At 53.4% G+C, this 57,671-nt stretch carries 38 protein-coding genes (2 of these 38 only partly in view); 26 read left to right on the plus strand and 12 right to left on the minus strand.

The annotated features are described in order from the left end of the window. From cmk to ACYVIY_RS01965, 9 genes are all read left to right on the plus strand, one after another. Nucleotides 1-619 carry the 3' portion of a (d)CMP kinase gene (gene cmk, locus ACYVIY_RS01925; RefSeq protein ID WP_460974561.1) on the plus strand. It extends 98 nt beyond the left edge of the window, so the window shows 619 of its 717 coding nt (coding positions 99-717); its start codon lies off the left edge, out of view; its stop codon occupies nt 617-619. A 63-nt stretch (nt 620-682) separates the two neighbouring features. Then, nucleotides 683-1,738, plus strand: coding sequence for an NAD(P)/FAD-dependent oxidoreductase (locus tag ACYVIY_RS01930; RefSeq protein WP_460974562.1), 1,056 nt, complete (start codon nt 683-685; stop codon nt 1,736-1,738). 107 nt (nt 1,739-1,845) lie between these two features. Continuing rightward, nucleotides 1,846-5,118 carry a hypothetical protein gene (locus ACYVIY_RS01935; protein WP_460974563.1) on the plus strand — a complete coding sequence of 1,091 codons (3,273 nt, stop codon included), beginning with the start codon at nt 1,846-1,848 and terminating at the stop codon, nt 5,116-5,118. Nucleotides 5,119-5,816: 698 nt separating this feature from the next. Further along, nucleotides 5,817-16,739, plus strand: a complete 10,923-nt coding sequence (locus ACYVIY_RS01940; protein ID WP_460974564.1) for an SdrD B-like domain-containing protein — start codon at nt 5,817-5,819, stop codon at nt 16,737-16,739. Nucleotides 16,740-16,744: 5 nt separating this feature from the next. Beyond that, a complete protein-coding gene (locus tag ACYVIY_RS01945; protein ID WP_460974565.1) occupies nt 16,745-17,725 on the plus strand; it encodes a PorP/SprF family type IX secretion system membrane protein in 981 nt (326 codons plus the stop codon). A 101-nt stretch (nt 17,726-17,826) separates the two neighbouring features. Next, nucleotides 17,827-20,196: an OmpA family protein gene (locus ACYVIY_RS01950; protein WP_460974566.1), complete on the plus strand. Its 2,370-nt coding sequence runs from the start codon at nt 17,827-17,829 to the stop codon at nt 20,194-20,196. Between the two features lie 114 nt (nt 20,197-20,310). Continuing rightward, nucleotides 20,311-21,222 (plus strand): PorP/SprF family type IX secretion system membrane protein, encoded by a 912-nt coding sequence (locus ACYVIY_RS01955; RefSeq protein ID WP_460974567.1) that lies wholly within the window; start codon nt 20,311-20,313, stop codon nt 21,220-21,222. 127 nt (nt 21,223-21,349) lie between these two features. Next, nucleotides 21,350-22,462 (plus strand): AAA family ATPase, encoded by a 1,113-nt coding sequence (locus tag ACYVIY_RS01960; protein WP_460974568.1) that lies wholly within the window; start codon nt 21,350-21,352, stop codon nt 22,460-22,462. A 166-nt stretch (nt 22,463-22,628) separates the two neighbouring features. Then, nucleotides 22,629-23,051, plus strand: a complete 423-nt coding sequence (locus tag ACYVIY_RS01965; protein WP_460974569.1) for an rRNA adenine methyltransferase — start codon at nt 22,629-22,631, stop codon at nt 23,049-23,051. 244 nt (nt 23,052-23,295) lie between these two features. On the opposite strand, the gene ACYVIY_RS01970 is transcribed toward ACYVIY_RS01965, so the two are convergent. Both ACYVIY_RS01970 and ACYVIY_RS01975 read right to left on the minus strand, forming a co-directional pair. Further along, nucleotides 23,296-23,802, minus strand: coding sequence for a thioredoxin family protein (locus tag ACYVIY_RS01970; protein WP_460974570.1), 507 nt, complete (start codon nt 23,800-23,802; stop codon nt 23,296-23,298). Nucleotides 23,803-23,844: 42 nt separating this feature from the next. Then, entirely contained in the window at nt 23,845-24,354 is a 510-nt protein-coding gene (locus ACYVIY_RS01975; protein WP_460974571.1) for a low affinity iron permease family protein, read from the minus strand. A gap of 175 nt (nt 24,355-24,529) precedes the next feature. Between ACYVIY_RS01975 and ACYVIY_RS01980 the strand changes: the two genes are divergently transcribed. Beyond that, on the plus strand, nt 24,530-26,380 hold the full coding sequence (locus ACYVIY_RS01980; protein WP_460974572.1) for an ABC transporter ATP-binding protein: 1,851 nt from the start codon (nt 24,530-24,532) through the stop codon (nt 26,378-26,380). Between the two features lie 5 nt (nt 26,381-26,385). Here the strand turns inward: ACYVIY_RS01980 and ACYVIY_RS01985 are convergent, their stop codons facing one another. Continuing rightward, nucleotides 26,386-26,874: a DUF3368 domain-containing protein gene (locus ACYVIY_RS01985; RefSeq protein ID WP_460974573.1), complete on the minus strand. Its 489-nt coding sequence runs from the start codon at nt 26,872-26,874 to the stop codon at nt 26,386-26,388. After that, the gene (locus tag ACYVIY_RS01990; protein WP_460974574.1) at nt 26,871-27,116 is read right to left on the minus strand and encodes a UPF0175 family protein; all 246 of its coding nucleotides are present in this window, start codon (nt 27,114-27,116) and stop codon (nt 26,871-26,873) included. Before ACYVIY_RS01990 ends, ACYVIY_RS01985 begins: the two co-directional genes overlap by 4 nt. A 144-nt stretch (nt 27,117-27,260) precedes the next feature. Here ACYVIY_RS01990 and ACYVIY_RS01995 point away from each other — a divergent pair, with 144 nt between their 5' ends. Both ACYVIY_RS01995 and ACYVIY_RS02000 read left to right on the plus strand, forming a co-directional pair. Next, nucleotides 27,261-27,860 carry a hypothetical protein gene (locus ACYVIY_RS01995; RefSeq protein WP_460974575.1) on the plus strand — a complete coding sequence of 200 codons (600 nt, stop codon included), beginning with the start codon at nt 27,261-27,263 and terminating at the stop codon, nt 27,858-27,860. 30 nt (nt 27,861-27,890) lie between these two features. Beyond that, on the plus strand, nt 27,891-29,150 hold the full coding sequence (locus ACYVIY_RS02000) for an OmpA family protein (protein ID WP_460974576.1): 1,260 nt from the start codon (nt 27,891-27,893) through the stop codon (nt 29,148-29,150). Nucleotides 29,151-29,226: 76 nt separating this feature from the next. Here the strand turns inward: ACYVIY_RS02000 and ACYVIY_RS02005 are convergent, their stop codons facing one another. Then, nucleotides 29,227-30,618 carry a Gfo/Idh/MocA family protein gene (locus ACYVIY_RS02005; protein WP_460974577.1) on the minus strand — a complete coding sequence of 464 codons (1,392 nt, stop codon included), beginning with the start codon at nt 30,616-30,618 and terminating at the stop codon, nt 29,227-29,229. A 68-nt stretch (nt 30,619-30,686) separates the two neighbouring features. Here ACYVIY_RS02005 and ACYVIY_RS02010 point away from each other — a divergent pair, with 68 nt between their 5' ends. The 12 genes from ACYVIY_RS02010 to ACYVIY_RS02065 all read left to right on the plus strand — a co-directional run bounded on the left by ACYVIY_RS02010 (nt 30,687) and on the right by ACYVIY_RS02065 (nt 47,445). Further along, on the plus strand, nt 30,687-31,352 hold the full coding sequence (locus tag ACYVIY_RS02010) for a DUF3267 domain-containing protein (protein ID WP_460974578.1): 666 nt from the start codon (nt 30,687-30,689) through the stop codon (nt 31,350-31,352). Nucleotides 31,353-31,492: 140 nt separating this feature from the next. Further along, nucleotides 31,493-31,777 carry a putative quinol monooxygenase gene (locus tag ACYVIY_RS02015; RefSeq protein WP_460974579.1) on the plus strand — a complete coding sequence of 95 codons (285 nt, stop codon included), beginning with the start codon at nt 31,493-31,495 and terminating at the stop codon, nt 31,775-31,777. Between the two features lie 169 nt (nt 31,778-31,946). After that, nucleotides 31,947-33,467: a sulfatase family protein gene (locus ACYVIY_RS02020; protein ID WP_460974580.1), complete on the plus strand. Its 1,521-nt coding sequence runs from the start codon at nt 31,947-31,949 to the stop codon at nt 33,465-33,467. A gap of 33 nt (nt 33,468-33,500) precedes the next feature. Further along, nucleotides 33,501-34,493: a formylglycine-generating enzyme family protein gene (locus ACYVIY_RS02025; protein WP_460974581.1), complete on the plus strand. Its 993-nt coding sequence runs from the start codon at nt 33,501-33,503 to the stop codon at nt 34,491-34,493. A 24-nt stretch (nt 34,494-34,517) separates the two neighbouring features. Next, nucleotides 34,518-35,270: a hypothetical protein gene (locus tag ACYVIY_RS02030; protein WP_460974582.1), complete on the plus strand. Its 753-nt coding sequence runs from the start codon at nt 34,518-34,520 to the stop codon at nt 35,268-35,270. A gap of 183 nt (nt 35,271-35,453) precedes the next feature. Continuing rightward, entirely contained in the window at nt 35,454-38,228 is a 2,775-nt protein-coding gene (locus tag ACYVIY_RS02035) for a TonB-dependent receptor (RefSeq protein WP_460974583.1), read from the plus strand. 59 nt (nt 38,229-38,287) lie between these two features. Beyond that, nucleotides 38,288-39,451, plus strand: a complete 1,164-nt coding sequence (locus tag ACYVIY_RS02040; RefSeq protein ID WP_460974584.1) for a DUF4249 domain-containing protein — start codon at nt 38,288-38,290, stop codon at nt 39,449-39,451. 19 nt (nt 39,452-39,470) lie between these two features. Then, nucleotides 39,471-41,888 (plus strand): hypothetical protein, encoded by a 2,418-nt coding sequence (locus ACYVIY_RS02045; RefSeq protein ID WP_460974585.1) that lies wholly within the window; start codon nt 39,471-39,473, stop codon nt 41,886-41,888. A 158-nt stretch (nt 41,889-42,046) separates the two neighbouring features. Beyond that, nucleotides 42,047-42,430 carry a hypothetical protein gene (locus ACYVIY_RS02050; RefSeq protein WP_460974586.1) on the plus strand — a complete coding sequence of 128 codons (384 nt, stop codon included), beginning with the start codon at nt 42,047-42,049 and terminating at the stop codon, nt 42,428-42,430. A 186-nt stretch (nt 42,431-42,616) separates the two neighbouring features. Then, entirely contained in the window at nt 42,617-44,911 is a 2,295-nt protein-coding gene (locus ACYVIY_RS02055) for an efflux RND transporter permease subunit (RefSeq protein WP_460974587.1), read from the plus strand. Nucleotides 44,912-44,935: 24 nt separating this feature from the next. Further along, on the plus strand, nt 44,936-45,826 hold the full coding sequence (locus ACYVIY_RS02060; protein WP_460974589.1) for a YitT family protein: 891 nt from the start codon (nt 44,936-44,938) through the stop codon (nt 45,824-45,826). Nucleotides 45,827-46,209: 383 nt separating this feature from the next. Further along, nucleotides 46,210-47,445 (plus strand): cation:proton antiporter, encoded by a 1,236-nt coding sequence (locus ACYVIY_RS02065; RefSeq protein WP_460974590.1) that lies wholly within the window; start codon nt 46,210-46,212, stop codon nt 47,443-47,445. A 329-nt stretch (nt 47,446-47,774) separates the two neighbouring features. Here ACYVIY_RS02065 and ACYVIY_RS02070 read toward each other — a convergent pair whose 3' ends face one another. The 3 genes from ACYVIY_RS02070 to ACYVIY_RS02080 all read right to left on the minus strand — a co-directional run bounded on the left by ACYVIY_RS02070 (nt 47,775) and on the right by ACYVIY_RS02080 (nt 51,572). Then, nucleotides 47,775-49,091: a hypothetical protein gene (locus ACYVIY_RS02070; protein WP_460974591.1), complete on the minus strand. Its 1,317-nt coding sequence runs from the start codon at nt 49,089-49,091 to the stop codon at nt 47,775-47,777. 456 nt (nt 49,092-49,547) lie between these two features. Continuing rightward, the gene (locus ACYVIY_RS02075; protein WP_460974592.1) at nt 49,548-49,931 is read right to left on the minus strand and encodes a DUF779 domain-containing protein; all 384 of its coding nucleotides are present in this window, start codon (nt 49,929-49,931) and stop codon (nt 49,548-49,550) included. Between the two features lie 114 nt (nt 49,932-50,045). Next, on the minus strand, nt 50,046-51,572 hold the full coding sequence (locus tag ACYVIY_RS02080; RefSeq protein ID WP_460974593.1) for an aldehyde dehydrogenase family protein: 1,527 nt from the start codon (nt 51,570-51,572) through the stop codon (nt 50,046-50,048). Nucleotides 51,573-51,839: 267 nt separating this feature from the next. Here ACYVIY_RS02080 and ACYVIY_RS02085 point away from each other — a divergent pair, with 267 nt between their 5' ends. Next, a complete protein-coding gene (locus tag ACYVIY_RS02085) occupies nt 51,840-52,772 on the plus strand; it encodes an AraC family transcriptional regulator (protein WP_460974594.1) in 933 nt (310 codons plus the stop codon). 23 nt (nt 52,773-52,795) lie between these two features. On the opposite strand, the gene ACYVIY_RS02090 is transcribed toward ACYVIY_RS02085, so the two are convergent. Further along, nucleotides 52,796-53,074 carry a hypothetical protein gene (locus ACYVIY_RS02090; RefSeq protein ID WP_460974595.1) on the minus strand — a complete coding sequence of 93 codons (279 nt, stop codon included), beginning with the start codon at nt 53,072-53,074 and terminating at the stop codon, nt 52,796-52,798. Between the two features lie 330 nt (nt 53,075-53,404). On the opposite strand from ACYVIY_RS02090, the gene ACYVIY_RS02095 reads away from it, so the two are divergent. After that, nucleotides 53,405-55,915, plus strand: a complete 2,511-nt coding sequence (locus tag ACYVIY_RS02095; RefSeq protein ID WP_460974596.1) for a PAS domain-containing protein — start codon at nt 53,405-53,407, stop codon at nt 55,913-55,915. 9 nt (nt 55,916-55,924) lie between these two features. Here the strand turns inward: ACYVIY_RS02095 and ACYVIY_RS02100 are convergent, their stop codons facing one another. The 3 genes from ACYVIY_RS02100 to ACYVIY_RS02110 all read right to left on the minus strand — a co-directional run. Continuing rightward, nucleotides 55,925-56,203: a hypothetical protein gene (locus ACYVIY_RS02100; protein ID WP_460974597.1), complete on the minus strand. Its 279-nt coding sequence runs from the start codon at nt 56,201-56,203 to the stop codon at nt 55,925-55,927. Nucleotides 56,204-56,434: 231 nt separating this feature from the next. After that, nucleotides 56,435-57,010 carry a hypothetical protein gene (locus ACYVIY_RS02105; RefSeq protein ID WP_460974598.1) on the minus strand — a complete coding sequence of 192 codons (576 nt, stop codon included), beginning with the start codon at nt 57,008-57,010 and terminating at the stop codon, nt 56,435-56,437. A 47-nt stretch (nt 57,011-57,057) separates the two neighbouring features. Continuing rightward, nucleotides 57,058-57,671 carry the 3' portion of a LytR/AlgR family response regulator transcription factor gene (locus ACYVIY_RS02110; protein WP_460974599.1) on the minus strand. 178 nt of this gene lie beyond the right edge of the window, so 614 of the gene's 792 nt are visible here — the last part of the coding sequence; its start codon lies off the right edge, out of view; the stop codon is at nt 57,058-57,060.

Consider the following 57,671-nt stretch of genomic DNA (forward strand, 5'->3'; position numbering starts at 1 on the left):
TACGGGGGCCATGTATCGGGCTGTCAGCTTATTCTTTATTCAGGAGCGGGTGACGCTGTCGAACCACAAAGAAGTGACCACCGCGCTCGAACGTATCCACATTACCTTTAACCACAACGCCCGGACCGGCAAAAACGAAACCTGTCTCAATGGGCTGAACGTGGAAGAGGAGATTCGGAAGATGTATATCTCGAACATCGTCAGCGAGGTCAGCGCCATTCCGGAAGTTCGTTGGGCTATGGTTGCCCAGCAGCAGAAAATGGGTCGCAAACGGGGCGTAGTTATGGATGGGCGGGACATTGGTACCAAGGTGTTTCCCGATGCCGAAGTAAAAGTGTTTATGACCGCCGATACGTTTATTCGGGCGCAGCGTCGGCAGCAGGAACTCCTGGCCAAAGGCGAGCTGGTAAACCTCGACGACATTGTAAAGAATCTCGAAAAGCGCGATCTAATTGATACAACCCGTTCCGAAAGCCCATTGGTACAAGCCCCCGATGCTACGTTGCTGGATACTTCGCACATGACCATCGAAGAGCAGGTCGACTGGGTAATCGAACAGGCTGATCGGCGGCTATCGGAACTGCATCGCGAAGCCCTCGCCCGCCGGAAACAAGCCTGAGCATCACTCGGAAAACTAAACAACGGCCCGCTGGCCGAACTCATCATCGTTGATTAATTAGCAATGAAAGCCGATTTCCTGATTGTAGGGCAGGGGGTAGCCGGTTCGGTGCTGGCCTGGACCCTGGATCAACGCGGCTGTACCGTACTGCTGGCCGATGATCCCGCGTTGCCTTCGGCTTCGTCGGTGGCCGCCGGAATCGTGAATCCGCTGACGGGCCGAAAACTCGTTCGAACCTGGAAAGCCGATGAGCTGTTTCCGTTCCTGCATCAATTTTATACCTCAATCGAACGCCAGCTAGGCGTCCGTTTTTTTCATCCGACCCGCATTTACCGGCCTTTTCGTTCTGCTGCCGAACAGGCCGATTACCTCGCTCTGGCAGCTCAACCCGACCTCCAGCCTTACGTGTCTACGCAGGTTGATAATCAGCAGTACAGCGGTTTTATTAAGAACTCCTTCGGCGGACTGGAAGTCACACAGGCTGGGTGGATTGACCTGACCGAATTTGTGCGGATTATCAAAGGCTATTTCGTGCGGAAAAATCAATATTACGAAGGACGAGTAGATGCCAGCAAATTGATCATTAAGGAGAATGCGGTCGAGTGGAAAGAAATTGAAATTGGAAACGTGATCTTTTGCGATGGTACGCAGGGCAGGGAGAATGAGCTGTTTAACTGGTTGCCCTATAATCCCGTAAAAGGCCAGGTCCTGACAGTTACCGTCGATTCGTACCCGATCAAGAATATCGTCAATCAGGGGGTGTTTATCCTGCCGGTGCGGGATGGGTTACTAAAAATAGGCGCTACCTACACCTGGCATGATCTGGATTGGCAAACAACCGACGATGGTCGCGCGTTCTTAGAATCGAAGGTCAGCAGCGTCCTGAACGTACCGTATCAGATTGTAGCCCAGCAGGCTGGCATCCGCCCGTCCACCAAAGACCGGCGGCCCTTTGTAGGGCTGCACCCCCGGCAGTCGGCGGTGGGTATTTTTGGCGGCATGGGTACGAAAGGCGTGTCGCTGTCGCCGTATTTGGCGGAGCAGTTTGCGCGTCATCTGCTCGATGGCGAAGATTTGGAGTCAGAAGCGAATATTAATCGGTATATATCGTTATTGTAAGGAATTAGAAAGTTAGGGGCGAGGAGTAAGAATTTATACGTGTCGGGTATAGGACGCGTCAGCCATTCTCACTCTTCGCTCCTGACTTCTGAGAAGATTGACCTGTTATGCGAAATCAATACATTCTGCTGTTGGGCCTGTGGTTGGGCGGCTTAAGCATGGCCGCGGCTCAAAACTATCCATCGCTTGAGCGGTTCGGTAAAAACCGCATTCAATACCGAGGTTTCGACTGGAAAATCATCCGGACGTCGAACTTCGAGATTTATTATTACCAGGACGGAACCCAGATCGCGAACCTGACCGCTCAGTACGCGGAGTCGGAGTTTGACCGGATCACGGAACTGCTCGGGTATACGCCATATAATCGCATCAAGATCTTCCTGTTCAATTCACCGGAAGAGCTAGCGCAGAGCAACATCGGACTCAACGCCCAGAGTGGCCTAAGCAGCCGGGAGCAGGATCTGTCTAAGTCGCGGGTCGAGCTGGCTTTCACTGGTGATCAGGTCAGTTTTCGTCGGCAGATCATCCGTGACATTTCGATGCTGTTCGTCTATGATATGCTGTACGGCGGCAGCCTGAAAGATGCTTTACAGAGTTCGCTGTTGCTGACCTTGCCCGATTGGTTTATGCCGGGTATTGCTTCATACATCGCCGAAGGCAACAGCCTTGAACTGGATGATTACATGCGCGACGTATCGTTGAATCACCCCGTCCGCAAACCATCTCTGTTATCGGGCGCGGAGGCCGAGCGCATTGGTCACTCGATCTGGAACTATATCGTTCAGAAGTACGGCCGCGACAACGTATCGAACATCCTGAACCTAACCCGAATCATCCGGAACGAGCAAAGCAGCATTTCCAGTACGCTGGGTATACCGTACAGCCGCTTCCTGCGCGAATGGCGCGAGTATTACGCCGGTATGGCTAACAGCGTATCGCAGTCATACCGCAGTACAGCCGACGATTTTCAGTTGAAAGTTGGGTCAGCCGACGCGAAGAATGTCTTAATCAGCCTGAAACTTAGCCCCGATAAACAATACATTGCGTATTCGGTGCTGCGCGACGGTAAGTTCAGCGTTGAGGTGGTAAACACCACGAACCGGAAAAAAACGACGGTGCTGGCAGGCGGCTACCGGCTCGATGGGCAGTCAACCCGCACCAGTACTCCGCTGGTCGCCTGGCAAAAGGGTAACAACCTGCTGGTAATCACCGACGAGTTAGGACGTACCAATCTGTATCAGTTCGGTAATTTCGAAAAACGGCCTAAGCAGCTCTTCAAACGGCAGGTCAATGGCCTTTCGCAGGTAGTCTGGATGGATGCTTCCGAGGATGGGGGCAGCCTGATTTTAAGCGCCGAACGGAAGGGGCAGAACGACCTGTTCCTGTACAGCATCAACCGGGGTTCGTATCAGCAGCTTACCAATGACTTGTACGACGATCTGTACCCGGCCTTCGTCGGACGGACGGCCCGGCAGGTGGTGTTCAGCTCGAACCGCAAAGACGATACGCTCGGGGTCGATAAAGGCTCGTATAAAACCGTTCGGGATCAACTGAGTCTGTTTTCGCACGAAGGCAGCGCCCGTGATCTGTCCCTGGTTCGCTTAACGGATTCACTGACCTACGCGACCCAGCCTCTGCCGGCCAGCGAAACGAGCGTCTTCTTCCTGAGTGATGCGACGGGTATCCGTAACCTGTATAAGCTTGATACGGAAATCAAATCCGTCGCTCAACTAACGGCTTTCCCACAAAGCATTCGGTTGTACGATTTGAATCCAGCCAATGGGGGTTTTGTGTATAGCACACTGAAGAACGGGGAAGAATACGTAGCGTTTCGGTCGCAGTTGAATCTCACTCAATCGGTCCAATCGCCCCCGACCCAGCGGGCCAGCAGTTTGCGACCCGCAGCCACAAGCTCGAGAAGCGGGCAGGTGAAAACGGATACGGCAGCGCAACAAAACCGGACCGCGGCCCTCGACACCAGTAAAACCAGAACCGCCGGATCAGGTGGTCTGCAGCCAGACCCGGACAAACGTTTGGCTTTGGAACCTGGTGAAGTCGATACCGATAATTACCAGTTTGATCCCGAAGTGCTCAAAGCGGCTGAATACCGCCAGCGTCGTTCGGTCGCCGGTGTTACGCCCAGCATCACCACTGCGCCCCCGCGCAATCGTCGCCGGGAGAACATTACGATCCGCGGGCCATTTGACTACAAAGGGCTGTTCGGTATCAATGAGGCTACGTCGAACTGGCGGATCGACCCAATTCGGGGATTTGGTTACGCTCAGGACGTTACGTTGACTGACTTGCTGGAAAACCATGTCTTGCGGGCGGGCGGCTTTATCACCACCACGTTACGTAACAGTGACCTGTTCGCCGAATATTCCAACCTGACGCACCGGGTCGATTTTGGGGCTCGGGTCGACCGGCAGACGTTGTTTTTGCCACCGGATGCCGGGTTTACCCAGAAGTACCGCTACAACCGATTCGCGGTGTCGGCATCCTATCCTATATCGGTGAATAGCCGTTTCACCGTATCGCCGTTCTATGCCATCACGCGGCTGATCGATCTGTCGTCGTTTGCCGAACCCGACCGCGTATCTGATTACGCCGGTGTGCGGGGTGAGTTTGTATTCGACAACACCAAGGTCAATGGCATGAACATGACCATGGGAACGCGACTGAAACTACGCTTTGAAGAGTACGCCGGTCTGCGTTCGGCATCGGAAGGCTTCCGGCGCTTGTCACTTGACTTACGGCATTACCAGCGAATCCACCGTGACCTGATTCTGGCGGCTCGCTTTGCCTTTAGTCAATCGGGTGGACCCTCGCCCAAACAGAGCACGCTGGGCGGTATGGAAAACTGGATTGGGGCTAACCAGAAAGAACTGGTAACGTCTAATCCGCTGCTCGTACCGAATACCTTACTGAACGAAGTGCCAACGGACTACCGGGATGTGTTCTTCCTTGATTTTGCTGCGCCGTTGCGGGGTTTCCGGCAAGGGAAATTAACGGGCAATAGCTACATGCTGTTCAATGCCGAGTTGCGATTGCCGCTGATACGTTACCTCTACCGGGGCAACATTACGTCGAACTTCCTCCGGAACCTACAGCTGGTGGCTTTCACCGACATTGGCACCGCCTGGACGGGGAGTGGCCCATTCAGTCAGCAAAACAGTCTGAATACCGAAGTTGTGGGTGGGGGGAATATACCGTTCCGGGCAACCGTAACAAACTTCAAGAATCCCTTCCTCATCGGCTATGGTGCCGGTGTGCGGACCATGATCTTTGGCTACTTCGTCAAGTTTGATTATGGCTGGGGTCTCGAAGACAAAGTGCTGAGCAAACCGATTGCTTACCTCACCTTAGGCTATGATTTCTAGTCAAGGAAATTCGTCAGTGATCGTATATAGCCTGTAATAATCAGGTACACAAACGTAAAAGGCCACTCCAGATCTGGAGTGGCCTTTTACGTTTGTGTACTTAAGCCAAGACGGATACTGCCTATTGTTGGTGTCGGCAGCTCTGTGTATCTCACTAGCGTCAACAGTCTGTATATGAAATTCAGAGTGGCCTGTGTCTATTATTGTAATTAGGTATATGTATATGCGTAAATCGTATTTATAATTAACTGGATGTACGCACATTTTTTATAGCATATTAGTAGTAAGGTAATTATAGATTTATGTTTATCTAAAATGTCTCTCTTGGGCCAGTTGTTCGATTAATTAATTAGGGTCAGTAGGTTACATGTCGGTTGGCATAGTTTTCGCTAACCCATGGCGACCCCGCCCTTTTCGTAAATGCACACGAGGGCTACCAACTCCCCTTCAAAGATCATCTGATTGTCGGAGCGACATTCGATAGTAAGACCTTAAAATATAGGTTTTTAGCTAACTGTCAAGGATCAGGCGATCCGCTCACCCGCTAATTGGCATAGTTTTAGTTGACTTCCAGTAAAGCAAAAGTGCCCATTTCGCTAAATTCTGTAAACCGTGATTCGTCATGGGTTTACGAATTTGAATAATTGTATAATCAGCGAAGAGGAGTGCTAGTACGATCGTTCCAAATCAAGTTGCAGATGGAAGTAACTTCTACGCTACGAAAAACTCATGTTGAGCCTGTAGTTCGCCCGCCTTTCCGCCCGGAAAGCGACCGGCAAGCTGCCCGCCTGACGTCGATAACCCGCCTGATCAGCCGGATCGTTTATTTCCTGATGCGCCTGAGTCGCAGGAACGCTTTACCCGTGCCGGTAGCGAATTCATCCATAACCAGCCGCTTTGCTTCAAGGTGGCCAACAGGCTTTGTCCGTAGCGAAAACCAGATGGCCAGGAGTCCCGTCGAATTGGCGGGCGAACCGCCTGACATTCCCGACCCTGGGCCACCTACCGTATCGATTCATGATAGCCAAAAGACAGTAATTCCTTTCGTGCACAATACAATGAATGAGCAACTTATACTACGCAAATCACTCGACGATGCTCCTCCCCGGAAGCTGTTAGATACGGGTGGAGGACTAACGTCCGTAACCGGAGAGCCCTACTCGGTGAGCAGCTTAGGTAGGCTGCTGTCCTCATTTGCAGGCCTGGCTCACAACCTGACAGCGCCTGTTCTGAACGGCGTCTATGTTTTAGTCGCTGTACTGGCGTTTGGGCTGATTTCGTCAACTGCTCGAGGGCAGGTGCCAGCGACCATTAACCTCAGCGTTAATAAATCAATTAGTAATCAAAGTCCAGCTATTGGTGATATTATTACGTATACCGTTGTTGTAACCAACGCGCCAGGGTCGGCCACCGCCACGAACGTAGTCGTGCGGGACGAGCTACCCGCTGGTGGAGTGAATTATATTCAGGGGTCGGCTACGTTCGTACGTGGTAACGGTACATTTACCCCGGTTATTTCGGCTTCGGCAATCACGGCAACCCTGACAATCAGCTCGATCGCACCCGGAGACTCCGCGGTTCTGGTGTTGGGGGCCACCGTGTTGGAGCGAGGGGTCTGGTTTAATACGGCTGAAGTTATAGCCGCCGATCAAACCGATTCGAACTCGACGCCGAACAACGGCAGTCTGTCGGAAGATGATTACGATGCGGTCTGTTTTTCAGTACCGATTTTCTGGTATGCGGGGGAGGAGTTCACGGTAACCATCCCATCGGGCTATGATCAGGTGGTCTGGTACCGAAACGACGTGCCCATTAGCACATCAGCGGTGTCGACGAGTCTGGCCGAAGTCGGTACAGACTTATCGCTGGTTATAAAAAGTCCGGGTGTCTACCGATTCGATACGTATCGGAATGGATGCCTGTCGGGCAATTGCTGCAACATTGTAATCCTTCAGGGACCATTCGGCAGCCTGGGTGATTACGTGTTTGTGGATACCAACCGAAATGGTCTGCAGGATGACGGGCCGACTGGCCTGGACGGTGTTACGGTATACTTATATGACGGAACCGGTACCACTCGGCTCGATTCTACCATTACCTCGGGTGGCGGACGGTATTTGTTCGACAGCCTGGCCGACGGCAATTACGTAGTTCGCTTTGTGACACCGGCTGGTTACCAGTCCACCTCGGCCAATGTTGGCGGAGCAGGCGATGACCTTGACAGTGATGCGGGTCCCAACGGATTTACCGGCGTTTACACCATAGATACAAGTCAGCCCGAATCCAGCACCGCTCGGAATAATACGACCGTGGATGCTGGCTTCTACGTGCCGGGTGCTACGTTGGGCGATCGTGTTTTTGTGGATGCCAATCGCGATGGTCAGCAGGGACCACCGGCTACTGAACCGGGTATTCCGGACGTAGTCGTAACTCTGATCAGTAATGGCAACGTAGTCGCTTCGACCGTTACCGATGCGTCAGGTCTGTATTCGTTCACGGGGCTGACCCCTGGCGTACCATATTCGGTGAGCTTCGCTACACCTGCGGGTTATAGCGCTACGCAGGCGAACATCGGCAACGACGCGTCGGACTCTGATCCGATTGGCGGCATAACCGCTCCGGTGTCGTTGACCGACGGCGAAAACAACACGACCATTGACGCAGGCTTCTATCTACCGACTGCTACACTCGGTGACCGTGTTTTTGTCGACGCCGACCGCGACGGTCAGCAAGGGCCAATCGAGACGGAACCGGGCATTCCGAACGTAGTGGTGACCCTGATCAGCAACGGCAACGTAGTGGCTTCGACCGTTACGAACGCATCGGGTCTGTACTCATTCACAGGACTGACGCCGGGCGTACCGTATTCGGTCAGCTTCACGACACCCGTGGGTTACACGGCTACGCAGGGCAACCTGGGCGATGATGCGTCGGACTCTGACCCGGTAAACGGAATTACGGCACCGGTAACCCTAACGGCTGGAGAGAATAATCTAACCATCGATGCCGGCTTCTACGGGCCTCCTACAACGCCTGGAATTCAGATCTCCATTGTTGATCCGGCAGTTTGCGATCCGGCAACGAATATATACACCAACTCAGGGGTTGTGTCGTTGACCAACACACCCGGTGGTATCCTGACGCTTACCGATAATGGAGTGCTGATCGCTTCGTTTACCATAACGGCCGGGCAAACGTCGGTTCCATTCAGCGCCACCGGTCTAAGCGGAACGGCTCCGACCTCGCGTACCATCGTCGCGACAATCAACACGCTAAGCGCCAGTACAACGTATGCAGTACCTGCGTCGTGTACGGTTTGCTCGCCGATTGCGGTTACGCCCGCTACACTTGCACCTGGCAATGTAGGGCAAGCCTACAGCCAGACCTTAACGGCCAGTGGCGGTAGTGGACCGTATGCGTATGCCGTACTGGGTGGTACGTTACCCGCCGGCCTGAGTCTGAACAACGTAACGGGCGTATTAAGTGGTACGCCAACGACCGCTGCGGTATCTGCCTTTACGGTGGTTGTTACCGACAGCCGCTCGTGTTCGGGCGTAGCGCCGGTTAGCCTGACAGTTGGCGTATCCTGCCCGACTGACTACAGCATAACCGTACCGAGTGACTTTACCATCTGCAATGGTGAAACGGGTACACTAGTGGCAAGCAGTCCGGTCCCCAATGTGAAAATCTGCTGGTACCTGACGCCTTATGGGGGTACGGCCTTCGCTATTGTCAACAATGGGCAGGCCGTTCCGGTCAACCCAACCAGTACAACTGTGTATTACGTTGAAGTGACCACGGTGGATAGCTGTGCTAGTGCCCGTATACCGGTAGTCGTGGCGGTAACGACCGTACCGACGCCGATAAGCCTGGGTAACATTCGAAATACCTGTCCGGCTACAACCGTTGACCTGACTCAGGTGCCGATCGAAAATCAGACGACGGGTCTGATCTATGAATGGTACACCAGCCTGACTCGTACACCGCAAACGCGCGTCACGAACCTGACCAATGTCGGTGCGGGTACGTACTACCTGTTTGCGAGAAATGGTAACTGCTACAGCAACCCAACGGTACTGACGGTTGAGATTATAAACTGCAACTGCCAGAACGTAGCGCAGGTAAATGTCGGTCCAGGTAGAGCTATCTGCGCGGGTGAGGTGATTCCGCTGGTCGCAACTGTATCCGGCACAAGTCTGGTAACGGGCGTTACGTGGACCTCAAACGGTTCGGGTACATTCAGCAACCCAACTAGTCTGACGACTACCTATACGCCGTCGCCGTCAGACATTGCCAGTGGTTCCGTACTGCTGACGGCAACGACCAACGATCCCGATGGTCCGGGTGGCGTGTGCAGCGCAGCGACAAGCTCGTTAATTGCGAATATCAATCCACGTCCTGATGCACCGGTTGGTGTTGCCTGCGACGATACCCTCGTTTGCCAGGGCAGTAATACCAAACTGATTGGGTTTGCACCAGGCAACCGAATCAACTGGTATGATCAGGACAATAACCTGGTAGGTACGACCCCAAGCGGTGGTAAGCTGGTCATTACGCTGGCAAAAGCCGGGGCGGTTGTGTATACTGCCGAAGCCATTAGCGACGAAGGCTGCGTGAGTACCACCCGTTCGTCGCTGACTATAACGGTTGGTACGTGCCTGGCCGATCTGGCAATTGTCAAAAACGTCGTTACGCCTGGTCCCTATAGTATAGGCCAGAAAGTAACGTATTCGCTGACTGTGTCCAACAAAGGCAAGATAGCTGCAAGCAATGTCACGGTAAATGACCTGCTGCCGGCTTCACTGGCCTATGTCAGCTCAACTCCCGGCGGTGAATACAATGCCGGGGCGGGTATCTGGACCGTCGGTTCGCTGGGCGTTGGCTCCAACCGCAGCCTGCTCATCGAAACAACCATCGCAGCGGCTGGTCCGATCCGGAACACGGCTATCGTGAACAGCCCGGATAAAGATCCGAACTTTGCGCTGGACGATACGTCGTCGGTGGTGATCCAGACCAATACTTGTGCACTACTGCCGCCACAGATCACCTGCGCCGTTACGGAAATCTGTCAGGGTGGATCAACCACACTACAGGCCGTTGGCTGTGAAGGTGGCATTGTCAGATGGTCGGATGGCCAGACAGGACTGACGGTAACGGTGAGTCCGACTGTAACCACGACTTACTCAGCCAGCTGTGTAGTGGCCAACTGCACGAGCGCAGCCTCCAACCCGATTACGGTAAACGTGCTCAATCCGCAGACGCCGGTTATTACGGCCAGCGCCAGCGCCGTTTGCCCAGGTTCTTCAGTAACTCTGACGGCCTCGGGCTGCGTAGGTGGCACGATCGAATGGTCGGATAAAGCACAGACCGGCGCATCGATTGTCGTGACTCCGTATACGAAGACAACCTACACGGCGCAGTGCCGCATCGCGGGTTGCCTGAGCAAGCCAGCTACGAAAACGATCGACATCTCGCCAGAGCTGCCAACGCCAACGATTGTATGCAGCGCCACGGGAGTCTGCCCAGGCGAGACGGTAACCCTGACGGTCGAAAACTGCCTCGGTACGCCGGTCTGGAACAGCACAACCGCCACCACGGGCAGCATCGTTGTTACGCCGACTGTAGGCAACAACAGCTACTCCGTATACTGCACGAACGGCAGCTGCGTCAGCAAATCGTCGCCAACCTACACGATCGCGGTCACACCGGTGGTAGCACCAACGATTGTAGCCAGTGCCGATTCGGTATGTGCGAAAGGACTCGTCTCGCTGACAGCCACGGGCTGTACGGGTACGGTGGTCTGGAACGCGGTTGATACGTATGGTAACAACCTGACGGGATCGGTTATCAAGGTGAACCCGGATGCAAGCATCAGCTACTACGCACAATGTAAGTACCGGACCTGCCTGAGCGAACCGTCGAACGCCGTCGACATCACGGTAGTAACGCCACAGACGCCGATCATCCGGATCGAGCCGAACAAGGCGGTGATATGCAGTGGTGAGAAAGTAAGGCTGATTGCCGAAGGCTGTTCGGGAACAGTGCAGTGGTATGGTATTAACCGGGTCGGAGCGGACATCGAAATCCTGCCAACTGAAACGACCGAGTACTACGCAACCTGTAAGCAGGGCAGCTGCGAAAGCGAACCATCGCTGAAAGTTCGTATCACCGTCAATAAGTCGTCGGCACCATCGCCAACGGTTACGGCGTCAACCACGACACTTTGCAATGGTGGAGTAGTATCGTTAACCGCCAGCGGCTGCACCGGTACGATCCTGTGGTCGGATGGTCAGACAGGCCAGGTGGTTTCGGTAACGGCAACGCCAACCAACAACGAGTTCTACGCAGTCTGCAAAGTCGGTGATGCCTGCGCTACCGGTAAGTCGAACGTGATCAAAGTGAACGTAACGTCCGTACCAGCGCCGACGGTAACCTGCAGCACCGGCAACATCTGTCCGGGCGAAACGGTGACACTGACCGTCAACAATTGTCAGGGCACTCCGTACTGGAGCACGAACGAAACCACGACGACCATTGTGGTGTCGCCAACGGTAACGACTTCGTACACCGTCTACTGTCAGAACGGCGTATGTAAGAGCGAAACCTCGCCGACCTATACCATTACGGTAACGCCGGTACCAGCGCCAACGATTGTGGCTTCGGCCACCGCCGTAGAGCCGGGTGGTACCATTACCTTAACGGCAACGGGTTGCATCGGTGATGTAGTCTGGTCGGCGAACGACATCAACGGTAACAACCAGGGCACGTCGCTCGTGGTGCGGCCGGTGGGTACACAGACGTACTACGCACAGTGTAAATACCGCATCTGTCTGAGTGATCCGTCGAATACCATCACGGTGAACCCAGGCGACTGCACAGTGAAACCAGGCACGCTGACACCGGTTACGCCGACGGTATGTGCCACGTCGAACACGCCAGCGGTACTGGCCGCAACGCCAGCCGGTGGTCTGGTACAGCCTGATGGCTACTCGGTACTGTATGTATTGACGAAAGGAGCAGAGCTGGTCGTTCAGCAAACGAGTGCTACGCCAAGCTTCACGGTAGCGTCTGGCAGTGGAAACTACACGATCCATACGCTGGTCTACAACGCGAACCCAGCCGACAAAAATTACCTTGATCTGTCGGCGGTTAAACCGGGTATAACGACTGGCAGCGATGTGATCAAGCTGATCACAGATCGGAACGTCTGTGCGGCTCTCGATCTGACCGGTGCTAAAATAAACCTACGTTCTGTACAGCCGCCGGTGCTGCACACCGCGTCGCTGACCGTATGCTACGGCGCTACAGTAACGCTGGAAGCTACGGGCTGCGAAGGGGGCATCGTGAACTGGTCGGATGGCTCAGTTGGGCAGTCGATCCAGAAAACGGCCCTGAGCGACATCTGGCTGATGGCGACCTGCACCATCGACGGTTGCACCAGCGACATGTCGAACACCATCGACGTCATCCTGGGTACACCGGGCATCCCGACGATCGTGACCAGCAAACCTGTTGTTTGCACGGGTGAAACTGCTACGCTGGTGGCTACCGGCTGCACGGGTGGTACGTACATCTGGTCGGATGGCGTAACGGTAGGCAATACGCTGACCGTGAGCCCAACGGCCGATGTGAGCTACCGTGTACGCTGCAAGGTGGGTTCCTGCGAAGGTGAATGGTCGCCAAACAGCACCATCAAGGTAGGTTCGCCGGGGGCTCCGACCATTTCGATTGCCGGACCTGCGGACGTAACCAGCACCACGGCCTGCTTCGGTGCGCCGGTCACGCTGGTGGCCAAAGGCTGCCCTGCGAATGCCTACGTAACCTGGTCGAATGATCTGGTTGGCAGCACGATCACGGTCTCGCTGGCTAACAGCGTAACCTATACCGCCCGCTGCTGCGTGTCGAATAGCTGTAAGAGCGAGCCGTCGAACCCAGTGACCATCACGGTACTGCCGAAGGTTTCGTCTCCGACCACCGTCGACCGCACCAACACGTGTCCGTTCAATACAGTAGACCTGGCAACGGGTGTAACCAGCGCGGTTAGCACAGTGGGTGGCGTGTTTGAATACTACACGAGTGCATCGCTGAGCCCAGAATCGCGGGTTGCTAGTCCGGCTGCGGTTGGTTCGGGTACGTATTACGTAGTCGAAAGAACGGTGAACGGATGCTATGGATTACCGGCTGTAATTCACGTGTTCATCAGCACCTGCGACGAGCAGGCACCTTGCAACCCGGTTAATCCGGCCAAAGCAAGTGCCGGGGCCGATGCCAGCATCTGCACCACGAAAACGTATCAGCTGAATGGGGTCATGGGTGGCGCGGGTAAAACCGCCCACTGGACCACCAGCGGTAGCGGTACGTTCGATAATCCATACGCACTCAACGCTATTTATACCGCGAGTGCCGAAGATGTCCTGTCGGGTAAGGTCACGCTGACGCTTTCGGTGAGTACGAACAACGCAAGCTGCCCGGTTGCCAAAGACGACATGCTGCTGACGATTGAAGGCAGCAAGTCGGTACCAACCGTGAAGGTGATCGGTGCGGTCAGCTTCTGCTACGGCGATTCGGTCCGACTGGAAGCCCCCGCCGGTGCTACGTACCTGTGGAGCAACCAGGCAACTACGCAGAGCATCGTGGTGAAAAACAGCGGAGCCTACAGCGTTCAGTTGTTCGATCCGAAAGGATGCAGCTCGGTTAAATCGGAAGACGTAGTCGTTACGGTCGGTGATCCGGGTGCTACGCCACTCGTGTCGAACCTGCGGAATGACTGCCCGGCTCAGATCGTTAACCTGACTTCGGCCTTATCGGCAACAACGGCAGGCAGTACGTATGAATACCGGATCGGTAGCTCGGCGTCTTCGCAGGTGGTGATGCGCCCCGATTCGGTAGGCGCGGGTACGTACTACGTATTTGCCCGGAACGGTGCAGGCTGTCTGAGCGCCCCCTCTAAAGTGGTGGTGAACATCTTCAACTGCTCGGCCGACTCGCTAACCACGGATGTCAGCATTGCCAAGACTGCCAGCGCCAACGTTGTGAAACACGGCGAACCGGTTGTGTATACCATCCAGGTGGCTAACCAGGGTGCCCATACGGCCCGGAATATCGATGTGCGTGATGTTCTGCCGCAGGGTCTCGAACTGGTGGCGGACAGCACCCTCGATTACGTAGTGAGCAACGGAGCCATCCATAAACGCATCGATAGTCTGCAGGCGGGTCAGTCGGTATCCTTCTCGTTCGCGGCCCGCGTGGTTGCCAAGGGTGAGGTTGTCAACAAAGCCGAGATTACCTATCTCGATCAGCGCGACACGAACCTGGCCAACAACACGTCGAGCGTAACCGTCAGAGATACCTCGGCCTATACGCCGAGCCGGATCGGTATCGCCAAATCGGTGGTGGGTATTCCAACGGCCGAAGGAGATTCAATCATCAAAGTCGCTTACAACTTTATCGTAACGAACTTTGGGGATGACACCTTGCGCAACGTAGGTGTCGTGGATGATCTGGCTTACTTCTTTGTGCCGAATACGGTGTTTGAAACCAAAGTAACGCTGGGACCAAACACAACCTTCAAGCTGAATCCGAACTTCACCGGAACCGGCGTGAATACGAACATGCTTGATTCCACCACCAGCTATCTGGCACCCGGCCGCTCCCAGGCGATTCGGCTGGACGTCAGGGTACGACGAGTGGCGGGAGATACGGCAACGTCGTTCCGAAACCTGGCTTCGGCCTCGGCCGTCAACAGCGTAACGTCGGTGTATGACCTATCGGTCGATGGGGGTGACTCCGATCCCGACAATGACGGTGATCCGACGAACAACTTCAGTTTCTCGACGTTCACGCTCGGCGTTGGCGAACCGGGTGGTCCGAGCATCGGTCTGGCCCTGGCCGTGACGAAGATTGCACCGCAGCCCGATAGTACGTACAACGTAACGTTTAAGGCTACGATCAAGAACTTCGGTGATGTTTATTTGTACGGCATCAGTTTGACCGATAGCTTAGCAAAAGCGTTTGCGTCTCCGGTTTCTTACTCCATAGTAGGTGCGCCGGTTGTCGGAGCAGGTAGTAACTTAGCGGTGAACCCGGCTTTCGATGGCAACACTGACGCGAACCTGCTGGCTAGCACCAGTAACCTGGCTCCGAGTGAGCAGGACACTGTAGTATTTACCATGAACGTGAAGCTGAACGGCAACCTAGGTCCATTCTTCTCGACGGCGACGGTGGTTGCCCATACGGAAGATTCGACGCAAACGGTTAGCGACATCTCGAATGCGGGTCTCGATCCAACGCCATCGGGCGCGGCATCGACTACGGTACGCTTCGATCTGCCGAAAGCCTTGTTAGGGGTTGCCAAGTCAGTTGGTACGCCAACATTGGTTGAAGAAGGGGTGTATGACATTCCATACACCATTCAGGTTACGAACCTGGGCTCGGTGCCGCTGACAAACGTACAGGTTGAAGATAACCTGTCGGAAACCTTCGGTCACGGTGCGCTGATTGTGAACAACCGCATTCCGGTCACGGCCGGTGCTGGCCTGACAGTCGATTCGCTGTACACGGGTCAGGGGCTGATTACGAAGATGCTGGTCGACTCGCTGAGTAACCTGGCCGTTGGTGCCAGCAGCAGCCTGGCCTTCACGGTCCGCGTCGACGTACGGAATGCCGATTCGCTGACCTTCTACAACGTAGCCCGGGCTACGGCGATGACGCTCGAAGGAGAAGCCGTGGAAGATACGTCGACGGCGGGTACGAACAACGACCCCGACTACGACCTCGATCCGCGCAACAACAGCGAGCCGACGCCAGTAGCCCTGAACAACCTCTCGACGTCCTCGTACATTGGTTTGGCGATGGCGGTCAGTGATACCGTTCGGAAAGCCGATGGCAGCTACGACGTAACGTATAAGATTGTGGTGAAGAACTACGGCATTGACCCCATGACGCATGTCGCCATCAGCGATACACTGTCGAAGGTGTTCAACAGCCAGACCGGAGCCACCTATACTGTCGTCAACGCGCCGATTACGATCTCGACGGGTAGTACGCTGAAACTGAATCCGGCGTTCAACGGCGGTTCTGATCCGATGCTGGTTCTGGGCGACAGCACCAGTACGCTGGCCGCCGGTCAGACCGATACGATTCAGATGGTGATCAATGTGGCCTTCGACGGCAGCACGACAACCTTCCTGAACTCGGCGTATGGTCAGGCAATCACGAAGACGGGCCGCGTAGAGGACATATCGACGACGGGACTTAACCCCGACCTGAACGGGAACAATAACCCGACCGATGTGAACGAGCGGGAAGCTACGGCTCTGTCGTTACAGCCAACGTTCTCGGCCGTCTTCATACCGGAAGGCTTCTCGCCAAACGGTGATGGTATCAACGACCTGTTCGTGATTGGCGGGACAACCGGATTAACCGTTGCCGTTGAGATATACAACCGCTGGGGGAATCTGGTGTACCAGAACAACGATTACCGGAATGACTGGGATGGCAAGTCGAACACGGGTGTCAACGTAAGCAGCGATGCGGCTGGTGTACCCGACGGAACGTACTACTACGTGATTAAGACCAGTGACGGACGCAAGTTTGTACGATACATGACTATTAACCGATAATACCGATGTCAAATCAGTTTTCAACGAAACATTGGGCAGTCGCGCTGCTGCTGATCCTTGGGATCGGCAGCAGCCCCCTCCGGGCGCAGCAGGACAAGATGTTCTCGCAATACATGTTCAACATGATGGCCCTCAATCCGGCCTATGCCGGCAGTCGGGATGTGCTGAGTATGTCGGCGCTGTACCGCAACCAGTGGACGGGCCTGCCGGGCAGTCCGCAAACGGCGACCTTCACGATGGATATGCCGCTGAATCAGGAGCGGGTCGGTATCGGGTTACAGTTATACGGCGATAAGTTCGGAGAAATGCAGGAAGCAGGTGCCTTTGCGTCGTATGCCTTCCGCATTAAAGTCGGTACCAAGAGTACGTTAGCCCTGGGCCTACAGGGAGGAGCGGCCAGCTTTCAGTGGAATCTGGCCAATGTGAAAACGAATCCGGATGGTTCTCCTCAGTCCGATCCGGCGTTTGCCAGTAACATCTCCAAGGTGCTGCCAAACTTCGGAACCGGAATTTATCTGAGCAACGATCGCTCGTACCTGGGTATATCCGTACCCCGGTTGATTAAAAACAAGATTTCGGAGTATGCTTCGGGCGACTACCGGTCCGTGCAGCGTCGTCACGCGTATTTAACCGCGGGTTTTGTGGTCGGTATCAGTCCGGTTGTGAAGATGAAACCGTCGATGCTGGTGAAGTACGCCGAAGGAGCACCCCTAGGGTTTGATGCCAACATCAACTTCTGGTTTGCTGATCGGATCGCCATTGGTGCATCGATACGCCGGAATCAGTTCTCGACCTGGAACAACTATTCGACCGATGCGCTTGTCGGTATGCTGGAGGTGCAGCTCACCGATCAGTTCCGCTTTGGCTACGCCTATGACCGGACGATGAACCAGTTGAAGGACATCGCTCCCAGTTCGCACGAGATCATGCTTCGCTACGAATTTGGCTTCGGCAAAAACCGCATTCTGACTCCTCGTTACTTTTAACTTCGGCGCAGTATTTGCTTACGGAAAGGTATGTTCTCCAGAGCGAGAGAATGTACCTTTTCTTTTGGGGCCTTTGACGCGTTTTCCAACCATTAGAGTGTATGACACGTATCGTTTCGCTATTCGGATTTCTCTGGCTGTTTACGAATACCGTACTGGCACAGTCGCTTAAACAGGCCGATCGCCAGTTTGATCAACTCGCCTACGCAAAGGCCATTGAACTCTATGAACAGGTGCTAAAAACACCCGCATCGTTGTCGGAAGCCGAACTACGATCCGCAAAAGCCAGACTAGGGTACAGTTATCAGCAGTTGCGGGATATGCCTAACGCCGAACGCGTGTATCGCGACCTGGTCAGTGGAAGTAGTCTCCCCCCGGACTATGGGCCTTATTACCTGTATTACGCGCAGTCGCTAGCCAGTAACGGCAAATACCGCGAAGCTCAGGAAGCCTATGATAAATACGGAACCCTACAGACATCGGATAAGCGCGGTCCGGTTTTTTCCAAGCTATACCGGGATGTGAGTAATCTGACCCGTAACGCCGGGAGCTATAAAGTCGAGTTCCTGACCATGAATACCCGCAAGGCTGAGTTCAGCCCGATGCTGTATAAAGAAGGCCTGGTATTTGTGTCGGCCGGGCATGGCGGAAACGGCATCAAGCGGGTGTTCAACTGGAATAGTACGTCTTTTCTGGATCTGTTCTACGTACCGGAGTTGAAATCGCTGCGGGGCGCAAAGGCATCGTCGCTGGGTGGGTCAAAGAGTACCCGCCGTACCCGTACGCAGGTCATTCGTCCGCTCGGCCGCGACGACTATACCGCACCAACGGCCAATGATACCCGCACGGTTGGCTTCTACGGGGGAACGAACATCAGCCTCGGCTACGAAGATCAGCCCATCAGCGAGTCTGACCGCTTCAGCCAGACCCTGAACACGAAATACCACGAGGGGCCCGCTACGTTCACGAAAGATGGTCGGCGCGTGATCTTCACCCGCAACAACTACAACGAGGGCGAGTACCGCCAGAGTAAAGACGGCGTTAATAAACTCAAACTTTATACCGCTACGCAGACGAACGGCATCTGGGGTAAAGCCGAAGAGTTACCGTTTAACAACGACGAATACTCCAGCGGACACCCGGCGCTGTCGAAGGATGACCAGCTGTTGTACTTCGCTTCAGACCGGCCCGGTGGGTTCGGTGGCACCGATATTTACGTATCGCGCCTGACAAACGGGAAGTGGGGTGAACCGGTAAATCTGGGGAAAGAGGTCAATACGAAGGGGAATGAGTTGTTTCCGTTTGTCGATGAAAAAGGAAATTTGTATTTCTCGTCCGACGGCCAGCCCGGATTAGGTGATCTGGATATGTTTTATGCGCAGCTCACGAACGAAGGCAGACAAGCCACGACCGTGCGGAACCTGGGTGAACCCCTCAACTCGCCTAAAGATGATTTTGGTATCGTAACCGATGGCGATCGTAAATCAGGCTATTTCAGCAGCAATCGCAAACGGGGTGGGGCCGACGACGATGTGTACCGCTTCACCCGCGAAGGCTCTCTGTATCCGTGCCGCGAACTGACCGTCAGCGTATTCGATGCCGATACGAAAGAGCCACTAGCTAACACGGCCCTTGCCTACGATAATGCCGCCGGGTCGAGCCAGAAACAGTTGAAAACCGATGCCGACGGCCTGGTGCGGGTTTGTCTGGATGCCGATAGCGAAACCAGTTTTCTGGCCACTCGCGAAGGGTATCTTGATAACAAGGTTGGCTTCTCGACCCGCTACATGTCGGACGATGGCCCGTCGCGGCTGGAGATTGCGCTGATGAAGCCAAAAGCTCCCGAAAAACCAGCCACGACAACCCTGCGCGGACGCGTAACGACCCAGACGGACAAGAAGCCGATTGTGGGCGTAAAAGTGGTACTCGTCAACGAATGCGACGGTACGTCGCAGGAAACTACAACCGGTGCGGACGGCAGCTACGAATTCATGGTACGTCCGGGCTGCGACTACTCACTCGAAGCCATGAAAGACAACATGGGAACGAGCGGCACCCGAATTGCCAAGGATGGCTCCGGCTCCGCCGACCTGACCATGTTCAAGAAAGGGGATGTGATCAAGATCGACAACATTTATTATGACCTGAACAAGGCAACCATTCGGCCCGATGCCGCCACGGAACTGGATAAACTGGTCGATCTGCTGAACAAGTACCCGAAAATGACGATTGAGATGCGGTCGCATACCGACAGTCGGGCCACGGCACAGTACAACAAAACGCTGTCGACCAACCGGGCAAAAGCCGCCGTTACGTATCTGAAATCAAAAGGAATCTCGCCTAAACGGATGAATGCCAAAGGCTACGGCGAAAGCGCCTTGCTGAACAAGTGCAAAGACGGGGTAAACTGCCCCGAAGAACAGCACCAGCAGAACCGCCGGACGGAGATCAAAATTCTGAAATTAAGCTAAGGCAGATGACAAAAATCTGAAATGGCTGTTGATAGGAGGAAGGTTCCGCTATCGACAGCCATTTTAGGTTTTTAGCGTAAAACGCCCCAATTTGGTCGACTATTCATTTGCTATATGTTTCGTGTTCACCTGAGTAAAATCGTTAGGCTCGTCTGTGTTCTTGCACTGGTCTGTCAGCAGGCACGGGCTCAGCGGGAAGTCCTGTATTCGCAGTATCTGCTCAATACGTTGAGTATCAATCCCGCCTATGCGGGCAGCCGGGAGTCGTTTCAGTTGTCGGCGTTTCTCCGGCGTAAATGGTTCGGCGTGCGGGCTGCTCCCGTCACGCAGAGCGTATCGGCCGATGGACCTATTGCAAATGGGCGGATAGGGCTGGGGTTTCAGGCCCTCAACGACCGAATGGGCCTGTTTGCCGCAACGGGCGTCTACGGAAGCGTTGCCTATCGATTTAATCTACCAGCTTTGGCGAAGCTGTCGGTTGGCGTTCAGGGCGGGGTAAGCGTATTGCCCCTGTATGATTTTGCGTCCGCAGCGAGCGTGAACCGGGCCATCGGCAGCTTTGGCGTTGGGATTTATTACCAGTCCGACCGTTTTTTTGGTGGGCTCTCGGCACCTGAACTGACCGGTCAGACGCTGGACCTGGCGGGGCGGTTCCTGTACAAAAGCGTTCGGCCGATCATGGCGCAGGCGGGCATGAAGTTTCTTGTGGGTGATAATACCGTACTGATTCCCTCGGTGCTCGTTTCCAAGATCGCCGACCGACCCTTGGGGGTTGACCTGAACCTACGGGCCTGGTTTAATGAACAGGTTGGATTAGGCGTATCCTACCGACAGAATAGCCCCGGCCTGATCCAGACAAATTACCTACAGGCATTGGCGGAATACCAGCTGACAAAGGCGATTCGGTTAGGGTATATCTTCAACTCCGACACGCCCGAGAGCCCGAATGCGATGCAGTACTACCAGAAAAGCGTACACGAACTCATGCTACGCTTCTCGCCCAACAGCCTGAGATTTACATATTAGCGGTACTACGTATTAAATGAGGAATTCATAATGTTAAAAGTTGCTTATACCGAGTCGACTTCACGGTTAGGCGATTTATGGAAAATTTGGGTAACTTAGTCCCCTAGAAACGTAATCCAACGCCCCTTTGAAACCCCACGAAGAGATTTCCAGGGCCGACATGTTTCGCTACCTGACGGCCGACAGTCGTATGCCCAACCAACAAACTATCCAGAATTTATACATTCCCAGCGACCTCGACCGGGAGTTCCCGTTGGCTCCGCACTTTGTTCAGGCCTTCGGTAGCTATCCGAATTATCTGCACTTCAACGATGATTTCAAGCTGTCGGGCCGCGATCTGCTGGATAGCCGGGGGTTTGCATTGATCAATCACTCGGCCCGCGTTACCGACGAAGGCTGGAGCATTGTGGAACGGATTTACCAGCACGAGGACGGTGTCCTGTTGAAAGCGGAGTTTGTTGGTGAACGGTTCTTTCGGCTCTACGGGTTTTATCGCGAGGAGGCATCAGCCAGGACGCTGCTGGTAGGCTTGCAGGAGCACAAATACGTTCATGAAGATAATCAGACGCATATTTATCTCATTCAGAGTGGCCTGGGTGGGCTGCATACCGAACGGGTTGAGATCCTGCCGCCCGACATCAATCTCGAACTGCATTACAATGCCGACTTTCCGCCCGTGCATGAGCGGCTGGTGAATCTGCTGGCCCAGCCGAAAAGCAAAGGACTTATCCTGTTGCATGGCGAACCTGGAACCGGAAAAACGACATACATCAAATACCTTAGTTCGCTGGTCAAAAAGGATATGCTCATTTTGCCGCCTTACATGACCAACTACCTGACCTCCCCCGAGATCATTCCGTTTCTGCTCGATAACAAGGATTCGGTGCTGATCATTGAAGATGCCGAGCGGATTCTGCAATCGCGCGAAGCCGGTGGCGACACCAACAGCGTCTCAAATATCCTGAACCTGACGGATGGACTCCTGGCCGACTGCATGCATATTCAGGTGATTGCTACGTTCAACGCCAGCAAGCATCTGCTCGACAAGGCGTTGTTACGTAAGGGGCGTCTGATGGTCGACTATGCCTTTGGTAAACTGGCTCCCCAAAAGGCCAATGATCTGCTTGGACACCTGGGCATGGAGTACCGCACGAATGAGGCTATGACCCTGGCCGACATTTTCAACCTGGAAGAGCAGACCGTTTCCGGCGAGCGCCACGAGATGAAAATGGGATTCTAGACCAATAGCTTACCTACAATTTCTGTTGATTTAGCAACCAGTCAGGATAGGTCAAACTATCCTGATGTAGGAGTTACGTACACTTGAAAAATTTATGATGTCAACCTTTTTGCTGGCATTGCTTGACATACGGATCACTTGTACAACAGGCAAATACTGACATAAGATGCAATTTGATCCCAACAATCCCATTGTTCAACTATGCGTTAAAGGCATTGAGTTAGAAGGCGAAAATCCCCAACAAGCGAAATCTTTATTCTTGCAAGCTTGGAACCAAGCAAGTACTGAGGTTGAAAAGTTTATGGCTGCCCACTATCTGGCGCGACACCAAAATTCGGTGACCGAAAAATTAAAATGGGATCAGAAAGCCTTACAATTGGCGCTGCAAATTCAAGATGCTACTATCACTGCTAGTTATCCATCCCTGTATTTGAATGTAGGAAAAGGATACGAAGAATTAGGAGATATAGAACAGGCAAAAAGCAATTATCAACAAGCTTTCTCATATATCCATCATCTGTCAGATGATGGGTATGGAAAGATGATTAAACAAGGAATCGAAAGCGCGTTAAAGAGGCTGATTGTATAGCACATTACTGGCTATAGACGTAGGCCAATCACTTCGGCTTCCTAACTTAATAACATAAAATGAGTGGCTGTTGCAAAAGTCAACACTGCTTTGAATAGCTCTTGCCAGCCTCCTGTTTTCGAGGTGAAAAATTGGTCGAATAAGCTTAGATAGTAGGCCTGCCTAATCACTTTCGGACTTTTGCAACAGCCACATGAGTTATAGAACAGATCTGGGGTAAGTGCAAAGCTCCCGTATGTCAATATTACCGTCCGTCCACTGCGGTTGAGTCCGGCAGAACAGGAGCGAGCGGCTCGGTTGGGAGTACGCGCTTGCGTTTAGTCAGCGACCGGCGCATTTTGGGCATGTCCAGCACCATGTCCGCCTGTTTCAGCATTGCGTTGATACCCGCATACCCGGCTGCCCGGTGAACCACCTCACCCGCAGGCGTGATGAACAGGGCGGTTGGATAACTGGAAACAGCGTATGTTTTGGCTAATTGAACGCCTTCTCCCCGTTCAGCGTCCACCTGGTAATTAATGAAGTGCTCGTTGAACTTGGCTCCGATCTGTGGATTCGGAAAAGCCTCTCTTGTCATTCGTCGGCAGGGCGGGCACCAGGTTGTGTAAAAGTCAACGTAGATCGGCTTATGCTGACGACTGGCTTCGGCCTGTACTTGTTGCCACGACCCTGTAAAAAATCGAACGCCTGAAGGTTCCTCGGCCCGCATGGCGACCGAAAGCAGACAGAACATAAGGGCAAGACGCTTCATACGCCAAATGTAAACACAAATTCCCTACCGCCTGGGACAGCGTTATGAATCTGTGTGCTCGTTTGTAGAAGTGGGCTGATGATTACGGCGTCGGCGTCGATTCTGTAAGTCTTCGGTTTTCTCTACGTGAATTTCTTCGGCCTCTTCGATCGAGTGTGACTCCACAAAAATGGCCTCTGCTTTTGCCTTCTCGGCCAATCGCCCGAAAAAATCGTGCAGTACGTGTAACTCAGCTTCGGTGAGGTCTTCTACATTGAGCAGTCGGTTACTGGCTTTTCGATTTACGGCAATCAACTCATTGAGCTTGATCTGCATCGCCAGTGAATCCTTGTTCTGCGCTTTCTGAATCAGAAAAACCATCAGGAACGTAATGATGGTCGTGCCGGTATTGATCACGAGTTGCCAGGTATCCGAATACCCAAAAATCGGCCCGGTAATCATCCAGATAATAATCGTCAACAGCGCCAGCAGAAACGCCGACGATGAACCGGTGGCCTGGGTGGCGCGAGAAGCGAATTTTTCAAAAAAACGTGCAAATCGGTTAGTGGTCATAGGGTGCATAAATGAAGGTGTATCTATCAGAAACGGGTGACGTACCCGCTTTGTGAACTTAAATTCGTTTAATCCCGGCAGCTGAGTCAAGAACGGCTGGTCAACTGGCTGAGTTGGGGAGGTCTAGAGCAAATCTAACTGAACTAATCCCCAGTTGGACTTGTCTTTTATTTGTATGGCAAAACCTGTAACTCCACACGTTAACTCCACTGATACTAAGGCTGAAATAAGCTGGCGCGAACGGTTCGCAGCCCTGGGAAACCTGCCCGCTTTTTTTCGATTGGTCTGGGAAACGTCACCCGGTTTGTTTCTGGGCAACGCAGCCCTGCGATTGGTTCGGGCCGCTATCCCGGCCGCTACGTTATACATCGGCAAGCTGATTATCGATCAGGTTGTTGACCTAACCAAGCATCCCGACAACGGCAATACCGAATACCTCTGGTGGCTGGTGGCGGCTGAATTTGGACTGGCCATTCTGTCAACGGCGCTCGGACGGGCTGTGGCGCTGATGGATGGGTTGCTAGGCGATTTGTTTGCGAATCAGACCTCAATTCGTTTGATGGAACACGCGGCCACGCTTGATCTTGAACAGTTCGAAGACGCTACGTTCTACGATAAGCTCGAACGCGCTCGTCGGCAGACAACGGGCCGGACGGTTTTGCTGTCGGGTGTGTTCGGGCAGGTGCAGGAATTGATCTCGGTCGGCTTTCTGGCGGCTGGTCTGGCCGTGTACAACCCCTGGCTGTTGCTGCTGATTCTGGTGGCGGTAACGCCCTCGTTCATCGGCGATAATTATTTCAACCAGCGTAGCTATTCGCTCTCGCGCTCCTGGACCCCCGAACGACGCGAACTCGATTACCTGCGTTACGTCGGAGCCAGCGATGAAACGGCGAAGGAAGTAAAGATTTTTGGCCTGTCAGGCTTTCTGATCGATCGGTTTCGAACACTTTCCTGGGAGTATTTTACGAAGAACCGGGCGCTGGCCATTAGCCGAGCGGGGTGGGGTACGCTGCTGACGGCGCTCGGTACGGCCGGTTATTACGGAGCCTACGTCTGGATTGTAATGCGGGCGGTGAATAGTCAGATTACGCTCGGTGACCTGACCTTTCTGGCGGGATCGTTCCGGCAGGTGCGGGGTTCGCTGGAAGGGATTCTGCTGCAATTCAGTAGCCTGACTCAGGAAGCGATCTATCTACAGGACCTGTTCGATTACTTCGCCATCAAGCCGCTGATTCACTCAAACAAGACGACGCGTTCGTTTCCGAATCCAATCCGCGAAGGGTTCGTGTTCGAAAACGTTGGATTCAAATACACCAACTCCGACCGATGGGCGTTACGGAACCTGTCGTTTACGTTACAGGCCGGTGAAAAACTGGCGCTGGTTGGTGAAAACGGCGCAGGGAAGACCACCCTGGTTAAACTGCTGGCGCGGCTGTATGACCCGGCGGAAGGGCGTATTCTGCTGGATGGGTATGACCTTCGGGAGTATGACCTGACCGAGCTTCGCCAAAATATCGGGGTTATCTTCCAGGATTACACGCGCTTCAAAATGTCGGCGGGCGTAAACATTGCCGTTGGCGACATTGACCAACGTACCAATCAGCCACGTATCGAAACGTCAGCCCAGCGAAGTCTGGCCGATACGGTTATTGCCAAGCTGGCCGGGGGCTACGATCAGCAGCTAGGCCGCTCGTTTGGCAAAGGCGTCGAACTGTCGGGGGGCGAGTGGCAGAAAGTGGCACTTGGCCGGGCGTACATGCGCGACGCACAACTCATCATTCTTGATGAGCCGACCGCAGCCTTAGATGCCCGCGCTGAGTACGAGGTGTTCCAGCGATTCGCGAAACTGACCGAAGGTAAGTCGTCCGTCATTATCTCGCACCGCTTCTCGACGGTACGTATGGCCGACCGGATTCTGGTGCTGGAAAACGGTACGTTGCTCGAAATTGGCTCGCACTATGAGCTACTGGAAAAAGACGGCCGTTACGCTGAATTGTTCGGCTTGCAGGCGCGGGGCTATCAATAGAGTTATTAATATTCGTCTACACTTTCCAGAACTTGCTTAAGCAAGGCGGGCTTGTACCACATGCCCGCTTTTTGTTGCAATTCGTCGATAATAGGCTTCATTGCCGGAATATATCCTTTTTGTTTAGCCACTTTTAAAGTACCAAGTAAGCCGGTAAAAGATAAGCCAACTTGCTGAGCTTTAACTCGACCTCGTAATTCATCTATCAAAAGTAACGTTGCGTTCAGTTCAACAGCTAAGGCAATAGCTTCCGCTTCTCCAGCGTCTAACTCCTGCTGTAAGTCGGTTAGGAGAAGGGTATTGAATACACCTTTTACCTCAATCCACTCAACAGCGAGTTGCTTTTCTACATCAATACCATAATCGTTGAGCCGAAGCAGTTCAAGGTACACCCGATGCGGAATAATAACGCGACTATATACTTGTTGTAGTAAAATCAATTGATCAATCTGAACAAGTCCGCTCAAAATGGATGTATCACTAACGACAATCATAGCAACCCTAACGTTTGCAGGGTCTGCTGATCATGCTCCCAATCCGCAGCATCAAATGAAACTGGAATACGACGACTACCTAACTCTCGTTGAAAGCCGACATGTCCTAAACTGGTTAATTCACCTCCCTGTCCAACGGTAATCATACCTGTTTCATAAAGATGAATAGCCAGTTCAAGCAATACTTGCTGTGGTGACAAACCTGTTTGACTGATAACAGCGTCGTTTAATTCAATAGTCATAGCCTTGACTGGTTAATAATTCTCTAAGTTAACGTTTAATGGTGTTCGATTGCTAAAACTGCGAAGCATAACGTTTTCTAGCCTACACCGCTTTTTGAGTAGTAGTTAGATTAGTTTGCCTTACTGCATAAACTGATGCTGACCATGAAAACGCCTGTTCTTGTTGCTGCCTTACAAGGGCTTATTGCCGTTACGTTCGCGCAGACGCCTACGGTTCCGTCGCCCGACGTACAGATCAAGACCGCCGTGCTGGCCGCTCCGGCTGACAAACGCGACGGCGCTACCGTATACGGTTACTCACCAAAGAATGAATTTATCGTACTCCGTAAGGGAACGAACGAGATGGTGTGTCTGGCCGATGATCCAAAGCAGAAAGGATTGAACGTATCGTGCTACCACCGCGATCTGGACCCGTTTATGGAGCGCGGCCGGGTGCTGAAGCAGGAAGGAAAAAAAGCCGACGAGATTCTAAAGATTCGTGAGCAGGAGGTCAAAAGCAAAAAACTGACTATGCCCAGCCACCCGTCGTCGCTGTTTTCGTATACGGCTAAGGACGAGAACTTCAACCCCGCAACGGGTGACGTAAAAGACGGCTATCTGCGCTACGTCGTGTATATTCCGTACGCTACCGCCGAAAGTACAGGTTTACCACTCAAGCCCGAAGCGCCTGGTATGCCCTGGATCATGGACCCCGGTACGCACCGCGCCCACATCATGATTAACCCGCCCACGGCGTCGAACTAAAGGAAGTACACCACTAATCCAATAGGCTGTTTGGGACGGAAAAGAGTGATACCCCTGATGCCGCAGATGAACGGGCCGTTCCGGTTTTGTTATGGCGGTAAGCTTTTGCAGGTAGCCGTGGTGTACGCTCTATTTGTCGGTCAGGGTATGGCCCAGACTAAGGAAGTGGACTACTCCCGTATAAAGTCGCCACTCGCTAACCCTAACCCGGTTCTGATAAAACCTGCGCCAGCTGATTTGGGGCGCAACGCAGCGCCGAGTGTATTGACGATCAAAGCGTTTGCGGTTGACATTCGTAAGCCGCTCGCGTCCGCTAAAGTCAGAATTACGTCAAAAAATACGAATAAACTGGAGTCGTTTGTTTTGCTGAACGGCCAGCTGGAGTGCGTGTATACCGCTCCCGAAGTATTAACCATTGAGGTCGGCGGAGCGGGCTATACGACCGTTACGCGTACCATGACGATTGCCCTGTCGCCAACGGGCAACCGCTATGAATTCGATGCGCAGCTTGACCCCGCTGGTATTAAACTGATCGTGTGGGCGGTGGATAGCCGGACCCGGAAAATCATTAACGACGCCCATTTCACGATTTCGGGCAAAGCCGGAAGCGCGACCCAGTTGCTAACGCCCGATTCCACGACAGGCAAGGTCAAAACCGAACTACCTGGTAAAGGGGTCTATCAGTTGAGTAGTTCGGCGGCTGGCTACGGGAATTTTACGAAGTCAATCCGGCTGGACAGTGCTGAAAACGAAGCTCAGGTACTCTTATCGCCCATAAAAGCGCCGATTCCTAAAACTGAAGCGCAGGCCTTGCCCGAAGCGGTTGTGAAATCAATAAGGCCGCCGACCGTGGAGACACCGACCGCAGCCCCGGCCATTCGGGGGCCGGTTCTATCGAGTACCCTAAAAATGCCAGCCATTACCAGCAGGCAATTCGGCGTAGTGGAGAAGGCGAAGCCGGTTCAATTGAAGAATCTATATTTCGATCAGAGTTCTCCGGTGATACGTCCCGAATCGTTTCCTGAACTCGATCAACTGGCGGCTATGCTCCTGGAAAACCCGTCGTTGCAACTTGAACTACGCGGCCACACGGATAATCAGGGCGATTTTGATTTAAACGTAAAACTCTCCCGCGACCGTTGTCAGTCGGTTATTGACTACCTGGTGAGTAAGGGAATCGCCAGGAGCCGCCTGAAAGCCGTTGGGCGCGGCCCCATCGATGCGCTTGCTCCCAATACCAGTGAAGAGAATCGGAAGAAAAACCGACGCGTCGAATTTGTGGTGTTGTAATCGCAGGTGGAAGATAATAGGAAGCTGATTGTTTCTGTAGCGGGCGATTTAAATCGCCCGCTACAGGAGTAAAATACTACTGCATCTCGGGCTCCGTGCCGCGAAACGCATCTTTCTTGGTAATGCTGGCCAGCTTGACTGGGCGACCGTCGCGGGCCGATTGGTAGATGGCTTCCATAATCTTGTGGTCCTGTAAACCTTCTTCACCCGGAGTGAACGGCGTTTTGTTCTGCGTTACGCATTCGGAGAAGTGGTCAATTTCCGACGCGAACTGGTTTTTCTCCGAAATTTTTGGCTGCTCTTTGTGCTCTACGTTGCCTTCCGCGTACGAAAGTTGGGGTTGCAGGCCGCTGTAGGCAAAGGCGGGGTCCATACCCATCCAGCCGCGTTCGGCCATCACGCGGTACCGACGGGTTTCGTGGACGCCGTAGTTGGTGCCACAGTTGGCAATAACCCCACTCGGAAAACGCATCTGCCAGCTCACCATTTCTTCGACTTCCTTAAAACGCGGGTCGCCGGGCGTACTGTACTGGTAGCCGAACACCTCGTTGGGTTCTTCGCCCAGCAGGTAACGTACCGTGTTGAGGCAGTACAGACCAATATCGGGTAACGCACCCCCGCCCGCCAGGGCTTTTACGTGCCGCCAGTGCTGCGGGTTGGCCGAGTTCTGCACGTTGAAGGCTTCGATGAACTTGGTAGTCCCGAATCGATTCGACTGGATCATGTCGCGGATCATGCGGTTGTTAGGCTCGTACTGGATGCGGTAGGCGACCATCAGTTTGCGGTCGGCTTTGCGGCAGGCATCAATCATCGCCTGGCACTCGGCTGCGGTGTTGGCCATCGGTTTTTCGCACAAAATATGTTTACCCGCCTGCGCCCCCCGAATGGTGTATTCGGCGTGCATACCGTTGGGAAGCACAATGTAGATGGCCTGTACCTCGGGGTTGTCTTTCAGTCGGTCGTACTGATCGTAGGTATAGCAGCTCGACTCTTTAACGCCGTATTGCTTCGCCACTTTCTGCATCTTCTCGCGGCTGCCGCTGACCAGCGCCACAATCTTCGATTTTTTGCACTCGCCAAAGGCAGGCAGCAGCTCGTCGAGCGTCAGATGGCCCAGGCCGACAATGGCGTAGCCAACGCGCTGGTCGGGTGGCGTAGGGGATGGCGTCGGGCCCGATTCAACTTCGGTCTTTGCTTTCCAGTCTTCCAGCTTGATGGGCTCGTCGACTTTAGCGGGAATCTTAGCTGGGGGCGACAGCGCAGGCAGCTTCGGTACGTTGCCCGACGACGATGCATAGGTGCCCGAACTACCCGTTGCATTCTGGCTTGTTTTGCAGGAAGCTGCCAGTCCACCGGCTACGCCCAGCGCTACGGTTTGCCCGGTAATGGCCAGGAAATCTTTACGCGATACCCCGCCCTGGGCTGGTTCGCCCAGGATGAGCTTTACCAGGTGATCGATCTGTTTCATAACGTTGTAGTTTTGCTGAAAACCCCAACAGGCAACGCTTTGTTGAGAAAACCAATCGACTAGCTTCTATGCGCCCAACCGTTCATGACCTTCATCACTCCGGCCGTTACGTCCTGATTGAGTCGTTTGGCATTGATGAGATGAATCAGTTTGTTTTACGGGAACTGGGCATGACGCCCCCGTCGGCCGAAAAGCCCCGTATGCGCGGGTTGAAAACCTGGCTCTTTATCCTGGTGATGCTCTTGGCCGGTGGACTGGTTGGGTACGTTGGTTCTCCGCTGTTGATCAGTCAGGCCAGGCAGGGCGGTGGCTTGTCGATCGTGTGGCAACTCGGCGCGGGGATATTTGGGTTGTTCGTTCTGCTGCCTATTCACGAGTTCATTCATGGACTGGCGTTCAAATCCATCGGCGCACCGCACGTTGGGTACGGCTACTCCCTAAAAAGCCTGATGGTGTACGCTTATAGCCAATTGTTTCCGGCCACCATGCGCGAGGTTGCGTTTGTAGCGATTATGCCGTTTCTGGTCATTACGTTGGGATTGGTAACGGGCATGGCCGTCTGGCCCGCCTACACGCTGTTCTGGATTGTGCTGATCATAGTGCATATCAGTGCCTGCCTCGGTGATTTTGCCCTGATCCGGTATTACCTGAAAAACCGCGACCGCGTCATTTACACCTACGACGATGTAGAAAACGAACGCCGGTCTTACTTCTTTACGCCGGTGACAGCCTGAGTAAAGGTCTGGTCGTCGACGCTGTTTTGCGGGTTGGGCGGCATTTGGTGCAGCTCAGTCGGTAAAAATAACAGCTCATGACTTCCTGGTTGGCTAGAATCGGCCCGTTGCGCATTTTTGGCGGGTAAACAGCACGTATAATGATTTATATTTTAGCTAACATTCAAATTCAGGTGTACGCCCAGTTTATTGCCGTCTTTACCGCCAAAGGCAAAGAAGACCGGCAGCGACACGGCTGTCAACGTACGCAGGTGTACACCACCACCGACCCCAACGCACTGGTTGTACTCTTTGACTGGTCGTCGCGTCAGGATTTCGACGGCTTCTTAGCCGATCCGTCCGTTAAAGAAACAATGAAAGCGAGTGGTACGATGGGGCCACCGACGTTTACGTTTCTTGACAAGGTGGGCGAGTTACCCGGCTGATGGAGAAGTTAAGTTGATGGGGTTGGTGATCGGTTGTATGACATGCCGTAAATTGCAGATGTTACGTAGTGCAACCGAGTGAGCCGTTTAGGGGTCCTGTCGTTGGTTTAGAAACAGTAGGATTAGCGCTGGTCCATACTTACATGCGTAGAATCAGGTGACAACAAAGATGAAGGTATGGTTTTTTCCGGTGGCCGTTATCGCGGCAGTGGTCATTGGTGGGCTCAGCGCGTTCCGCCCCGCTCCCCCGGCACCTAGGAATATTATTTTTATTCTGGCCGACGACCACCGCTACGATTTTATGGGTTTCACGGGCAAGGTAGCGGGGCTGCAAACGCCTAATCTTGACCGGCTGGCGCGTGAAGGTGCCCACGTACAGAACGCGTTTGTATCCACGGCGCTTTGTTCACCCAGCCGGGCCAGTATCCTGACCGGTCAATACGCCCATACGCATAAGGTTGTCGATAACTTCGCGCCCTTGAGCAAAGGGCTTATGTTCTTCCCGCAGTATTTGCAGAAAGCTGGGTATCAGACGGCATTCCTGGGCAAGTGGCACATGGGCAACACCGACGATCGGCCACAGCCGGGCTTTAATTACTGGCTTAGTTTTCAGGGGCAGGGCGTCTATTACAATCCTACCTTCAATATTAACGGCAAGCGCGTTCCGCACGGCGATAGCAGCTACACCACTACCTTACTGACTGATTACACCCTAAACTGGCTGAACGGTCGGGACAAGAAAAAGCCATTCATGCTGTATCTGTCGCACAAGGCGGTTCATTCCGAGTTTCAGCCCGCTCGGCAGCACCGGGGACGTTACGCCAACATGCCCATCAATTACCCCGCTTCCATGTACCTGACGGCCACCGACAGCAGCAAGCGGTGGGAACCCGATCCGCTGGCCAGTCCGGAGAGTGGGCTCGGCAAGGTGAATATGCAGGATATGCCTAACTGGGTGAAAAAGCAGCGGTATAGCTGGCACGGGGTCGATTATATGTACCACGGCCAGATCGGCTTTAATGATTTTTACCACCAGTATGCTGAAACCCTGCTAGGCGTTGACGACAGTGTCGGGCGCGTACTGAAGTGGCTGGACGAAAACGGTCTGAGTGAGAACACAATGGTTGTGTATATGGGCGACAACGGCTTTAGCTTCGGCGAACGGGGCCTGATCGACAAGCGCCACATGTACGAAGAGTCGATGCGGGTGCCCATGCTCGTTCGGTGTCCGGCGGTCGTTAAGCCGGGTACGAAAGTTACATCCGTGATTCAGAACGTCGATATTGCCCCGACCTTCATGGCGTATGCCGGTTTGCCGACGCCTAAAAACATGCAGGGGGCTTCGTTCCTGCCTATTTTGCAGGGAAAGTCAATACCGTGGAAGAACCGGGCGTTTTATGAATATTACTGGGAAACTGATTTTCCGCAGACACCAACCATGTTTGGCGTTCGGACGGATCGGTACAAGTATATTTTTAATTACGGTGTCTGGGATGCCAACGAACTATACGATTTGCAGACCGATCCACAGGAAGTAAACAACCTGATTCGTAGTCCTGAGCATCAGCAGGTGGCCGGGCAACTGCGCGATCAGGTGTTCGATTGGCTCGAAGGCAGCGGAGGTATGCAGATTCCCCTGCATCGCATCCGCCAGAAACGATCTGATCACATTTATAAAGGAACGTATTAGCGGTAAAGCCAGCAGATGGCGGTGAGAAGGCGAATGAAGAGACGCATACGTATTGGGAAGATGAGCGGGCTTGGAATGCTGCTACTGGCCGGTGCCTGCCAATCGAAGCCGGATTCGTACGCGTTCACGGACAACGTAACGGTCTATGCGCCGACGGACCAGCGCCCGACGGTCGAGAAAGCAGCGGATATTGCCGTACGTCCGCCCGCAGGCATGGTGTACGTACCGGGTGGACTGACCCAGATTGGGGCGCTGGACGGGATGCCGCACGAGAAACCCGTTTTTTGGGTGTCGGTAAAGCCGTTCTTTATGGACGAACATCCCGTTACAGTCGCTGAATTTCGCCGGTTCGTCGATGCTACGTCCTACAAGACGGAAGCTGAAAAATTAGGCGATGCCGGGGTGCTGGACGAAACGACGCAGGAGTGGACACTTGTGAAAGGCGCTGCCTGGCAGTATCCGCAGGGGCCCGACAAGCCCAAAGCGCCCGACGATCACCCTGTTACGCAGGTATCCTGGAACGATGCTCGTCAGTACGCCAACTGGGCGGGTAAACGCCTGCCCTACGAGTTTGAGTGGGAACATGCCGCCCGAAACGCCATAAACAGCCGGACGCTGTATCCATTCGGTAACGACTTACAGACGGCCAGCGGTAAATTTCGGGCCAACACATGGAACGGTACGTTCCCGCAGCAGGATGACGTGCTCGACGGATTTCATTATACATCGCCCGTCGGGTATTATGGCAAAACTCCACTCGGCCTGACTGATATGACCGGTAATGTGTGGGAGTGGTGCGAAGACTGGCGGCAAACCTACGCTGATGTACTGGCGAAACAGAAACCGCAGTCGCCCACCGAAAAGGTACAGCGGGGCGGTTCGTTTCTATGCGAGCCGGGCTGGTGTCACGGCTACCGCGTGTCGGGTCGGTCGTTTACCTCGCCTGAAACTTCGCTGATGCACGTCGGGTTTCGATGCGTCCGCGACATACACGCCCCGGTGAAGGGCGATTTAACCCGACGTTGATTTGAGTGTGCTTATTGTGTGACTATGACTTCTCAACAACTACAACGACAGATAGGCCCGCTGTGCCTCGCCCTGATGCTGATTGTTTGCGGCTTAGGTATTACGAATGCGCTGGGGCAGACGGCCCGTGCCGACACCGGTTTCGTAACGGCAGCCATTCGCAATGCCACGGCGCGTTACGAAGCCCAGAATCAGAACAAAGACCGGCTGTATACCGGTATCGAATACGTCGGCTATGATTATCGGCTGAACGGGAATCCGTTCTGGACGTCCGACAATTGGAAGGTCGGGTCGGTCGCCTACAATGGTGCTACGTTCGATTCGATTCCGATGCTGTACGATATTGTGCGGGACGTCGTTGTGATCGAGCACCCGATTGGGTATCGCATGACATTAAGCAGCGATAAACTGACGTCGTTTTCGTTGTTCAATCACGCCTTTATCCGGTTTGCTGACAGCACCAGTCGCGGCTTCCGGCGTGGTTTCTACGATCTGCTTTACGATGGCCCTACGCAGTTGCTGGCGAAACGACTGAAAAGCGTAGTGATCGAGCCGACGCGCCAAAACTACGGCAGGTTCGACGAAAAAACGGTTTACTACCTCCGCAAAGAAGGCCAGTATTTACCCGTTAAAACGAAACGCTCTCTGTACAGCGTCCTGCGTGATCGCAAGAAGGAGCTGACTACGTATGCCCGAAAGCAGAAAATTCGCTTCAAGGAAGACCCCGAAGCGGCCATCACGAAACTAACACAGTATTACGATCAAATAAGACAGTAAGCGCCCCTCCCTCACGGCAACGGCCGACCGCCCCTCACTCTGTGGGAGAGGGAAATTAATCAACCAAATCTTAACTCCCCTCGCCCTATGGCAGAGGGGCTGGGGGAGAGGGGAAGACACACTAAATCTAGTTGCCAATTTGGGCTATGCGTACTGAACCGGGATAGCCGTTTATAGTCGATTATGAGAAACGTTTACCGATTATTTATTCTTATCGCTGTCATTGGGTTACGTACCGTGCCGCCTGCCCTGGCGCAGTCGGATCGGAACGCGGCCATCAGCGGGCAGTTCATGGACATCCCCTTTAGTCAGTTCGTGAGTGAGCTGGAAGGACGCACCGACTACCGCTTTTTCTATAGCCCGAACGAAGTGGATAGCCTGCGCGTCCGGCTTCAGGTGACCAATCGCCCCCTGCCCTACATCCTCAGCCGCGTTTTCGACGGTACGCCCTTCCGGTTTGGTATCGATGCGCAGAAACGGGTGTTCATTACCATCGACCAGGCGATCCGGACGGAGTTACCCATTGGTTTTTTCGAACGGGGAGCCTCTGGTACGGATAGCGATACGGTCGGTATTGCGTATGGGCCAGGCAAAGAAAAAGCCCGCGCGTCGCTGGAAACGAAGCTGTTCGAGATTGGGTCGCGGAGCAGCGCCGGGAAGGCCGGTAACGCTACGTTGGCCGGTCACGTACGGAACGGAGGCACCGGAGAGCCCGTTCCGGGCGTTGCGGTGCTGATCGAGCAGCCGCGCGTTGGGGTCTTAACGGACCAGTACGGGTATTTTTCAATGGCGGTCCCCCGCGGGCGGCATGAGCTGCGCATTCGAAGCATCGGCCTGAAAGACACCAAGCGGCAGATTCTGGTCTACGGCGATGGTAAGCTCGACATCGAAATGGAAGAAGAGGTGATTCCGCTGAAAGAGGTTGTTGTCGATGCGAAAAAGAATGTCAACGTAGCGGGCCTGCAAATGGGTGCCGACCGGTTAGACATCAAAACGATCAAGCAGGTGCCGACGGTGCTTGGCGAAGCCGATCTGATCCGGGTGGTGCTTACGCTGCCGGGCGTAAAGTCGGTGGGAGAGGGGACGGTCGGCTTTAACGTTCGGGGGGGCTCGGCGGGTCAGAATCTGGTGCTGTTCAACGACGCCGTTATTTACAATCCGTCGCACCTGTTCGGGTTCTTTTCGGCCTTCAATCCCGATATTATCAAAACGGTTGACTTATATAAAAGCGCCATTCCGTCGCACTACGGCGGTCGGCTGTCGTCGGTGCTGGACGTAACGACGCGCGACGGTAATAAGAAAAAACTGGCGGGCTCGGGCGGTGTTGGGCCACTGACGGGGCGGCTCACCCTGGAAGGTCCGATCGTGAATGAGAAAACGTCGTTTCTGATCGGCGGACGTACTACGTATTCCGACTGGTTATTGAAGCAGTTGCCCAACGGGTCGTACAAAAACAGTGCGGCTTCGTTTTATGACGTAAATCTGCACCTGACGCATGATCTGAACGAAAAAAACAGTTTCTACCTGACGGGGTACCTGAGCCGCGATCGGTTTAAGCTTAACAGTGATAGCTTGTATACGTACCTAAATCAGGTCGCGAACCTGAAGTGGAAGCACGTATTTGGCAACAAACTGTACGGCGTTTTTCAGGCGGGGTTCAGCCGGTATAATTACCAGATAGCCAGCGAAAAAAAGCCGCTTGAAGCCTTTGAGTTCGGGTTTGATATTCAGCAGACGAACGCCAAGGCTGATTTCAACTACTACCCGCATTTTCGGCATGCCGTCGATTTTGGCATCAGTACCACAAAGTACAAACTCCAGTCAGGCAATTTGCAGCCTACTGGTTCCGAATCGCTGATTCGCCCGGACGTTGTGCCCGGCGAGCAGGGGCTGGAGAGCGCTATCTACATCGGCGACCGGTTCGATATTTCGCCCCGCTTATCGGTCAATCTGGGCCTGCGCTATTCCTTATTTAACAATCTGGGGCCAAGTCAGGTGTTTACGTATGCGCCAGGTCTGTCGCGCACCGAACGGACCATTCAGGATACGGTGGCGTATGGGGCCGGGAGCGTGGTGAAGACGTACCACGGGCCCGAGTACCGGCTGGCTCTTCGCTATTCGTTAACGGACTACTCATCGGTCAAATTAAGCTACAACCGGATGCGGCAGTACCTGCACATGCTGTCGAATACGGTGGCCGTTTCGCCACTGGACATCTGGAAACTGAGCGATTCGTACCTCAAACCCCAGATTGGCGATCAGTATTCGATTGGGTACTACCATAATTTGCGGGGAGGTACCATTGAACTTTCGGCCGAAGGGTATTACCGCACCCTGGAGAATCAGCTCGATTACAAAGGCGGGGCTACGTTGCTCCTGAACCACCACCTCGAAACCGACATCGTTAACGCCGAAGGGGTGGCGTATGGAATTGAAGTGATGGCTAAAAAAATGACGGGTAAACTCAACGGCTGGGTAAGCTACACCTATTCGCGCTCGCTGCTGCGAACGCCCAATGTTCCTGCGTCGGACGTAGTGAATGCCGGTAATTTTTACCCCAGCAGCTACGACAAGCCGCATGACGTAACGATGGTGGGTAACTATAAGGTCAACCGGCGGTTCAGCATATCGCTTAACGTTACGTACAGCACCGGTCGGCCGATTACGCTGCCTCTGGCGAAGTACCAGCTGGGCGGGGCCGAGCGGGTCTATTACTCCGAGCGCAACCAGTACCGTATTCCTGATTATTACCGGGCTGACCTATCGCTCAACCTGGAAGGCAACCATAAGATCAAGAAGCTGGCGCATAGTTCATGGACGTTCGGCATCTATAACTTAACGGGTCGTCGGAATGCGTATTCGGTGTATTTCACCTCGTCGGGCGGCATTATTCGGGGTTACAAGCTGTCTATTTTTGGGCAGCCGATTCCAACGCTCACGTATAATTTCAGATTCTAAGTAACAAAGGAAGTCTCAATCAGGCTTTCGAACAGACAAGTCGTGCAAAGACAATGTTGATGAATTCTTCGTTTAAACAAGTTTGGGAACAGGGTCGGTATTGGGCGTTCGGGCTGGCCCTGCTGGTCGTTGGCAGCTGCGTTGATCCGTATCGCCCCCAGGAGATTTCGGCTCCGAACCGGTATCTGGTGGTCGACGGTTTTTTGAATGGTGGTTCGGGGGCCACAGTCATCAAACTGTCGCGGACGCAGAATATCCAGGATTTTAAGAAGCCGGCTCCGGAAACAAAAGCCCTTGTTCGCGTGGAAGGCGAAGGAAGTGGTCCGTATGCCCTTACCGAAGGACCAAACGGAACGTATACGCTGGAATCGCCGGCGCTGACGGTTGGACGAAATTACCGGGTACGTATCAAAACCGCCGACGGGCAGGAATACCTGTCGGATGCCGTAACCGTAAAGAAGACCCCAAAAATCGACAGCCTCTCGTGGTCGGTGCAGAATGACGGACTTCAGGTTTTCGTGAACACCCACGACGCAACCAACCGAACACGGTATTATCGCTGGGAATACGAGGATACATACGAGATCCAAACCCCGTATCAATCGCCGTTCGAATTAGTCGATGATTCGATTGTGGAGCGTAAGGTGACAAACATTAATCGCTGCTGGCAAACGCAGCTATCGACCAACATTATAATTGGCTCCACGGCCCGGCTTACGCAGGATGTTTTGCAGCGATCGCCCATTCTGTTCATTCCGGGCAGCTCTCCCAAGCTCTGGATCAAATACAGCCTTATGGTAAAGCAGTACGCGCAGTCGCCCGAAGGGTACGCCTACTGGGAGAATTTGCAGAAGAACACGGAGCAACTAGGCTCGCTGTTCGATCCGCTGCCTTCGCAGGTAACGGGCAATCTGCACAATGTCGCGAACGCAGCCGAACCGGTGCTGGGCTTCATCGATGGCTATTCGGTGGAGCAGGTACGTGTATTCATCGACCGACCGGCCGCGTTGCCGCGTTCCCTGATCAATACGGGTTACGAAACGTGTAAGCTGGATACGATACCGTTTCCCTTGGATCCAACGCCTTTAAAAGACTGGTTAGGACCGAGTGGTGGGTATAATGCCGTCGAGTTACTGGCTCCAGGGGTGTACCTGGCTGCGGCTGTTGGTTGTACAGATTGCCGGAACCGGGGAACGACCACAAAGCCTTCTTTCTGGCCTTAAACGACCTGTAAGCAATTCCATGAAGTTCATAAATCACTTTTATCGCATTCTGTTGTCGGGGGTAGCGCTGGCTGGCACTGGAATACCGGCCTGGGCGCAGGACCAGACGCTGACCCGCATTCAGCAGCAGGTCGATACAGACCGTAGTCAGACCTTGCAGGAGAAACTGTTTGTGCATACCGACCGCTCGTTTTACCTGACCGGCGAGACAATGTGGTTTCGGTTCTATTACGTAGACGGCTCGTACCATCGTCCGCTCAATGTAAGCAAAGTAGCGTATCTGGAAGTACTCGATAAAGACCAGAAAGCCGTATTGCAAACCAAAGTGGCGCTCAGTGACGGCAAGGGCACTGGCTCGCTCTTGCTGCCTACGGCGCTAAGCTCTGGGCAGTACGTGCTGCGGGCTTATACGCACTGGATGAAAGCCGTTAGCCCGGAGTTTCTGTTCGAAAAAACAGTCACTATCGTTAATCCGTTCCGAAAGCTCGGCCTGACGGCGCCCACGGATTCCCTGGCCTACGACGTACAATTTTTCCCTGAAGGCGGTAATCTGGTGAATGGGCTGCCCGCTAAAATGGCCTTTAAAGTCGTTGATAGAAAAAGCGGTCGGGGAGTCGACTGCCGGGGTGCTCTGGTGAGCCAAACTAACGATACGCTGGTTCGCTTTACGTCGCTCAAATTCGGTATGGGCCACTTTTCGTTTACTCCCGTCGCCGGAACTCCCTACCGGGTCGTTCTGAAAGATGGACAGGGGCATACAGTAACCCGTAGCCTTCCTCAGATTTATGAGCAGGGCTACACCATGCAGGTCGACGAAGCGAATGCCGATCAGTTGAACGTAACGATTCGGGCTCGCCGTTCGGCTGACGATACTACGAATCCAATTGTTTACCTGGTTGGACATACGCGCCAGTCGGTGAACGTAGCGGAAATGCGGGTGCTACAAAACAACGAAGCTCAGTTTCTGATCCCGAAACAGCGGCTGGGCGAGGGAATTTCGTACCTGACCGTGTTCTCCGGAGCCGCGCAGCCCGTCTGCGAACGACTCTATTTTAAACGCCCCCAGGCAAATCTGCTGATTCAGGCGACTTCAAATCAGCCCACCTACGGAACACGAGCGCCGGTAACGCTCACGCTAAAGGCAAGTGACGCGGCCAATAAGCCGCAGGCCGCTGATCTGTCGGTGTCGGTATACCGCATCGACTCGCTGCAAAGCGGGGAAGGCGCTGGCATTGCCGATTATCTGTGGCTGACATCCGATCTGAAAGGGACCATCGAGTCGCCCGAATATTACCTAACCCATACCGGTGCCGACGTTGATTCGGCCATCGATAACCTGATGCTGACGCAGGGTTGGCGTCGTTTCCGGTGGGAGACCGTATTGCAACCCCGGCCGACGGATCGCAAAGCCGCACCCGAATACGCCGGGCACGTTGTGCAGGGGCGGGTGATGGATAGCCGTACCGGAAAAGCCGCTGCCGATGTTGTGCTATATCTATCGATTCCCGGTAAAGCCATTCAGTTATACAGTACCCGCACCGACGCCCAGGGAGTCGCCCGGTTCGAGGTCGACAACTTTTACGGGCCCAAAGACCTTGTTATGCAGACCGAGCAGCCCGACAGTCTGTACCGTGTCGAAATCATCAACCCTTATGCCGAATCACCTGCCCTGACGCGATTACCCGTTTTTAACCTGGCTGAATCTGTAAAAGAAGAGGTCGTTGCGCGGAGTCTGGCCATGCAGGTGCAGAACAGCTACCACAATCAGTACGTCGTTCAGTCCCGCATCAGCGCCGACAGTTCTACATTTTACGGGGTTCCCGACGAGCGCTACCGGCTGGATGCGTATACGCGGTTTACGATTATGGAAGAGGTCCTGCGGGAATACGTAACGGCGGTTCAGCCCCGCCAGCGGGATCGACACTTTTACCTGCGGGTGAGTAATCTGCCCTACCGGGAGTTTTTCAACGAGGAGCCGCTGATCTTACTGGATGGGGTCCCCATTACCAATACCGATCGGCTGATGGCGTTTAGTCCGCTGAAGATTCAGACGCTGGACGTAGTGGCCCGGCGGTACTTCTTGGGACCGTCGAAGCTATCGGGTATTGTGAGCTTCAGAACTTACAAAGGCGATCTGGCCGGATTCCAGCTGGATCCCCGCCAGGTGGTGCTTGAATACGAGGGGTTGCAGGCGCAGCGTGAGTTTTACGCTCCCCAGTATGCCACCGCTAAGCAGCGAGAAAGCCGCCTACCCGATTTCCGGAATCTGTTGTACTGGAACCCTCAGGTAGCCACCACGCAGCAGGGGCAGGCCATCGTTACGTTCCCTACCGCCGATCAGCAGGGAACTTATTTGGTCGTTGTGCATGGAATGACCACCGACGGGCGGGCGGCTACTGGTCAGCAATCCATTGTTGTCAGCAATGGGCTGAAATAAAACAGGTTACAAAAGAACGCAGGCTTCTTCATCGGCATCTTTCGTGCCGATGAAGAAGCCGTTTTTGCCTCTGTCCGATAAATAGATTGCGCTGGAAGTGGGAACCCAGTTGGCTAAATTGCGCGTTCAGGAAAATAAGATGGACTTTGTTCTGAACTATGCAGAAGAAAAATACGGATATACGGCAATTTGTGAAATGGGTAGGCGGTCTGTTCATCGTCTGGCTATTCACGTCGCTGCCGTTCTGTCCGGAGACCTCTGCGGCTGAATCGGCCACGCAAACGTTCATCAAGCCTGATACGCCCGCTCAGGAAACGGACCCGCGCTGCGTACCCGAACTGCGGGGCAATGTGCCGGTGGCGCTGATTAGTTCACATCTGAGCTTTTCGCCCAGCCCGTCGCCACTTTTTTTGCAGCGGTGGGTCAGCGAGTTTCAACGGGCACCGGGTATTACCCTGCTCAATCAGCCGCATCGGTCCTATTACTCCTTCTGTTTTCTGCGGCTTATACTGGAGCACCAGATTACGATCAACGCCCCCTGACGCATCCGCTCAACTCGTCTCTATGGTTGCTCCTGCCAGCTTTACGGGTGGGTCAACTACTCGTTTTCCTCTTTTTAATCATTGTTTCGGGGCGGGCAGCCGCTGTTGATTGCTCAACGATACGTATCGCTGATCCGACAAGTCCGGTTTCGCAACTGAAACGAATTTAGCTTTATTACTCTGTTTATGTGGTCCGCTGTTGTCCGTGCCATTCTTTCGTTCCGGCTATTCTGGCTAACGTTTCTCGTCTTATTAACTGGGGTCATGGCGTATTTCGGCACCCGACTGCAACTGTCGTATCAAATTGCCAGGGTGCTGCCTTTGTCGGATTCAACCCAGCAGCAATACGAGCGGTTTAAGCAGCGTTTTGGGGCCGACGGTACGTTGATGGTTGTGGGTTGGCAGAGCGACCGCTGGTTCGACCTGCCCGTGTATCAGGGCTGGTACCAGATGACCGAACGGGTGGGTAAGCTGCCGGGTGTGAAACAGGTGCTATCGACTGCGCGCTTTTATAAGCTGGAGAAGCGGGATACGGCCTGGTCACTTCAGCCCGTCATCAGCCAAATGCCGCAGACGCAAGGTGACGTCGACAGTCTGAAAGAACAAGTACTCGCCCTGCCGTTCTACGAAGGGCTGTTGTACAACCCGGCCACGAAGTCAACCCTGCTGGCCATTACGTTCGACGAGCGGAAACTAAACTCCCGCGACCGCATTGCGCTGGTCGCGACCATTCGGCAGTACGGTCGGGAGTTTGCCGAGAAAAATAAGATTACGCTGCATTATTCGGGACTGCCTTCCATCCGGACGGAGGTCATGAAGAAAGTCTCCAGCGAGATGAAGCTGTTTATGGGGCTCGCTGCGGGCGTAACGGGCCTGATGGTCTGGCTCTTGTTCCGGTCGGGCCGGGTGGTCTGGCTGTCGTTGGTGGTGGTGGCGATGGGCGTTTGTATCGCGCTCGGAACCCTGTCGCTGCTGGGCTACGAAATCACCTTGCTGACCGGGCTGCTGCCGCCTTTGCTCATCGTTATCGGTGTACCGAACTGCGTCTTTCTGGTGAACAAATACCACGAAGAACTGGATCTGCACGGCGACAAACAGCGGGCGTTAGCAACTATGATCCGGCAGATTGGCCTGTCGGCCCTGCTGGCGAACGTAACGACGGCCATCGGCTTTGGCGTATTCTATTTTACGAACAGCCGACTGCTGATGGAGTTTGGCGTGGTGGCGGCTATCTGCGTGATGGCCGTATACGTAATTTGTCTGGTTATGGTGCCGATTCTGCTGAGCTACCTGCCTGTGCCGAAAACGACGCAGCGGCAAACCAGTCAGGAAGGACGCTGGCGGAGTCTGCTGACCCGCATCGATGGGTGGGTGCAGCACCGCCGACCGATCATCTACGGCTCTATTGCCTTGATTACATTGATCAGTGCAATAGGAACCCGCTTTATTCGCGTAGAAGGCTACATAGTAGACGACCTGCCGAAGAACGATCCAGTGTATACGGACCTGCGGTTCATTGAGCAGCAGTTTAAAGGCGCGTTGCCGCTGGAAGTGATGATTGATACGGGGCAGCCCAACGGGGTATTTGCCAATGCGGGAGGTGCTCTTTACAAAATTCGGGCGCTGGAGCGGATCATGGACGATTACCCCGAGTTTTCGAAGCCGAACTCGCTGATCGACGCCATTCGGTTTGCCTACCAGACGTACCGCGGTGGTGACCCGCGGTATTACGTCTTGCCGCCCGCGATGGAGTTGAAAAAAATGGTTGGCGATACGCCACTAAGTGGTGGTCAGTCGTCCGTCGCAAAGTCGTTTCTGGATGCCGACCGGCGGGTAACGCGGGTCAGCTATCAGATGGCTGACGTTGGCTCTATCCGGCTGCAAACCATTCTGGATCATCTGCGTCCCCGGCTCGACTCGCTCGTGGCCGGTACGCCCTACCGAATTCAGTTGACGGGCCACAGTCTGGTGTTTCTACAGAGTAACGATTACCTGCTAGGTAATCTGTACGAGAGTTTGCTGATTGCCATTCTGCTGATTGCGCTGGTCGGTATGGTGCTGTTTCGGTCGATTCCCATCATTCTGCTGTCAAAGCTGCCGTGTCTAATTCCGCTGGTGGTGACAGCCGGTATTATGGGCTACGCTGGTATTGCCTTTAAGCCGTCTACGATTCTGATTTTCAGCATCGCGTTCGGGCTCGCGTCCGACGGCACCGTCTATTTTCTGACCAGCTATCGCCGACAGCTTCAGGCTGGTCTCGAACCGGTGGCTGCGATTTCGGGCGCTATTCACGAAACCGGCATTAGCCTGATCTACACCGCCCTGATTCTGGCGGGCGGGTTTGGCGTTTTTGCGGCTTCGAGTTTTGGTGGTACAGCCGCCCTGGGCGTACTGGTCGCAACGACAGTGCTGATGGCCTGTCTGACTAATCTGATTTTGTTACCGGCGCTTTTGCTGACGCTTAAGCGCTATCGTGTATAAAAGAACTAAACCATTATTAACAATATGGTATCGACACAAGTAATTCCATCTACCAGTGAGAGCTACCTTCGCTGGCTAAAAGACCTTGCCTTTCTGTGCGCGGGCGTACTCTGCGCGGGTATGGGCTTAAAAGGGTTTTTATTACCCAACAACTTTCTTGATGGGGGGGCGATGGGTATATCGCTGCTCCTCGAACTGCTCACGGGTACGGAACTCGCCCTGCTGGTCATTATTGTCAATATGCCCTTCATCTGGATGGGCTACCGGCAAATCTCACCGGGTTTTGCCATTCGTACGGTCGTGGCCATCGGCTTGCTGGCCCTCTGTCTGGTTGTGGTGCCGTACCCATTGATAACCAACGATAAGCTCTTGATTTCCGTGTTTGGCGGCTTCTTCCTGGGTGCCGGTATTGGACTGGCCATTCGGGGTGGGGGCGTTCTCGACGGTACCGAGGTCCTGGCGATTTACGTCAGCCGTCGTACGGCCCTGACCGTGGGTGATGTCATTATGGTCATCAACGTTCTGGTGTTCGGAGCCGCGGCCCTGCTCACCAACATCGAAACGGCGTTGTACGCCATGCTGACGTATCTGGCGGCTTCAAAAACCATTGACTTTCTTATCCACGGGATTGAGGAATACACCGCTGTTATCATCGTTTCAGACCAGCACGAAGCCATTCGGCAGATGGTTACCGAAGAGATGGGCCGTGGTGTTACGGTGCTCAAGGGAGAAAAAGGGTATGGTAAGCGCGGTCACCGGCAGAATGACACCAACATTTTGTACGCGGTAGTTACCCGACTTGAATTAACCCGCCTGAAAGATCGGATTGCCCATATCGACGATCAGGCGTTCATTGTCAACCATAGCATTGATGATGCAAAAGGCGGTATGGTAAAAGGTCGGCCTCTGCACTAAACCCGGCGTTAATCCCAACAAACGGAGTAAGAGCAGTAGGTGCTCACTACCCAGCTCACGAAAGGAGGGACGCAGACCTGCCAATCATTGGCAGGTCTGCTCCTGTCTAGGTTGAGCGTAACCGGTTGAACCGCTGGCAAAACCGGTGGCCTTTACTACGTTAGGGGGATCATCATAGCAGCCGAGCTGCTACTCAGCTTATTTATTACGTTGTTAAGCGGAACCATAAGACTGCTTTATGGGGCTGATGACTGCGCTGGTACGTACTACGTACACCTACAGTGTAGCCTGAGTTAAGACAAGTAAGTACAGTCGAGTAGGTAACTCCGCTGGCGTTCAAATCAGGAAAACAGGCTCACTACGGGTTAGCCGAAACCGATACGATGATTTCATACAATATATTGCTGGTTGTGCTGGGCGTGGCCATTCTGGCGGTTGCCTGGTTACCTTCGCTGCTTAAAGATCACCCGCTTTCGTATTCGATGGTAGTGGTCGCGCTGGGGCTGATGATATACGCCTTTCCGCTGCCACTGCCGACACCCGATCCAATTCAGCACAAAACGATCACGACGCATTTAAGTGAATTGTGCGTCATTATTGCGCTAACCGGTACAGGACTTAAAATTGACCGACGCTTTTCGCTCCGGCGGTGGCGAATTCCAATTCGGCTGGTTCTAATTACCATGATCCTGACCATTGGCGGTACGGTGCTGGCGAGCTGGTATGGGTTGGGTTTGCATCCGGCGTCGGCTTTGCTGCTAGCGGCTGCTCTGGCACCTACTGACCCCGTACTGGCCAGTGATGTGCAGGTCGGCGACCCCGGAGAGGGGCAGGAAGACAACGTTCGCTTTGCTCTGACGGGTGAAGCGGGACTAAACGACGGGCTGGCTTTTCCGTTTGTGTATGCTGCCCTGGCCCTGTTGCCTTCGGCTACGCCGTTGAGTACCCGACTGTTCGATTGGCTGACGATGGATGTTGTTTACCGGATAGCTGTTGGGCTGGTGGCGGGTTGGTTGTCGGGGAAGCTGCTGTCGCTGTTGATCTTTAAATTGCCGCAGCGCATCAGCATCAAGACGTCAGCGTACGGGTTCGTTGTGATGGCCGTTACGTTGACGACCTACGGACTTACCGAACTGATTGAAGGATACGGCTTTCTGGCAGTTTTTATTGCGTCCATTACGTTGCGCAGTTACGAACGTAGCCACGAGTACCACCGGCAGATGCATGATTTCTCCGATCAGATCGAGCGGGTCTTTATCGTGATTCTGCTGCTCTTGTTCGGGGGAGCCATCGGACAGGGGTTACTGGCCTCGCTGACGTGGCCGGACGTAGGGCTGGGGTTGGCGCTTTTGCTCATTATTCGCCCTATATCGGGAATGGTAACGCTGATCGGAACCCGAACGACTAACAGCGAACGTTGGGTGATTTCTCTTTTCGGGATTCGGGGTATCGGCTCGTTTTTTTACCTGTCGTACGGACTGGAGCACGGCTATTTTCCCGATGCGGAGCGGCTCTGGGCAATCCTGGGCTTTGTGGTCCTGGTTTCGATTATCTTCCACGGCATTTTGGCAACGCCCGTCATGAACTGGCTCGACCGGCGACACCAGCGCATCGGCTGAGTAAAAAGGCTTGTTATATCTTGATTTCTACTAATCCCTCATTTTGAATTCTGACTTGCTTTGTTGTTGCTAAAAGTCGTCACTAACGGAAATACGCTGACGATACAGGATTTATTATCACAGATTAAAATCATACAACCGTGAGTTTACCATTTATCAGAAAGATGAATTTCATAAACTCAGGTGTACTGCTAAAAATTATCCGTTATATACGTTTGTCATTATTCGCCAGAATATACTAATAAATGGGCTTTTTTTACCGTCGCCTAGTGAAAAATTGGGTAGTTTAATAGTTCAAAGTAGCTAAAAGCGACCGACCATCTACTAATTTATTTCTCTACACTAATTTCAACGGTAAAGCTGCCGCTGTTGTTGGAAGGATCATTATCATTAATCTGGAGCTGGAGTGGCCCATCCGCTGGTGCAACAAACGTTTTGAGCGTACCTACACTAAACCAATTACCATCTCCGATCCGGCCAATCAAAGATCCGTGCCGAAGTTCACGGGCTACACTATAACTCTCAAAACCATCAATTCCGTTGGGGTCGCCTGAGCCCGCAAAGAAGCCAAGGGTAATGGATCCGGAAGCGGCTACGGTTATTTTATCGCCTTTGGCAACATCCATGGCCGCCGTTTGGGTCGATGAGTTAATTACAAGCTTTTTGATTGTGGGCTTACTTGCAGTCGACGAAAACCAGCCTGCCAACGTTTCTTTAACCGTATCAAGGAAGCCCGTTGATTTTGTTTTAACAGCCTCATAGGTGCCCATCGTGGAAGGATTCCGTAGCAGCGATCGGCGGTTGCGGGCTTTCTCTGTGTTTTCCTGTAAATAGTCAAGTGTCCTTCTGCGGTCTTCTGCCCGTTCTGCTACCCGCTCAGCGGCATAGTCCATATCTTCCTGAGACATGCCAGAAGTCGCAATTTTATCATAAGCTATGGCATCTTCATCGGCAGACAGGCGGGAGCGTTTACGGGCTATGCCTTCTAATTCTTCATGCCAACGACCTTCGGCCTCATTGCGAAGCGCTTCATGCTTCAGATTGACAGCCAAAATTTCCTCTACCGTTGGCGTCTTTTTAGTGGTGCATCGCCCCCCTTTGGCAAAGATGGAAACGTCGTAATTGAAAAAGCGTTGGCCGTTTATATCGACTGGAATGTGCCCGGAGCTTTGGGAAATATCGCCGTTCAAAGCTACCATGTAGCTAAATGGTTTATAAACAATCGACTCGCCATTTACATCTACCGTTAACGAATCTCCTGACTCGGGGAACGAATAAACGTCCTTCCGATCATTCATGATAAAAGCGGCCATATGAGTACCGTTGCCGAGCTTATCCTTAGCGATCTCGACTTCAATCGTATCTGTGCGATCGCCATAGCGAATTCCATCGTTAATGATCATAGAGCCAACCAGGGTGATACCGTACTGATAGTTGATAGTTGCGCAGTAAATTCCGGGTTCGAGATATTTAAGCCCGTGGTGATCAACGATTAATTGATTGACCTCTACCCGTTGTTCGAGTGGGCTGGTTGGTGAGACAGGATACTCGTCTAATAAACTACGGGTTCGGCTGCTATCCGAACAGGCAGTTAACAGCAATGGGAAGCAGAGAAGATACGTGAAACGTTTGGAGAACGAGTGCATAAGTGGATAGATGATAGATAGTATGAATGGCAACAATTCGGCTACAAAACTAGCTAAAGGTAGCCGCTCCGCTGAAATGCATTTAATATAACCCAGTAGAACGCTATTGATTTTACTATCCGGCTGACAACCTATCGATGAGCAGTTAAGTGTATATACCGTTCCGATGACGACTACACCGTTTGGTAAGAAACACACGATGCCTTCACTAGTAAAAGACGGATCTTGACTTGCTACATAGATACGCCTTACTCAGGCATCAATACCATGACATTCGTTACAGAATTTGTCTGGAATACAGATGAATTACAACTGACTAGTTAGTTTTAGGCTAACTGGGTTCAGCCTAGCCAGTAGCGTATTAGGCAGGAAAGGGCAAAGCAATTAGAAGTTAAACGGAGGCACTACCTGATTTCTCGTTGCGTAAGAACGTAACGGGCGTTTAGGTTTATCGGGTTACTGGCCGTTTCGGATGGGCGTTAGCTGCTGATATTCCTCCTCGGTAAACAAACGGGAGCGGATCAGGAAACGAATCCCCATCGGGATTTCCAGCGAGAAGCTGGCACCCCGGCCGGGCGTAACGTCGATCGTTAAATGGGTATGTTTCCAGTACGTAAACTGATCTTCTGACATCCAGAAATCACAGTCCTCGATCTGACCCAGCCAAACGTCGCTGGCACCAATGATGAAATCGCCTTTCGCAAAGCACATTGGTGACGAGCCATCGCAGCAGCCCCCACTCTGGTGAAACATCAGCGGTCCGTGCTGGTCGCGTAGCTTGTGGATAACGTCAATGGCGGCCGGTGTGGCATCAACGCGGGAAACGGTTTGAGAGGTCATAACGAGTCAACAGGCAAATGAAAAAGGGAATGAGCGAAAGGGCGATTGAGGGAATGACACAGTTGCGTTCAATAGTCATACCCTTATTCACCCAGTCGCTCATTCCCTCATTCGTTAAAAGAAACCTAGTTTGCTTTTGCTATAGGAGATCAGCAGGTTTTTCGTCTGGCGATAGTGGTTGAGCATCATGTGGTGGTTCTCCCGACCAAAGCCCGACTTCTTGTAACCGCCGAAGGGCGCGTGGGCCGGATACTGGTGGTAACAGTTAACCCACACACGACCCGCCTGAATCTGACGCGGAATCTGGTACAGTTCATGGGCATCGCGCGACCAGAAGCCAGCGCCGAGGCCGTATAACGTATCATTGGCGATTTCCAGCGCTTCGTTGGCGTCTTTAAAGGTCGTTACCGAAACAACCGGGCCAAAAATCTCTTCCTGGAACACCCGCATCTTGTTGTTGCCTTTGAAGATGGTTGGTTTGATGTAATAGCCCGTTTCCAGCCCATTGCCAACCAGTCCAGCCGGTCCACCACCGGTGAGCACTTCGGCTCCTTCCTGTTTGCCAATGTCAATATACGACAGAATTTTCTCGTACTGGTCGTTGCTGGCCTGGGCACCCATCATCGTGTTAGGGTCCAGCGGGTGACCTAGTTTAATGGCTTCGGTACGCTGAATGACCCGTTCCATGAATCGGTCATACATACGTTCATGCACCAGCATCCGTGACGGACAGGTGCATACTTCGCCCTGGTTGAGGGCAAACATGACCGCACCTTCCACGCACTTATCGAAGAACTCGTCGTCGGCATCCGCTACCGAATCCATGAAGATATTAGGCGACTTACCCCCCAGCTCCATCGTTACCGGGATCAGGTTTTCCGAGGCATACTGCATAATCAGCCGCCCCGTCGTTGTCTCACCCGTAAAGGCCACCTTAGCTACGCGTTTGGATTGAGCCAGGGGTTTTCCAGCTTCGGGTCCGAAGCCGTTGACGATATTGATCACGCCCGGCGGAATCAGGCCTTCGAGCAGTTCCATCAGCACCAGAATCGATGTGGGCGTCTGCTCGGCGGGTTTCATCACCACGCAGCAGCCTGCCGCCAGCGCCGGGGCTAGCTTCCAGGTCGCCATCAGCAGCGGGAAGTTCCAGGGAATAATCTGCCCGACAACCCCGATAGGCTCCTTGATAATCATGGAGACGGTGTCGGCGTCCAGTTCCGAAACAGCCCCTTCTTCGGCGCGGATCACACCGGCAAAGTAGCGGAAATGGTCGACGCAGAGGGGAAGGTCAGCGGCCATCGTTTCACGTACCGCCTTTCCATTTTCAACCGTTTCGACACGAGCCAGAAACTCCAGATTCTGCTCGATCCGGTCTGCAATTTTCAGGAGCATATTACTCCGTTCGGTGGCCGATGTACGCGACCAGCTCGCAAACGCTTTGTGCGCTGCATCCAGCGCCAACTCTATATCAGCCGCTTTGGAGCGGGGCACACGGGCAATCAGGCTATCGTCAACCGGTGACGTATTGTTGAAGTATTCGCCATCGACGGGGGCTACCCACTTACCGCCAATGTAGTTTTCATACTGAGTTTTAAACTGCGGCCGGGGCAAAATTTTGCTGGGTGCTTCTAAGACTTCCATGTGACAGTAATTACGTTAGGAATTAGATTTGTCACAAAGTTTGTCTGAATCGTTCAATAAAGAGTTGAGCGATTGTATCGACTGATTACACAATCCTATCAAAATGGCTCAAATTAAACTGTGCTATTAATCACGTCAGTACTTTTATAAAACCAACAATTTTTATAACATTACAAATAAACTACTCGTTGAAAATGTATAGTTTGCCGTTTCCTGTCTGTTCATTTTACTAGAATTGACAGATGGCTACCATTCTTCCCTTCCCGCATGAAACGTGTACCCACAACCCAGCTAGACATCTCCCGGCATCTTCAAACCCGACGTTTGGAACAGGAAGTCGAAAACCGGACGGCTTACACTATCGATACCGCCGAACTGACCATTTACGAAACGCAGCACGTAGCCGAAAAGGTAGAACTGACGTTTACGAGTCCGGTGCTGGCGAGTATGATCCGAGGGAAAAAAGTGATGCACCTGCCCGGTACACCTTCTTTCGATTTTCTGCCGGGTGAGTCGGTGATTGTACCCAGCCAGGAAACCATGCGGATTGATTTTCCCGAAGCGCAGCACCAGAACCCGACCCAATGCCTGGCCCTGGCCATTGCGCCCGATAAAGTACGCCAGGTAACAGATCTGCTCAACGATCGGGCTCCCCTCATCGACAATGCACAGGGCTGGCAGTTCGGCCAGCATAACTTTTTCTTAACCAACGATGAGCCCATCCATCAGCTGGTTGCCCGACTGATTTACATCTTTACCGAGAACAACCAGGCGAAAGAGGTTTTTGCCAATCTGGTTATTCAGGAATTAGTGGTTCGGCTGATGCAGACACAGGCCCGTACGTTCCTGCTTAGCCCCGAAACTGCGCTGGCTAATGTAAACCGGCTGGCGCACGTAGCCCAGTACATCAACCGGAACTTGAGCCGGCTTCTGCCGATTCGGGAATTGGCTGACGAAGCCTGCATGAGCGAGCCGAGTTTTTACCGCACCTTCAAGCAAACGTTTGGCATGACGCCCGTTGATTACATCAATCAGCAGCGGATTAGTTTAGCCTCCAAGTTGTTACGTACTACCAATCGCTGTCTGGCCGATATCAGTCAGGATTGTGGCTTCAATAACCTCACCTATTTTATGAAGCTGTTCCGGCGCGAAATCGGTATGTCGCCCGCGCAGTATCGCAAACAAGGCATACTGACCTAGCCTTAGGCCGGGTTACTCAGGTGCTATGCGTCAAAGGTTAGTACGTAGAGCAGGATGATAAATACGGTCAATAGGGGCAAGCAGCCGATAATACCGACCAGACGGGGCCAAAGCGCGAGCGTGTTCCAGTGCTTGTAGAGCAGAATGGCTACAGCCAACGAGAAAAGTGCCCCGACCAGGAAGGCAAACGAGCCTGCATAGCCCGCACCACCTTCGAAGCGCGAGCCGTATGTGCCAATGAACAGACCTCCTCCGCTGATAAGCATTGCCAGTGCCGACAAACTATACAGAGCTAATAACATACTATAACAGGTTGAGAACAGACAAACGTAACCGATCGAATCGCTAGTAACCAGGTCCGGTTGGTAATGGGTGGGTTCGGAGGAATAACTGGCCACGGGAAGCGTACGATCTTCGAGTCAGATTCGTTTTCTAAAAAGCATTCATAAACAACCCCACTGCTTTTCATAAACAACCCGTATGCTTATTCGTGTTGTAGATAGAGCGTCGGCCTGCGTTATGATGCAAACTAAACGCGATTCTCATTTATTACTGGCCGGACGCTGCCTGTCTTTACGAAGTTGTTGGCGTAAAAACAGGGACGAGTAAAGATTAGACGATCTACAGGTAATTTGAACACAGCACCTATTCATAAGCACGCTTTCTTACAAGGCGGAGGAAAACTCGGCGAACTTACTCGTACCTACGACTGGTCGAAAACCTCAGTGGGATCACCCGACCACTGGCCGCCAGGCTTGCGTACCACGTTGGGTGTGTTGCTGCACGCAGCTTCTCCCATGGCGCTGTTTTGGGGGGAAGAATTCCTGTGTTTTTATAACGATGCGTTTCAATCCGGTTTCGACGGGGCTGGTGAACACCCGGCGGTCGGTCAGCGAGGAGCTGCAGTTTGGCCCGAGACCTGGGAACGTATTGAGCCGCTCCTTGCGCGCGTTATGGAAACTGGCGAATCCGTTTCTGACAGAAGTCCGCTGGTTCCCTTAAGGCATAGTGGTTCAGATGATCCGTGTTGGACCTTTACGTATAATCCGGTTTACGGAGATACGAATCAGATCAGTGGAGTGCTGGTGACAGCACTGGAAATTACCGGCAACGTAACGACTGCAGATAGCCTCCCGACGTCTGAACAGCGCCTGCGAAGCCTGGTGCTGGAAGCCCCGGTAGCTATGGGGCTGTTCGTTGGCGCAACCCACCATGTTGAAGTCGCCAACACAGCACTGCTCCAGTTTTGGGGCAAAGATGCATCGGTGCTGGGTAAGCCCTTCCGGGAGGTGGTACCCGAACTGGAGGAGCAAGGATTCTCTGCAATACTGGATAACGTCTTTGGTAGTGGTGATACTTACGAAGGCAAAGCTGCCCCAGCTACTCTATGCATTGATGGGAAATGGTCCACGCATTATTTCGATTTTTCCTGTAAGCCGATACGTAATTCGAGTGGAGACATCTACGGCATTTTGAATACGGCGGTTGACGTGACCGAACGGGTGGTTGGGCAGCAGCAGATGGAAAAAGTGCATCGGGAACTGCTGAGTTCATTTGAACAGTCGCCGGCTGCGATTGCGATTATCACCGGGCCAGACCTTCGTTTCCAGATGGCCAATCCCTTTTATGGCGAGCTGGTGGGCCGCTCTTCCGATCAATTGATTGGAAAAACGTTGCTGGATGCCTTACCGGAGTTGAGTGGCCAGGGATTTGACCAGTTACTCCGGCAGGTTATCGACACCGGAACCGCGTATACCGCCAATGAAGTAGCCGTTAATATTATTCGGAAGAAAGGTCCCGAGACTATTTATGTCGATTTAACGTATCAGCCCTGGCGCGAAGCAGACCAGCACGTTTCGGGGGTGCTGGTGGTGGCAACAGACGTAACGGCGCAGGTGCTCAGCCGGAAAGAAATAGAAGCCAGCGAAGCCAAACTACGCAGCCTGGTCGAAAGTGCGCCTTTCCCGATTGGGGTGTACGTCGGGAAGGAAATGGTCATTCAACTCGCCAACCAGTCTATCATCGACGTATGGGGAAAAGGAAACGATGTGATTGGAAAGCGGTATGCCGACGTATTGCCCGAACTGGCCAGTCAGCATATTTACACTCAGCTCGACCAGGTATATATGACCGGTATTCCGTTCCACGCGCATAACCAGCGGGTTGATCTGGTAACCGACGGTGTTTTACAGCCATATTACTTCAAATACAGTTTCACTCCTCTCTACGATGCCGACGGACGGATATATGGGGTGATGAACACCGCAGCCGACGTAACGGATCTGATGCTGGCCAGGCAGAAGCTGGAAGAAAGCGAAATCCGTCTCCGAAGCTTATCAACCGAGCTGGACGCGCAGGTGCAGCAGCGTACGCAGGAGCTTGCTGCCACCAACGAAGAACTGCGGGAAGCCAATGTGTTACTAGTGCGGTCCAACCATAATCTGGAGCAGTTTGCCTACATCGCCAGTCACGACCTACAGGAGCCTTTGCGCAAGATCCAGCAGTTCGGCGATCTGCTCCAAACGCGCTATGGTCACCAGTTGGACGAAGGTACACCGTATCTGGAGCGGATGCAGACGGCGGCCAGTCGTATGTCCATGCTGATACGTGACCTGCTGAACTTCTCCCGGATCTCAACGGGGCAGGAGGTTGACACCCGGGTTGCGCTGGATCTGGTCGTCAACGCCGTACTGGCCGATCTGGAACTAACCATTCAGGAGACCGGTACCGTAATCCACATTGAATCGCTGCCGACGGTGCCGGGCGACGCTTCTCAACTGGGGCAGCTGTTTCAGAACCTGCTGTCGAACGCCATCAAATTTCGTCGGCCGGATGTAGCCCCGATCATTCGCATCACCACTCAGGTGGTAGCAGTCTCCGCCCTGCCCTCCCATGTTAAGCCGACACGGGCGGCCGCGCTATATACACGTATTGACGTGATCGACAATGGCATTGGCTTTGACGAGAAGTACCTGGACCGCATCTTTCAGGTGTTCCAGCGGCTGCACGGCAAAGGACAATACGCAGGCACGGGCATTGGCCTGGCCGTTTGCGAGAAAGTGGCTACTAACCACGGAGGGGCCATTACCGCCAGCAGCCAGCCTGGTCAGGGCGCTACGTTTAGCGTGTACCTGCCTAACTGAACCGGCCGGTTAATGGACGGGTGAAATAGGCCGGGAAAATTCTTTGGCGTGATCCAGCGCCTGTTGCAGATGGTCAATTACATGCTCTTTGTAGGCCGTGTAGACGGCAGTTACTGAAAGATCGTCCAGAGGAATGGTCAACACTGCCTTCGATACGGGTAAAAGCCGGGCTAGACTGGCCGTAAGCGTAATGGCAACGATCTGGTCATTCTCAAAATAAGTAGCCTGATCGACAAACGGTAATTCATCAATGGTATTCAACAGCGATTCTAAGTCCGGGTTACGCATCTGTGGGTTGTATTGGGTGCGGTTTGCCCAAATAAAGCAGATCGATGGCCGGGATTACTACGATGCGGACCAATATTGTATAAGCGGTTGGTGATTCTTTGTTACACAACGGCCGGATGCCCTGAGCATCTGGCCGTTGTAGTGAATTGTTTTTCGTTTGTGCGATACGTAGCAGGAAGCCCGTGAAACCGAGATAGTGTCAGTGATTAAAGAATCTACGGATTTGGCGGTTCAGGCCGGTACTACGTCCTGCGCTGCCCGTTCTTGAACTGGACTTGCTGTTAGCACGAGGAAGGCTAACAGTCCCCAGGCCACCGTTGAATGCAGAAGGACGAATAGGCCAGTGTATTCACTGGTTGGCAGAAGCCGCGTCGCCATGGCCGTTGGGAACCACAGACCGCAGAACAGTGGTGCAAGGCGTTTCCAGCCCGTTACGCGGTTCGCCGTAATCACCACAATGCCATACACCAGCATCAAGACGTTGCTTAAGGGCCAGAACATATCCAGCGACCAGAATACCCATGATTTGTTAGTCGGCGCTACAAACTGCCAGACGTTCGATACGTTGGCAATGGTTAACGTACCCAGCATGAGATTGACCAGCCCCTGTCCGAAGCGACTAGAACCGGCTATCTTCAGACGGCGCAGCGCGATCATGCTGCACATCCAGGCGGTGATGTAAATAATTCCCCAGACGCCGGTAAACCACGAGTCGGCCAGGGGTTTGTACTGTTGTTCGATCCAGAGGCCCAGTGCCATACCTGGTGCGCCTGCCAGTGCCAGTACGCCCAATGTTCTTGTGTTCATTGTAATTGTTGGTTGATTGGTTATAAAAAGAGAAAGGAAATACAGGATCAGCCACCCAGCCATTTTTTGAACTCCGGAGCGCGGTCGCGGCTCACGAACAGCATCTCGGTGGTGGCGGGTTTAAGGGTAAGTTTCAACTTGCCGTTTAAGTGCACATATACCGTACTGACAGCCGGACGGGCTACGAGGTACTGACGACTCGCCCGAAAAAACTGACGCTCATCAATCTGCTGCTCAACTTCGTCCAGCGTCTGATCGACGGGATAATAGCGCCCATCGTGTGTTTTCAGGAACGTAACCCGGTCCTCGGTATAGAAATAAGCCACTTCGTTGACGGCCAACGAGATGAGTCGCTGGCCTTGTCGGACCAGAAAGTGCTCGCGGGGCGCAGCCGCTACGGGAGCCGTTGACTGCCGGAGTTCTTCGATCAGGGCGTTTACGTTAAAGGTCGGCACAGTTGGTTTGTAGCGGTCGCTGAGCTGCCGAAACTTGATCAGGCTGTTTTGCAGCTCTTCGCGCTGAATCGGTTTGAGCAGGTAGTCGATGCTGTGCACTTTGAAGGCTTGCAGGGCGTATTCGTCGTAAGCGGTCGTGAAGATGACCGGACAGGGAACCTCTACTTCCTGAAAAATTTCAAAGCTCTGCCCGTCTACCAACTCAA

It is taken from the genome of Spirosoma knui (assembly GCF_054780635.1).

Bases quoted from the DNA above. Each gene is read 5' to 3' on its own strand.
- ACYVIY_RS02050 (WP_460974586.1), top strand. From the start codon at position 42,047: ATGCAGAAGAAAAATACGGATATACGGCAATTTGTGAAATGGGTAGGC.
- ACYVIY_RS02070 (WP_460974591.1), bottom strand. From the start codon at position 49,091: ATGCACTCGTTCTCCAAACGTTTCACGTATCTTCTCTGCTTCCCATTG.
- ACYVIY_RS02045 (WP_460974585.1), top strand. From the start codon at position 39,471: ATGAAGTTCATAAATCACTTTTATCGCATTCTGTTGTCGGGGGTAGCG.
- ACYVIY_RS02025 (WP_460974581.1), top strand. From the start codon at position 33,501: ATGAAGAGACGCATACGTATTGGGAAGATGAGCGGGCTTGGAATGCTG.
- ACYVIY_RS02035 (WP_460974583.1), top strand. From the start codon at position 35,454: ATGAGAAACGTTTACCGATTATTTATTCTTATCGCTGTCATTGGGTTA.
- ACYVIY_RS02080 (WP_460974593.1), bottom strand. From the start codon at position 51,572: ATGGAAGTCTTAGAAGCACCCAGCAAAATTTTGCCCCGGCCGCAGTTT.
- ACYVIY_RS01965 (WP_460974569.1), top strand. From the start codon at position 22,629: ATGCAATTTGATCCCAACAATCCCATTGTTCAACTATGCGTTAAAGGC.
- ACYVIY_RS01940 (WP_460974564.1), top strand. From the start codon at position 5,817: ATGGAAGTAACTTCTACGCTACGAAAAACTCATGTTGAGCCTGTAGTT.
- ACYVIY_RS01950 (WP_460974566.1), top strand. From the start codon at position 17,827: ATGACACGTATCGTTTCGCTATTCGGATTTCTCTGGCTGTTTACGAAT.
- ACYVIY_RS01955 (WP_460974567.1), top strand. From the start codon at position 20,311: ATGTTTCGTGTTCACCTGAGTAAAATCGTTAGGCTCGTCTGTGTTCTT.
- ACYVIY_RS02060 (WP_460974589.1), top strand. From the start codon at position 44,936: ATGGTATCGACACAAGTAATTCCATCTACCAGTGAGAGCTACCTTCGC.
- ACYVIY_RS02005 (WP_460974577.1), bottom strand. From the start codon at position 30,618: ATGAAACAGATCGATCACCTGGTAAAGCTCATCCTGGGCGAACCAGCC.
- ACYVIY_RS02100 (WP_460974597.1), bottom strand. From the start codon at position 56,203: ATGCGTAACCCGGACTTAGAATCGCTGTTGAATACCATTGATGAATTA.
- ACYVIY_RS02105 (WP_460974598.1), bottom strand. From the start codon at position 57,010: ATGAACACAAGAACATTGGGCGTACTGGCACTGGCAGGCGCACCAGGT.
- ACYVIY_RS01930 (WP_460974562.1), top strand. From the start codon at position 683: ATGAAAGCCGATTTCCTGATTGTAGGGCAGGGGGTAGCCGGTTCGGTG.
- ACYVIY_RS02090 (WP_460974595.1), bottom strand. From the start codon at position 53,074: ATGTTATTAGCTCTGTATAGTTTGTCGGCACTGGCAATGCTTATCAGC.
- ACYVIY_RS01995 (WP_460974575.1), top strand. From the start codon at position 27,261: ATGAAAACGCCTGTTCTTGTTGCTGCCTTACAAGGGCTTATTGCCGTT.
- ACYVIY_RS02010 (WP_460974578.1), top strand. From the start codon at position 30,687: ATGCGCCCAACCGTTCATGACCTTCATCACTCCGGCCGTTACGTCCTG.
- ACYVIY_RS02040 (WP_460974584.1), top strand. From the start codon at position 38,288: ATGAATTCTTCGTTTAAACAAGTTTGGGAACAGGGTCGGTATTGGGCG.
- ACYVIY_RS01935 (WP_460974563.1), top strand. From the start codon at position 1,846: ATGCGAAATCAATACATTCTGCTGTTGGGCCTGTGGTTGGGCGGCTTA.
- ACYVIY_RS02030 (WP_460974582.1), top strand. From the start codon at position 34,518: ATGACTTCTCAACAACTACAACGACAGATAGGCCCGCTGTGCCTCGCC.
- ACYVIY_RS02065 (WP_460974590.1), top strand. From the start codon at position 46,210: ATGATTTCATACAATATATTGCTGGTTGTGCTGGGCGTGGCCATTCTG.
- ACYVIY_RS01990 (WP_460974574.1), bottom strand. From the start codon at position 27,116: ATGACTATTGAATTAAACGACGCTGTTATCAGTCAAACAGGTTTGTCA.
- ACYVIY_RS02055 (WP_460974587.1), top strand. From the start codon at position 42,617: ATGTGGTCCGCTGTTGTCCGTGCCATTCTTTCGTTCCGGCTATTCTGG.
- ACYVIY_RS02020 (WP_460974580.1), top strand. From the start codon at position 31,947: ATGAAGGTATGGTTTTTTCCGGTGGCCGTTATCGCGGCAGTGGTCATT.
- ACYVIY_RS01970 (WP_460974570.1), bottom strand. From the start codon at position 23,802: ATGAAGCGTCTTGCCCTTATGTTCTGTCTGCTTTCGGTCGCCATGCGG.
- ACYVIY_RS01980 (WP_460974572.1), top strand. From the start codon at position 24,530: ATGGCAAAACCTGTAACTCCACACGTTAACTCCACTGATACTAAGGCT.
- ACYVIY_RS01945 (WP_460974565.1), top strand. From the start codon at position 16,745: ATGTCAAATCAGTTTTCAACGAAACATTGGGCAGTCGCGCTGCTGCTG.
- ACYVIY_RS02015 (WP_460974579.1), top strand. From the start codon at position 31,493: ATGATTTATATTTTAGCTAACATTCAAATTCAGGTGTACGCCCAGTTT.
- ACYVIY_RS02085 (WP_460974594.1), top strand. From the start codon at position 51,840: ATGAAACGTGTACCCACAACCCAGCTAGACATCTCCCGGCATCTTCAA.
- ACYVIY_RS02075 (WP_460974592.1), bottom strand. From the start codon at position 49,931: ATGACCTCTCAAACCGTTTCCCGCGTTGATGCCACACCGGCCGCCATT.
- ACYVIY_RS01985 (WP_460974573.1), bottom strand. From the start codon at position 26,874: ATGATTGTCGTTAGTGATACATCCATTTTGAGCGGACTTGTTCAGATT.
- ACYVIY_RS01975 (WP_460974571.1), bottom strand. From the start codon at position 24,354: ATGACCACTAACCGATTTGCACGTTTTTTTGAAAAATTCGCTTCTCGC.